Below are 57,222 nucleotides of genomic sequence, written 5' to 3'. Positions count from 1 at the left end.
GGGGCTGGTCATGATTGCATCGGCATCCACTGAAGTGGCGGCGGTGCAGTCGGGCAGTGCCCTGTATTACATGATCCGCCACCTTATCTACGTGGTGCTGGGACTTGGCGCCTGCATCGTCACCATGATGATTCCGATCGCTACCTGGCAACGCCTGGGGTGGCTGATGCTGATTGGTGCATTCGGTTTGCTGGTGATGGTGATCATCCCCGGCATTGGCCGTGAAGTGAACGGTTCGATGCGCTGGATCGGCTTCAGCTTCTTCAACGTTCAGCCTTCCGAGATCGCCAAGGTGTTCGTGGTGATCTACCTCGCCGGTTATCTGGTGCGTCGCCAGAAAGAAGTACGTGAAAGCTGGATGGGTTTCTTCAAGCCGTTCATCGTTCTGCTGCCGATGGCAGGGCTGTTGCTGATGGAACCGGACTTCGGTGCCACCGTCGTGATGATGGGGGCTGCTGCTGCGATGCTGTTCCTCGGCGGCGTCGGGCTGTTCCGTTTTTCCTTGATGGTTGTCCTGGCTGTCGGTGCGGTGGTGTTGTTGATTCAAATGCAGCCGTATCGAATGGCGCGACTGACCAACTTTGCGGACCCGTGGGCCGACCAGTTCGGTGCGGGCTATCAGTTGTCTCAAGCCTTGATCGCTTTCGGTCGCGGCGAATGGCTGGGCGTTGGCCTGGGCAACAGCGTGCAGAAACAGTTCTACCTGCCGGAAGCCCACACTGACTTCGTGTTCTCGGTCCTGGCCGAAGAACTGGGTGCCGTGGGTTCGTTGTGCACCTTGGCGCTGTTCGTCTTTGTCTGTATTCGTGGCATGTACATCGGTTATTGGGCCGAGAAGGCCAAACAATTTTTCGCCGCTTACATCGCGTATGGCTTGTCGTTCCTGTGGATCGGTCAGTTCCTGATCAACATCGGAGTGAACGTAGGCCTATTGCCGACCAAGGGGCTGACTCTGCCATTCCTCAGTTATGGCGGCAGTTCGTTGGTGATCTGCTGTGCCTGTCTTGGCTTGTTGCTGCGCATCGAGTGGGAGAGTCGAACCCACTTGGGCAGTGAAGAGATGGAGTTCCATGAGAGCGACTTCGCCGAGGAGCCGAACCATGGGCGCTAACGTATTGATCATGGCTGGCGGCACCGGGGGCCACGTGTTCCCGGCACTGGCCTGCGCTCGCGAGTTCCAGGCCCGCGGTTACACCGTGCACTGGTTGGGCACGCCGCGCGGGATCGAGAACGATCTGGTGCCGGCGGCCGGCCTTCAATTGCATCGGATCAACGCCAGCGGTTTGCGCGGCAAGGGCAAATTGTCCCTGCTCAAGGCACCGTTCATGTTACTCAAGTCGATCTGGCAGGCGCGGGCGATCATTCGTCAGCTGCGACCAGTCTGCGTGGTCGGCTTCGGGGGTTATGTGACCGGGCCCGGCGGCGTTGCAGCCAAATTGGCTGGCGTGCCGGTGATCGTTCACGAACAGAACGCCGTGGCCGGTACCGCCAATCGGTTGCTGGTGCCGTTGGCCGCCCGAGTCTGTGAAGCGTTCCCCGACACCTTTACCCTGTCGAACAGCCGTCGCACCACCGGTAACCCGGTGCGTACCGAGCTGTTCCTCGAAACACCGCGACCTGCCCTGGCCGGTCGCAAGGCGCGTTTGCTGATCCTGGGCGGAAGCCTGGGCGCAGAGCCGTTAAACAAGTTGCTGCCTGAAGCCCTGTCGCAAGTCGCTCCCGACCTGCGTCCGGACGTGTTTCATCAGGCCGGCAAAAACCACGATGAAGTGACTGCAGAGCGCTATCGCGCAGCTGGCGTCGAGGCACAAGTGCAGCCTTTCATCAAAGACATGGCCCAAGCCTATGGCTGGGCCGACCTGGTGGTGTGCCGCGCAGGCGCATTGACCATCAGTGAACTGGCGGCTGCCGGTCTGCCCTCGATGCTGGTGCCTTTGCCCCACGCGATCGACGATCACCAGACCCGCAACGCCGACTATTTGGCCCGTGAAGGCGCTGCCTTCCTGATGCCGCAAAGAACGACTGGCGCAGCGGATCTTGCCGCTCGCCTGACAGAGGTCTTGATGCAACCGCAACGACTCAACGACATGGCCACCGCGGCACGCCGCCTGGCCAAACCCGATGCCACTCGTAACGTGGTCGATACCTGCCTGGAGGTGGCCCATGGTTGAGAACAAAAAAGCCATGCCGCACCCGGAAATGCGCCGCATCCGTCGCATCCACTTCGTCGGTATCGGCGGCGTGGGCATGTGCGGCATTGCCGAAGTGTTGCTGAACCTGGGCTATGAAGTGTCCGGTTCCGACCTGAAAGCATCGCCGGTGACCGAGCGCCTGGAATCCTTCGGTGCCCACATTTATATCGGCCACCGTGCCGAGAACGCCGCGAACGCCGATGTGCTGGTCACCTCCAGCGCTGTGAACACTTCCAACCCGGAAGTTGCCACCGCCCTGGAACGCCGAATTCCGGTGGTGCCACGGGCCGAGATGCTGGCTGAATTGATGCGCTACCGCCACGGCATCGCCGTCGCCGGTACCCACGGCAAAACCACCACCACCAGCCTGATCGCTTCGGTGTTCGCCGCCGGTGGCCTGGACCCGACGTTCGTCATCGGTGGTCGTCTGAATGCCGCGGGCACCAATGCCCAGCTCGGCACCAGCCGCTACCTGATCGCCGAAGCCGACGAAAGCGATGCCAGCTTCCTGCACTTGCAGCCGCTGGTGGCCGTGGTCACCAACATCGACGCCGACCACATGGCGACCTACGACGGCGACTTCAACAAACTGAAGAAAACCTTCGTCGAGTTCCTGCACAACCTGCCGTTCTACGGCTTGGCAGTGGTGTGCCTGGACGATCCGGTGGTGCGTGAAATCCTGCCGCAGGTGAAGCGTCCGACGGTCACTTACGGCTTTGGCGACGACGCCGATGTGCGTGCCATCAATGTGCGTCAGCAGGGCATGCAGACCTTCTTTACCGTGCTGCGCCCTGATCGCGAGCCGCTGGATGTGTCGGTGAACATGCCGGGCAACCACAACGTGCTGAACGCGCTGGCGACCATTTGCATCGCCACCGACGAAGGCGTCAGCGATGAAGCCATCGTCCAGGGCCTGTCCGGCTTCCAGGGTGTTGGCCGTCGCTTCCAGGTGTACGGCGAACTGCCGGTTGATGGCGGCAACGTGATGCTGGTGGATGATTACGGTCACCACCCGACCGAAGTCGCGGCCGTGATCAAAGCCGTGCGCGGTGGCTGGCCGGAGCGCCGTCTGGTGATGGTTTATCAGCCACACCGTTACAGCCGCACCCGCGACCTGTACGACGATTTCGTCAATGTGCTGGCCGACGCCAACGTGCTGCTGTTGATGGAAGTCTACCCGGCCGGCGAAGAGCCGATCCCGGGCGCTGATAGTCGCAAGCTGTGCAACAGCATTCGCCAGCGCGGTCAGCTCGACCCGATCTACATCGAGCGCGGCATCGACCTCGCGCCAATCGTCAAGCCGCTGCTGCGTGCCGGCGACATTCTGTTGTGCCAGGGCGCCGGTGATATCGGCGGTCTCGCACCGAAACTATTGAACAGTCCGTTGTTCGCTGGCGCGGTTGCCGCGCCAAGCGTGGGGAAGTTGAAATGACTGCTGCTTACGCCAACCTCGTCTCCACTATCGCGCCGAAAGACTTCGGCCGTGTCGCCGTGCTGTTCGGCGGCAAGAGTGCCGAGCGTGAAGTCTCCCTGAAGTCGGGTAACGCGGTGCTCGATGCATTGCAAAGCGCCGGTGTGGATGCCTTCGGTCTTGATGTGGGCGATGACCTGCTGCAGCGTCTGCTGAACGAAAAAATCGACCGCGCCTTCATCATCCTCCACGGTCGTGGCGGTGAAGACGGCAGCATGCAGGGCCTGCTCGAATGCCTGGGCATTCCGTACACCGGCAGCGGCATTCTGGCCTCGGCACTGGCCATGGACAAACTGCGCACCAAGCAGGTCTGGCACAGCCTCGGGATTCCGACGCCACGCCATGCGGTACTGAGCTCTGAGGCCGATTGTATTTCGGCGGCCACGGAACTGGGCTTCCCTTTGATCGTCAAACCGGCCCATGAAGGTTCCAGTATCGGGATGGCCAAAGTGACCTCCGCGTCCGAATTGATCGACGCATGGAAAGCGGCCAGTACCTACGATTCGCAAGTGTTGGTCGAGCAATGGATTCAAGGTCCGGAGTTCACCATCGCCACCCTGCGTGACCAGGTGTTGCCTCCAATCGCCCTGGGCACAACCCACAGTTTCTACGACTACGACGCCAAGTACGTGGCTTCCGATACCCAGTACCGGATCCCGTGTGGCCTGGACAGCAACAAAGAAAAAGAACTCATGGACCTCACGGCCAAAGCCTGTGAGGCGCTGGGTATCGCCGGTTGGGGCAGGGCAGACGTGATGCAGGACGCCGACGGGCAGTTCTGGTTCCTGGAAGTCAACACCGCACCGGGCATGACCGATCACAGTCTGGTTCCGATGGCGGCCCGTGCCGCTGGCCTGGATTTCCAGCAACTGGTTCTGGCTATTCTGGCCGCCAGCGTTACCGGCAATGCTGCCGGTAACCAAGAGCCGACAAGAGGTTAAGACCATGCAAGGCGCTCAGCTACGTCATCAGCCTTCCGCACCCGGCCGCAAGCCGGTGCCGCGGGGTGCCAGCCGAATGGTGGCCAAAGAGCCGATGTCCGCGCGCCTGCCGAAAGCCAATTTTGGTTTTCTGAAAAGTCTGTTCTGGCCCGTGCTGTTGGTCGCGCTGGGGTTCGGCACTTATGAAGGCGCACAGCGTTTGCTGCCGTACGCCGACCGGCCGATCACCAAGATCGCGGTGCAGGGCGATTTGAGTTACATCAGCCAGCAAGCGGTGCAGCAGCGGATCGCCCCCTACGTGGCGTCGAGCTTCTTCACCATCGACCTGGAGAGCATGCGTACCGAGCTTGAACAGATGCCATGGATTGCCCACGCCGAAGTGCGTCGGGTGTGGCCGGATCAGGTGGTGATTCGCCTGGAAGAACAACTGCCGGTGGCCCGCTGGGGCGATGAGTCGCTGCTGAACAACCAGGGGCAGGCGTTCACCCCGCGCGAGCTGGCGAACTACGAACACTTGCCACAGCTGTTCGGCCCGCAGCGGGCCCAGCAGCAAGTGATGCAGCAATACCAGGTGCTGAGCCAGATGCTCAGGCCATTGGGCTTCTCGATTGCACGCCTGGAGTTGCGTGAACGAGGCAGTTGGTTCCTGACCACCGGCGCCGGCAGCGCGGGCCCGGGAATCGAACTGCTGCTGGGACGCGGCAAGCTGGTGGAAAAGATGCGCCGCTTCATTGCCATCTATGACAAGACGCTCAAAGAGCAGATTACGAACATTGCGCGCATCGATCTGCGCTACGCCAACGGCCTCGCTGTTGGCTGGCGGGAACCTGTAGCGCCCACGACAGCCCAACCCGCTGTCGCGAAGAATTAAGAAGAGGCAGGACCCATGGCAAACGTGCAAAGCGGCAAAATGATCGTCGGTCTCGATATCGGCACCTCCAAGGTGGTGGCGCTGGTCGGCGAGGTCTCGGACGACGGCACGCTCGAAATCGTCGGGATCGGTACTCATCCGTCCCGCGGCCTGAAAAAAGGCGTAGTGGTGAACATTGAGTCCACCGTCCAGTCGATCCAGCGCGCTATTGAAGAAGCGCAGCTGATGGCCGGTTGCCGGATTCACTCGGCGTTTGTCGGCGTGGCCGGCAATCACATCCGCAGCTTGAACTCCCATGGCATCGTGGCGATTCGTGATCGCGAAGTCAGCTCCGCCGACCTTGAGCGCGTTCTCGACGCTGCCCAGGCTGTGGCGATCCCGGCTGACCAGCGCGTTCTGCACACACTGCCGCAGGATTATGTGATTGATAACCAGGAAGGCGTTCGCGAGCCGCTGGGCATGTCCGGCGTGCGTCTGGAAGCCAAGGTTCACGTCGTCACTTGCGCCGTCAACGCCGCACAGAACATTGAAAAATGCGTGCGCCGCTGCGGTCTGGAAATCGACGACATCATTCTCGAGCAGTTGGCCTCGGCCTACTCGGTCCTGACCGACGACGAGAAAGAGCTGGGCGTGTGCCTGGTGGACATCGGCGGCGGCACCACCGACATCGCGATCTTCACCGAAGGCGCGATCCGTCACACCGCGGTGATCCCGATTGCGGGCGACCAGGTGACCAACGACATCGCCATGGCGCTGCGCACCCCGACCCAGTACGCCGAAGAAATCAAGATTCGCTACGCCTGCGCCCTGGCCAAACTGGCCGGTGCCGGTGAAACCATCAAGGTGCCGAGCGTCGGCGACCGTCCACCGCGCGAGCTGTCCCGTCAGGCCCTGGCCGAAGTGGTCGAGCCGCGTTACGACGAGCTGTTCACCCTGATCCAGGCCGAACTGCGTCGCAGTGGCTACGAAGACCTGATCCCGGCCGGCATCGTGCTGACTGGCGGTACGTCGAAGATGGAAGGCGCGGTGGAACTGGCCGAAGAAATCTTCCACATGCCGGTTCGCCTGGGCGTGCCGCATGGCGTCAAGGGCCTGGACGACGTGGTCCGCAACCCGATTTATTCCACCGGCGTTGGCCTGTTGATGTACGGCCTGCAGAAGCAGTCCGACGGGATTTCATTCTCGGGCATCGGCAGCCGCGACAGCTACAGCAATGACGAACCGAAAGTCGCCTTGCTCGATCGCTTCAAGAGCTGGGTACAAGGCAATTTCTAAAGCTTTACCGCAACACCGCTTCAAACAGCAGTAGGCGAAAAAACTAGAGAATGTAAGGAGAGGGAAAATGTTCGAACTCGTAGACAACATCCCCGCAAGCCCGGTAATTAAAGTTATCGGTGTTGGCGGTGGCGGCGGCAACGCTGTCAATCACATGGTCAAGAGCAACATTGAAGGCGTTGAATTCATCTGCGCCAACACTGATGCCCAAGCGCTGAAAAGCATCGGCGCGCGGACCATCCTGCAACTGGGCACCGGCGTGACCAAAGGCCTGGGCGCCGGCGCCAACCCTGAAGTAGGTCGTCAGGCCGCTCTCGAAGACCGTGAGCGCATTGCCGAAGTCCTGCAGGGCACCAATATGGTGTTCATCACCACCGGCATGGGCGGTGGTACCGGTACCGGTGCTGCGCCGATCATTGCCGAAGTGGCCAAGGAAATGGGGATCCTCACCGTTGCGGTGGTGACCCGTCCGTTCCCGTTCGAAGGTCGCAAGCGTATGCAGATCGCCGACGAAGGCATTCGTCTGCTGTCTGAAAGCGTCGACTCGTTGATCACCATTCCCAACGAGAAGCTGCTGACCATCCTCGGTAAAGACGCAAGCCTGCTGTCGGCTTTCGCCAAGGCCGACGATGTACTGGCCGGTGCCGTTCGCGGTATCTCCGACATCATCAAGCGTCCGGGCATGATCAACGTCGACTTTGCCGACGTGCGTACGGTGATGAGCGAAATGGGCATGGCGATGATGGGCACTGGCTGCGCCAGCGGTCCGAACCGTGCACGCGAGGCCACCGAAGCGGCCATTCGCAACCCGTTGCTCGAAGACGTGAACCTGCAAGGCGCACGCGGCATCCTGGTGAACATCACCGCCGGTCCTGACCTGTCCCTGGGTGAGTACTCCGACGTGGGTAGCATCATCGAAGCCTTCGCTTCCGAGCACGCAATGGTCAAGGTCGGTACCGTTATCGATCCGGACATGCGCGACGAGCTGCACGTGACTGTTGTTGCCACCGGTTTAGGCGCTAAAATCGAGAAGCCTGTGAAGGTCATCGACAATACCGTTCACACCTCGATGGCTTCCCAGCCACAACAACAAGCCCCTGTTCGTCAAGAACAGCCTGCGGTGAATTACCGTGACCTGGATCGTCCGACCGTCATGCGCAACCAGGCTCAGGCCGGTGCTGCGACTGCCGCGAAGATGAACCCGCAAGATGACCTGGACTACCTGGACATCCCGGCTTTCCTGCGTCGTCAGGCCGATTGATGAAATGTATCAGGGGTATTAGGGTGATTGGTGTTCAGCAAAGGTCTGGTCTGCTATCATCGCCAGCCTTTGTTGATACCAGTTCGCAATTTGCGCTGAAGCGGCCCATGCCATGATAAAACAACGCACCCTGAAGAATATTATCCGTGCCACAGGTGTCGGCCTGCACTCCGGGGAGAAGGTCTACCTGACCCTCAAGCCAGCGCCCGTCGACACCGGCATTGTGTTTTGTCGTGCTGACCTCGACCCTGTGGTGCAGATTCCTGCCCGCGCGGAAAACGTTGGCGAAACCACTATGTCGACCACGCTTGTTAGCGGTGACGTCAAAGTGGACACGGTGGAGCACCTGCTCTCGGCCATGGCTGGCCTGGGCATCGATAACGCCTACGTCGAGCTCTCCGCGTCCGAAGTCCCGATCATGGATGGTAGCGCTGGACCCTTCGTATTCCTGATTCAATCGGCCGGCCTGGAAGAACAGGACGCCGCCAAGAAGTTCATCCGGATCCTGCGGGAAGTGACAGTGGAAGACGGCGACAAGCGCGCCACTTTCGTCCCTTTCGAAGGTTTCAAAGTGAGCTTCGAGATCGATTTCGATCACCCGGTTTTCCGTGACCGCACACAAAGTGCAAGCGTGGATTTTTCCAGCACTTCGTTCGTAAAAGAAGTCAGCCGCGCCCGTACCTTTGGTTTCATGAGTGACATCGAGTACCTGCGCAAGCACAACCTCGCACTCGGCGGCAGCGTTGAAAACGCTATTGTGGTCGACGCGGATGGTGTACTGAACGAAGACGGCCTTCGCTATGAAGACGAATTCGTGAAGCACAAGATCCTCGATGCAATTGGTGACCTCTACCTGCTGGGCAATAGCCTGATTGGTGAGTTCAAGGGCTTCAAGTCCGGACATGCATTGAACAACCAGCTGCTGCGCAAGTTGATTGAGCAGACAGATGCTTGGGAAGTCGTGACTTTCGAAGACGCCAGCACTGCACCGATCTCTTACATGCGTCCTGTTGCGGCCGTGTAAGCAAAAAACCTCTCTAGTTTTTTAAAGGCTACCTTCGGGTGGCCTTTTTTTATGGCTTCGGGAAAGTGGTATTTTGTGGTGTCTGTCGGCCTCTTCGCGGGCAAGCCCGCTCTGCGTCGTGCCCGAATCCGCGTCAACCGCAGAACCTGTGGGAGCCGGGCTTGCCCGCGATAGGGCCAGCCGTCACAACGCAGATCTATGTAGCGACCACCCGATTCCGCCCACTTTCCTTGGCCTGATACAGCGCCTTGTCTGCCGTATACAACAACTGCTCCAGGCTGATATCGGATGCTGTCGTCCAGGTACTGATACCGATACTGACAGTAATCGGCGACGTATCGCCCCCCACCAACGGCAACTGCTCCACTGCTGCGCGGATGGTGTCGGCAATCTGTTGCGCGCCGACGCTGTCGGTTTCGGCCAGGATCACCGAAAACTCCTCGCCACCGTAACGGGCGACCAGATCCGCCGGCCGTCGAACATGGGTGCCGATCACTTTGGCCACCCAGCGCAAGGCATCGTCGCCGCCCTGATGGCCATGGCGATCGTTGAACGCCTTGAAGTGATCGACATCAATCATCAGCACCGACAATGGCAGACCGGAACGTTGGGCGCGAAACCATTCATGGTGCAAGGCCTGATCCAGGCTTCGACGGTTGGCCAGACCGGTCAAAGGGTCGGTAGCGGCCAGTTGTGCCAGTTCCTGCTCGGCACTTTGACGCCGACGCAATTCCCGGCAGAGCAACCAGGTCAGCCACAGCAAGCTCACACACAAGGCAATGGTCGCGAAGCTGACCACCACAGCAGTGCGCTTCCAGGCCGCAAAGACCTCATCACTGGACAGCGCAACGATGACAATCAGCGGCAGGTTCCCGACCTTGGAGAAGGTGTACAAGCGCTTGTCACGGTATCGATCGGACATGCTGGTGAAGCTGCCGTTGCCTTCTTTGACGATGCGTTGGAAATTGGGACGGTGACTGAAGTTCTTGCCGATCAGCTCTTCGGCCAGACGTGGTTGCTGAGCCAGAAGAGTCCCGTCCTTGCTGATCAGATTGACCGTGCTGTCGCGGCCGATGCTCAAACTGTTGAACAACTGATCGAAGTAACTCAACCGCATGGCGGCTTCGGCCACGCCCAGGAACTCACCCTGGGGGCCGTTCACCCGGCGACTGAAACTGATACGCCAATCCTGTTCGGGCAACCTGGCTCTGAAGGGGGGACTGATGAACATGCCCGGGTCCGGGTTGTTCACGTGAGACTGGAAGTATTCGCGATCGGCATAGTTGCCCTGCCTGGGCTCCACCGAGGCCGAGTCGGCGATCACGTCGCCCTTGTTGTCGAGCAACAAAATGTTGCCCTTGTACGGCGCGGCAGTGGCGCGGTCGAAATAGGCCAGATGGCGAATGGCTGGAGAAACGCTCTTGAGGTCTTCTCGCTGGGAGGCAGCGATCAAACCCAGCAGGGACACATCATAGAGTTCGACATTGCGCAGCACGTCGGCGTCGATCAATTGCACGATATTGTTGGCGGCGCGAGCAGCGGACAATTCGGCATTGGCGCGTTCACGGATCAGCAGAAAGGTCACGATGCTGAGTATCGCAATCACCAACAACAAACTGCCGAGAACCAGAAGCCGCTCCGATCGTGTCGAACGGATCGGATGTTGAGATTTCGCACTGCTCACACTCATGGTTCTGACTTCTGCAAATAAGGCGTTATGAAAGTTCTTTTACAAGAATCGGGCAGAGTCCCAGAAACCGGTCGCGTTCAGAGCGCCTGTATAAATGCCGGATAAAAAAAAGGCCAGCAAAACATGCTGGCCTTTTGCTAATTGAAGCTTAGAAGACATTCAGCGGGTAGTCGATAATTACCCGGTGTTGGTGGTTTGGTAGTTTTGTGGCGAGGGGGCTTGCCCCCGTTGGGCTGCGAAGCGGCCCCTAAACCGCGTTACATCATGCACACCGCGCAAGCCCGTTTACGACTGCTTCGCAGCCGAACGGGGGCAAGCCCCCTCGCCACGGGGTTCTGTGTGATCAGACCGGGAGGTAGATGCCGAAAGTATTCATCCCATGATCACTGCGCACAAACACATCCCCGCCATGCATCAGCGCAATCGCCTTGACGATTGCCAGCCCCAGGCCATGGTTGTTGCCACTGTTGCTGCGCGACGCATCGACCCGGTAGAAGCGCTCGAACAATCGCGGCAGGTGCTCATTGGCAATCGGCGACCCGGGGTTGGCGACGCCGATGCTGACCTGATGCTCTTCGACTTCGATCCGTACCTCAATCACTTGCCCGGGCTCGGTGTGCTGCACCGCGTTGCTCAGCAAGTTGATCAACGCCCGACGCAAATGGGCGATCTCGATCCGCACCTGCGCATCGCCACTGACCTCGACCTGAACCTGCGCATCCTCAAGGATGAAATCCAGATACTCCAGCGTCGTCGCCACTTCGTCGGCCAGTGAGGTAGACGTCAGTTTAGTGGCCTTGCTGCCCTGGTCGGCGCTGGCGAGGAACAGCATGTCGTTGATGATCGAGCGCAGCCGTTCGAGCTCTTCGAGGTTCGATTGCAGCACTTCAAAATAATGTTCGGCCGAACGCCCGCGGGTTAGCGCAACCTGGGTCTGGCCGATCAGGTTGGTCAGTGGTGAACGCAGTTCATGGGCCACGTCGGCGTTGAACGATTCCAGCCGCGAGTAAGCCTGTTCGACCCGCTCCAGAGTGGCGTTGAACGAGCTGACGAACTGATTCAGTTCCGGTGGCAATGGCGACAGTTGCAGACGGCCAGACAGCCTGGGCGGCGCCAGGCGCTGGGCTTCCTGCGATAACTTGATCAGCGGCTTGAGGCCGATCCGGGCCACCCAGTAACCGAGTAGCGAGGCCAGTAATACACCCACGATCGCCAGGCTGATCAGGGCGACCAACAAGTGGTGCTGCGTCTCGTAAAAGGTCTCGGTGTCGATGCCGATCATGAAGCGCAGCGGCGGGCGCTGGTCCTTGGCTGGCAGCTCAGTGACCAGCACTTTCAGCGGGTACGGATGGTCGGGCAACTCCATGTCGCGCATGCCCAACGGGCCTTGGGCGAAAGCGCGGATCGGCGCGTCGGGTTGGCCGTATTCATAACCGGGATTGCCGCTGACCACCCAAAAGCGGATGCGCTTGTCTTCTTCGCTCAGCAGCTTGAGCTTGGCGTTGATCTTCACCCAATGCTCGGGCGTGCCGTAACGGTTGAGCGCCGATTCGAGCACGCTATAACGCGCGTCCAGCTCGGCTTCGGGCAACAGGCCCAAACCCTTGTCGACCTGTTGATACAGCGCACCGCCGATCAACAGGAACACCAGCAGCGCCACTAGGGTGAACATTCCGCTCAGGCGCAGTGCGATCGAATTACTGGACACCACGGCTCTCCAGCACATAACCCATGCCACGAATCGTGTGCAGCAGTTTCTCGTCAAACGGCCCATCGAGTTTGGCCCGCAGGCGTTTGATCGCGACTTCGACCACGTTGGCGTCGCTGTCGAAATTGATGTCCCAGACCATCTCGGCGATGGCGGTTTTCGAGAGGATTTCCCCTTGCCGCCGCGCCAGCACGCTGAGCAGCGAAAACTCCTTGGCGGTCAGGTCCAGGCGAGTGCCGGCGCGGGTGGCCTTGCGGCTGATCAAATCTATCCACAGGTCGGCGATGCTCACCTGCACCGGTTCGTGGCCACCGCTGCGACGGGTCAGCGCTTGCAGGCGCGCCACCAGTTCGAGGAAGGAAAACGGTTTGCCGAGGTAATCGTCGGCACCATCGCGCAGGCCTTTGATGCGGTCTTCCACCCGCTCGCGGGCGGTGAGCATGATCACCGGCGTTTGTTTGCGTGCCCGCAGCGCACGCAATACGCCAAAGCCGTCGAGGCCTGGCAACATGACGTCGAGGACAATCACTGCAAAGTCGTTTTCCAGCGCAAGGTGCAGGCCTTCGACGCCATCGCCGGCCAGGTCCACGGTGTAGCCCTGTTCCGTCAAACCACGGTGTAGATAGTCCGCGGTTTTTTCTTCGTCTTCGATAATCAGAACGCGCATGACCCCGCCTCAGTCTGTGGTCGTCAGCGCCGACATCGGTGCTGGTTTAGGTCGATGGAAAAGCCGCTCAAGCATTAAGTATATGACCGGCGTGGTGAACAGCGTCAGCGCCTGGCTCACCAGCAAGCCGCCGACCACCGCGATGCCCAATGGCTGGCGCAGTTCGGCGCCGGTGCCGTAGCCGAGCATCAGCGGCAGGGCGCCAAGCAGGGCGGCGAGGGTGGTCATGATGATCGGTCGGAACCGCGTCATACACGCCTCATAGATCGCCTCTTCGGGAGGCAAGCCTCGGTTACGTTGGGCGTCCAGCGCGAAGTCGATCATCAGGATGCCGTTTTTCTTGACGATGCCGATCAGCAACACCAGCCCGATCAGCGCCATGATCGAAAAGTCCTGGCCGCAGATCCATAGCATGATCACCGCCCCGAGCCCCGCCGAGGGCAGCGTCGAGATGATCGTCAGCGGGTGCACGAAGCTTTCATACAGAACGCCAAGAATGATGTACACCGCCACCAGCGCCGCCAGAATCAGCCACGGCTGGCTGGCCAGCGAACTCTGGAACGCCTGGGCTGCGCCCTGGAAATTACCGCTGATGGCCACCGGCATGCCGATGTCGGTCTTGGTTTGATTGAGCATGATCACCGCATCGCCCAACGCGACGCCCGGCGCCAGGTTGAACGACAGGTTGGCCGCCGGGAACATCCCGTCGTGAGCGATGGACAACGGGCCGATGGTTGGCGCATCGAATTTCGCCAGGGCCGACAGCGGCACCATTTCTCCGCTCAGCGGCGAGCGCAGGTAAAAATAATTGAGGCTTTCGGCCTTGCCGCGCTGCTTGGTGTCCAGTTCCAGAATCACGTTGTACTGGTTGGTCTGGGTCTGGAACTCGTTGATCTGCCGCTGGCCGAAGGCGTCGTACAGCGCTTCGTCGACATCACTGGCGGTCAGGCCGAAACGCGCCGCTGCACTGCGGTCGATGCTGATGTGGGTGATGCTGCCGCCCAGTTGCAGGTCGTTGGAAATATCGCGGAACGCCGGGTTGCCGCGCAGTTTTTCCGTCAGGCGCTGGGTCCAGGTGCTCAGGAGTGCCCCGTCGTTGCTCTTGAGCACGTATTGGTACTGCGCACGGCTCGGGCCGGAGCTGAGGTTGATGTCTTGCCCGGCGCGCAGGTACAACACGATGCCCGGGACTTTCATCAGTTGCGGGCGAATCCGGTCGATGAACTGGCTGGCGGACACGTCACGGTCGCCGCGTTTTTTCAGTGAAATCCAGAACCGTCCGTTGGCGATAGTCTGGTTGCTGCCCGCAACGCCGACCGAGTGTGAGAACGTCTCGACAGCGGGGTCGGCGGCGACGATTTCTGCCATTGCCAGGTGTTTTTTCACCATGTCGCCGTAGGAAATATCAGCGGCTGCTTCGGTGGTGCCAAGGACGAAACCGGTGTCCTGCACCGGGAAGAAACCCTTCGGAATGAAAATGTACCCGGCGACCGCCAGGCCGAGGGACAGGCCGAATACACCGATCATCAACTTCTGATGGGCGAGGGCGCGGCGCAGGCCTTTCTCATACAGCGCCAGCAAGCGCTCGCCGAAGCCCGATTGGCTGTGTTCCGGCGCACGCATGAATAGCGCGGCCAATGTCGGTGCGAGCGTCAGGGACACCACCACAGAAATCATGATGGTCGAGGTGGCGGTCAGGGCGAACTCCTTGAACAACCGCCCGACCACGCCGCCCATGAACAGAAGCGGAATGAACGCCGCCACCAGCGAGAAACTGATCGAGACCACGGTAAAACCGATCTCGCCGGCGCCTTTGATGGCCGCCTCGCGCATGCCGTCGCCGGCTTCCAGGTGACGGTGAATGTTTTCCACCACCACAATCGCATCGTCCACCACAAACCCGACGGACACCACGATCGCCACCAGCGTCAGGTTATTCAGGCTGAAACCCATGATGTACATCAGGGCAAAACTGGCGATCAGCGATACACCGAGCACCGACGCCACGATCAGGGTCGCCGACAACTGCCGCAGGAACAGCGCCATCACCGCCACCACCAGCAGGATCGCGATCAGCAGGGTGATTTCCACTTCATGCAACGACGCGCGGATGGTCTGGGTGCGGTCGATCAACACCTTGACCTGCACCGATGCCGGCAGCATGGCCTCCAGCGTCGGCAGGGCCGCTTGAATACGGTCGACGGTCTCGACGATGTTGGCCCCCGGTTGCCGGAAAATCACCAGATTCACCCCCGGCTGACCGTCAGCCCAGGCCTGGATGTAGGCGTCTTCCGAACCGTTGACGACTTTGGCTACATCCTTGAGATGAACCGGCGCGCCGTCCTTGTAGGAAACAATCAACTGACCGTATTCCTGGGGGTGGAACAATTGGTCGTTGGTGGACAAGGTCGAAATGCTCGACTCGCCATACAACGCACCCTTGGCCAGGTTGAGGCTGGTTTGCTGGATCGCCAGGCGAATGTCCGCCAGGGTCAGGCCAATGGCGGCGAGTTTGTCCGCCGAGGCCTGCACGCGGATCGCCGGACGTTGCTGACCGGTGATGTTGATATTGCCTACGCCGTCGATCTGGCTGATCTGACGGGCGAGCAGGGTTTCCACCAGGTCACTGACTTCGGTGCCGGGCATTTGCGGCGAATTGATGCTGAGGATCAGCACCGGGCTGTCGGCCGGGTTGACCTTCCTCCAGTTCGGCAGGTTCGGCATGTCTTTGGGCAGTTTGCCGGCTGCGGTGTTGATCGCGGCCTGGACTTCCTGCGCGGCGGTGTCGATGCTTTTGTCGAGGGTGAATTGCAAGGTCAGGATGGTCGAGCCCAGGGCGCTGCTTGAGGTCATCTGGGTCACGCCGGGGATGGCGCTGAATTGCACTTCAAGCGGCGTGGCCACCGACGAGGCCATGGTTTCGGGGTTGGCGCCAGGCAGTTGCGCGGCCACCTGGATGGTCGGGAATTCTGCTTCCGGCAGTGGCGCAATCGACAGTCGCGGAAAGGCGATTACCCCCAGCAACACCAAGGCAAAGGTCAGCAGGACCGTCGCCACCGGATGATCGATGCACCACGCGGAAATCGAGCCATGGCCCTTCATGGTTTCGGCTCCGATTGCACCATTTGCGGCGGGTCGGTCACTACCTGCACGGTCGAACCAGGTTTGAGCCTCGACTGGCCATCGCTGACCAGCACATCACCCGGTTTTACGCCTTTGATGAGGTCCTGGCCGCTGCCTTGATAAACCATCTGCACCTGAACGGCTTCGACCTTGTCGCCATTGACCCGGTAGACGAAATGTTGATCGAGGCCACGTTGTACGACGGTGGGTGGCACCACCAGCGCATTTTTATCCAGTGCTGTCTGAATCTTTACCGTTACCAGCAGGCCCGGCCAGAGTTTCTGTGCGGGGTTGGCGAACTCGGCCTTGGCGCGGATGGTCCCGGTGTTGGCGTTGATCTGGTTGTCGATCAGGGTCAGATGACCTTCGCCCAGAAGGTTGCCGGTTTCGCCGTCGGTGTCGGCACCGATGTAAGCCTTGACCGGCGTGTGCTGGGGATCGTTGATCAGGCCTTGCAGGGTCGGCAACATGTGTTGCGGCAGGGAAAATTCCACGGCGATCGGGTCGATCTGGGTCACGGTGAACAAGCCTTGGGTGTCAGTCATTCGCAGGAAATTGCCTTCATCCACTGTGCGAATACCGACGCGACCGGTGACCGGGGAGCGAATCTGTGTGTAAGAAAGCTGCACCAGAGCGGCGTCGATCGATGCCTGATTGCCTTGGGCGGTGGCTTTGAGTTGGTTGACCAGGGCTTGTTGCTGGTCATAGGTCTGCTTGGACACGCCGTCGTCGACGCTCAGCAGTTTGTAACGTTTGAGGTTGACCTGCGCCACTTGCAGTTGCGCCTGGCTTTCGCCCAGTTGCGCCCGGGCCTGGTCGAGGCTGGCGCGGATCGAGCGGTCGTCGATGGTGGCCAGCAGATCACCTTTGTTCACCAGTTGGCCTTCCTTGACCAGCAGTTTGGTGAGGATGCCGTCGATCTGCGGGCGCACGACCACGCTATGCAGCGAAAGCACCGAGCCAATGCCACTGATGTAGCGGGGCACGTCTTTTTCGGCGACGCTGATCACTCGCACGGGGATGGCGGTGGAGGGGGCCAGTTTGGTCGTGGCGGGTTTGGCGGCATACCACACGCCCAGGGCTGCCAGGGTGATCAGAAGGGCGGCGAACAGGGCGTTTTTTTTATGAATTCGCATGCGAGTGGGGCGCCGGGCAGAGTGGTCGGAGTTTTGTCAGGCTTATACCTTCCTTTATAAACCTGTTAGCCCGTCAGGAGAGTGACTGGTAACTGACGGCGCTGTCAGTTTGGACCTCTTTGGATTGATGCTGATTCCCCATGATCAAAAGATCGCAGCCTCGTCTCACTCGACAGCTCCTACAGTCATCAGTGTCAGACGAATTCGGTGTCAGACGTGGGATTGATCGTTCTCACGCTCCCGCGTGGGAATGCTGCCAGGGACGCTCCGCGTTCCGCTTTGAATGTTTAACGGATGTGTCAAAACATGGAACTTTCCCACGCATTTTTCAGGTTGTCGGTCGGACGCGGGCCCAATAACCTTTGGCTGTCGCTGACAACTCAGCGATCGGGTGTGAGATCCCCGGCAACTAGTATGCATCTAGCGCCAATGCCACCATAATTGGCGCCAGCTTATCCGCTGCCTGTAAATGCGTTATGGCAGCTGTGTGCGGGCAGACTTCGGTCTGGCCGGTTGCCTGCTCCGGTGGATCTCACTCTGCACATAGCTGCCACCTCCTCGTCGCTTGAGATCCGGCGAGTGGTGGCACCCATTTCAGCAGGAGTTTGTATGGATAAGTTAATCCCCGACCCACCCTTCAACACCACCACCACCAACGCCGAAGCCTCGCGCACCGAAGAATTACTCAAAGACCGCGAAGCCATAAAACGCGCCCTCGATTACTACCTCGATCCCCCGGCGCCATACACCGAAAAAGAACGTCGCCCCAGCACTCTGTTCATGGTTGTCCCTAATGCCAACACCGAAAGCCTGCTGGCCCACGCCTGTGAGTCGTTGGCCTCAGCGAGTGTCCTGGCCAGCGATTTCGCCAACAACCTGACCGGCCCGCAGCGCCACACGGCGCTGGCGATCCAGCAGGTCATCATGCTGGCGGAGTTGGTAGTGAATCGGGCGCTGGATAACGTCGATCCGGCGTAGACCGCGTTATCGTTCATCGCGAGCAGGCTCGCTCCCACAGGATTTGTGTCATACACAGATTTTGTATATGACCGCTCCCACAGGGTTCATCGTCGTTCGCAGATTCGGTGTACGACACAATGCACCTGTAGGAGCGAGGCTTGCCCGCGAAGGCGACAGGTCTGTCAGCACAAAACCCGACGGACTCGCTTGCGGCGTGAAGCTTGCGGCTCCCGACACAGGTATACTGCCGCCTTTCGCGGCTCGCCTACCGGGCCCGACTCTTTAAGCATCACCCGGAGCTTTCATGACTTCCCCGACACAACCGCCGGTTGCCGACGCTTTGAGCGACGACCAGGCAGACCTGCCAGACAGCGTCGACTCCAGCGCAGACAGCGAAACCAAAGCGGCGATCCCAGCGTTCAAGTTTCCGTTCAAACCAGGTGAATTGGCTGCGGCGAAGAATGCCAGCCAGCCTTGGTACAAGAATGGCGCGAAGAATGGCCATACCAAGACTCCCGGCGCAGCACCTCCCGGCACGCGTCGTTCGATGGGTAAACGCTGATAGTCAGGTATTTTGTTGGCGGGTAACTATTCCTCCCGCCAATGAGACAGTTCCCACAAGGACGCGCGATTACTCCTCTAGGAAAGACTGTTGTCATTCATCAAGAATTCACGCCCTGTGAATTTTTGATGAAGGTCGCCAGATGTCTCTGCTGAAAAACCTGTCCCTGCTCTCTCTGATGGCCTTGACCACCGGCTGCGTGTCCTCTGCGGTCGATCCGCAGATCCGTTTCGGGGTCGAAGCCCTGGTTCCACCGTTCGAGAGCCGTAACGACAAAGGTGAGCTAGTCGGATTGAACATCGAGTTGGGCAACGCACTGTGTGCTGAGCTCCAATCCCGCTGTGTCTGGATCGATCAGGATTACGCGACTAACCTCCATGCCCTTGAAGCCGGCCGCTTCGACGTGATCATGCCGATGACAGCTACACAGGCGCGGCGCGAGCGGGTCGATTTCACCGACAATCTTTATCCCCTGAGTAGCCGTCTGGTAGCGCGCAAAGGCGCGACGTTGCAACCGGATGTGCAATCGCTCAAAGGCAAGCGTATCGGCGTCCTGGCGGGCACCAGTCGTGAAGCGTTCGCCAAGGCGCGTTGGGCGGACGCAGGCGTAACGGTGCGCAGTTTTCAATTCAACAATCAGTTGATTGCCAGTCTTCTGGCGGGCGAGATCGATGCCACCCTGCAAGACTCCATCGAAATCACTCAAGCCTTGCTAAGCCAACCTCAAGGACAGGCGTTCGACTTTGCCGGTCCTGCCCTCAACGATCCGATGCTGGGCAATGGTGTGGCGATGGCTGTGCGCAAAAGCGACACCCGCTTGCGCGATAACCTGAATGCGGCCCTTGAGCGTCTCAAGCAAAATGGCCAGTACCAAGCGATTACCGAGCGCTACTTGCCGCCAGCAGTACCCGATTCACCACGTTACTTTCCGAATGAAGAAGGCTTGCCATTTTCCGATGCGGTACAGGCCGGTGAGACCCTTTATCTTTCCGGGATGCTCGGTCTGGATGCTGATGGCCAACTGGTCAAGGGCGGGATTGGCCCGCAAATGACCCAGGCCATGGAGAACCTGCGCACCGAACTGCAACGTCGAGGCTCATCCCTCGCTCATGTGGCCAAATGCACGGTCATACTTGCCGATATCAAAGACTTCGATGCCATGAATGCGGTTTACCGCCGGACTTTCCCAGCCGATCGCCTACCTGCCCGGACAACGTTCGCGGCTAAAAAACTGCTGGCGAATGCTCGGGTGGAAGTCGAATGCCTTGCGGTTGCTGCTCGCTGACTCATCATCAGACAAGCCACTGTGCAACTAAAGTTGTGCAGTGGTTGGGTGTTTCAGGCTGCCCGCAACGAAATAAACGCATAGCTAACCGGTGTGTCGGTTGCCACCTGTGCGCCCGCCGCCTGCACTTGCCCGGCAATATCCTCACCCGACACGTGAAACAGCCAATCACTGCTCGACTCCATCTGCGATTGTGCTGAAATCTGATCGATAACCGTGGCAAACGCGTTCATATCCGGCAAATAAGCGGTAAATCCATCGCCCTTCAACGCTGTCGTCCGAATCCCCAATAACGCGCAAATCGCCTCCTTGGTCTGAATCTCATCGCGATCGGCCTGACGGGAGCGCTGGATCAATCCCGTCAGTTCCTGATCCACCAGCTCACCCCCGATGATCAAATCCGGCCCTGTTACCCAGGACTCGGGCGGGCATTCCTTGATAGATGGGTTGAGCGGGATGTGCGGGTTGATTTCCATCGGATAGATGCGGCACACCAGCGGTCGGCGTTCGTAGATGCGGCAGAGGTTGTCGTCGTCAAGATTCCGGCAGGGGCCGACGTTGTACGCGGCAAAGGTGATCGCCACATGCGCCTCACAGGCGCCGCTTCGAACCACCACCGAACGGCGTTCGGCGTGTTCACGTTGCTGCGCGGGCAGGCCCAGGCCATTGGCGAGGAAGGCCTCCACCAGCACGATCACCTGTCCGCCATCGGCCGCCCACATCCGGGCTTCGGCCAGTGTCAGGGGCACGTGGTGGTCGTTGCAGCATTTGCCACAACCTACGCAGGAAAACGTTGTATTCATTGAACGGCCAGTCACCTGTGAGGGCATGAAATGGCGACAAAAAGCCACCGCAAGGGCCTGTGCCGAAGCAAGTTATGCGCCAGTCACTGCGCTTTTGCTGTTGGGCGGATGGAGTCCCACTCGGTTATGTAGGCGGTTTTGCTTTTCTTGTTGTAGAGGCACAGCTCGGTGCCTTGCTGGCCTTTCATGTGTTTTTGCGGGTACTGGCCTTGCAGCAGGAGCGCGGTATAACCGACCCGGTCATCGAACTGCGCGGCGTTGCCGACGGGTTTGGCGTTCTTCAGGCCGCTGGCCTTGGTGCAACTGGCGAGCACGGCTTTGTCGTAGGCGGCCCAGGCGTCGGGGCTGGAGGCGTGGGCTTGGGTGGCTAGGGCGGTGAGGCAGAGGAAGGTCAGGGTTGTAGCTTTCATGGTTTGGGCATCCTTGGCGTGTAGTGGCCGAGGTCAGGAGTATGTCTGATGGATCGATGTTGGTTGTGCCGGCCTCTTCGCGAGCAAGCCCGCTCACACAGTTGATTTGCGTCGTACACCGAATCTGTGAACGACGACGAACCACTGTGGGAGCGGGCTTGCTCGCGAAAGCGGTGTGTCAGACAGGCACGGGCTCCCGACGGACCACATACATCCCGGCACTTTCATACAAACGCTGGGCCCGAAGGTTGTTTTCCAGCACCTTCAGATCCACAAAGCCTTCGCGGCGTTGCTGAAACACGTTGAAAGCATTTAGCAGCAGCGCACGGCCAAGTCCGAGGCCTTGAGCGCGCGGATGCACCACCAGGCTCTTGATGTAGGCACTGGTCCAGCACTGGGCAACGCCGACGATTCCTTCGGCGTCGAACGCGATGAAGCACAGGGACGGATCGTATTCGGGATCGGTTTCGAAACGCTGTTGCCAGACTTCCAGCGCCGGTACGCGACCGCCACCTTCTCGATAGCCGAGTTCCATCAAGTGATGGACGGCTTCGGCGAGTTCAGGACGGTACTCGGTCAACTCAATGCCATTTGGCCAAGTGCAAGGCGGCACATCCTCAGCGAGGTTGCGCCGCATCAGAAAACAAAAGTCCTCGGCCACAACTCAGTGACCTTGTTCAGTGACGGCCCTGGCCGCCGCGATCAGGCATTTGGTCAGTTCCGGTGAGGAGAATTTGGTCAGCACCGCGTTGGCCCCGGCCAGTCGAGCCTTCTCGCTGTTCATCGCGCTGTCCAGCGAGGTGTGCAGCAACACATAGAGGTGCGAGAAGTCGGGGGTTTCGCGCAGTGTGCGGGTGAGGGCATAACCGTCCATTTCCGACATTTCGATATCGGAGACGATCAGGTTAATTTGCTGGGCGGTGCCTTGCAGGTCCAGCAGGCAGTCGATGGCTTCCTTGGCGCTGCGAGCGGTGTGGCATTGCAGGCCGAGGTTGCGCAGGGTGTGTACCGATTGTTGCAGGGCGACCTGGCTGTCATCGACCACCAGGATTCGCGCGTTGCCGAGGACTTCGGCGTCTTCCATGCTCAGCTCGGTGGGGGCCGTTTCGATCTGCGCCGGAGCGATGCCGTGAATGACCTTTTCGATGTCCAGCACCTGCACCAAAGTGCCGTCGACCGAGGTCACGCCGGTGATGTACGAGCGCACGCCACCGGAGCCGAAGGGCGGTGGACGGATGTCGGTAGTCAGGCAATGGACGATCTTGCTCACCGCCTGAACGTGCAGGCCCTGCTTGGAGCGGCTGACGTCGGTGACGATCAGGCAGCCACCGTTCGGGTCTTCCAGCGGTCGCTCGCCGATGGCGCGGCTCAGGTCGATCACCGACAGCGATGCGCCACGCAGGGTGGCGATACCTTTGACGTGGGGGTGCGACTCCGGCAGCTTGGTCAGCGGCGGGCAGGGGATGATTTCGCTGACTTTCAGCAGGTTGATCGCCATCAGCTTGCCGCTGCGCAAGGTAAACAGCAGAAGCGAAAGTGAATCTGCGCGGGCTTTGTTGGAAGACATAAAAACCTTCTGTGGAAAAAGGTGATGGGCGATTGTGAAGATCGCCAACAGCTATCGATGCCGGGTTATCGACTTGTGAGGGGCAGGCTTTAGGAGTAATCCCCATTGCCGCCCAAACAGTGAACCCCTGTGGCGAGGGAGCTTGCTCCCGTTCGGCCGCGAAGCGGTCGTGAAACCAGCAATGAGGTTCTACTCTGGAAAAAACGGGAGCGCTACGCACTCCAACGGGAGCAAGCTCCCTCGCCACAAGAGTACGATGTTATCCGGGTGAGACTATTTCATACCCAACCGCTTGGCCATCCGTCCAAGGTTCGCCCGATCCAGACCCAGCTCCCGCGCCGCGCTGGCCCAGTTGTTCTGGTGCCGTTGCAGGCAAGCGCTGATCAGTTGGCGCTGATAATGCTCGGTGGCCTCACGCAAATCCCCTGCAATTAATGCCGCCGCCGGTGCCGCAACCACCGGTTCTGGCACGGGTTCAATGCTGCCGTTGGGCAAGTCCAGATCTGCGGCGCTCAAGCTGAGAATCTTCGGCCGTTGCTTGCAGTTACCCAACGCCTTCAATGCACTGCGACCAATCAAATGCTCCAGTTCCCGCACGTTCCCCGGCCAGTCATACGCCAATAGTGCCGCTTGCGCATCACTGGTCAGGCGCAGGCTGTTGAGGCCCATGCGTGAGCGGTTTTGTTCCAGGAAGTAGCCGCTGAGCAGCAGCACATCCCGACCGCGATCGCGCAGTGCGGGCACCAGCAGCGGGTAAACGCTCAAGCGATGATAGAAGTCGGCACGGTAGCGACCGCTGCGCACTTCTTCAGCCAGGTCACGGTTGGTCGCGGCGATCAATCGCACGTCGACCTGATGTTCCTGGTCCGACCCCAGCCGCTGCAATTGCCCGCTCTGCAGCACTCGCAGCAATTTGGCCTGCACCGTTAGCGACAGTTCGCCGACTTCATCGAGGAACAACGTACCGCCATTGGCCAGCTCGAACTTGCCGCGCCGATCATTCGTCGCGCCGGTGAAAGCCCCGCGCACATGGCCGAACAATTCGCTCTCCACCAGCGTGTCTGGCAGGGCGGCGCAATTGAGGCTGATGATCGGTTTATCGGCCCGTGGGGACGCTGCGTGGATAGCCTGGGCCACCAGCTCTTTGCCAACTCCGGTTTCGCCGGTGATTAGCACCGTCAGGTCGCTGCCGCCCACCAGGCTGATCTCTTCCACCAGTCGTTTGTAAGTCTTGCTCTGGCCGATCATTTCGCGGTTCTGTTGGCCGCTGGCCTGACGGTAAACCTCGGCGCGCTGATGTTCGTCCTCGACGCGGTTGGCCAGCCGCTCGATGCGCTCGGCGGCGTTGACCGTGGCGGCGGCGAGGCTGGCGAAGGCTTGCAGGGCGTCCAGTTCGATCGGTTCAAAACGTTCAGGGTCGAGCGCGTCGAGAGTCAACAAACCCCACGGGCGCTCGTCGATAAACAGCGGGCAGCCCATGCAGTCGTGAACTTCCAGGTGATCGTGAAGACCATCGACCAGGCCGTCATAAGGATCGGGCAAATCACTGTCGGCGGCGAAGCGAGTCGGGCCGGGGCTGCTGAGCAACGCTTCGAAGCGCGGGTGTTCGCTGACCTTGAAACGTCGGCCGAGGGTGTCGGTGCTCAACCCGTCCACCGCCAGCGGCACCAGCCATTCGCCATCGAGTCGCAGCAGGGCCGCGGCGTCGCACGGGAGCAGGGCGCGCATGGCTTCGAGCAAGCGTCGGTAGCGCTCGCCTTCGGGCAGTTCGCGGGACAGGTCGGAGACCAGGGGCAGCAACGTCGTGAGCAGTAATTTTGCAGTCATAATGACTCCGTGTAGTCGGTGTGACTATAAAGCGTTGCGTGTCGATATGACTACTATGTTTTTAACTTAATGATTTATAAGGTTTTAATTGTTGGCATGGAAACTGATACGTAAAGGTTATTCATATAAAGCCCAGGGGTTGCTCTTATGCTTAGCGTTCAAGACCGTGCCATCGTCAAGTCCACCGTGCCGTTGCTGGAAAGCGGCGGCGAAGCGCTGATCACTCACTTCTACCGCATGATGCTCTCCGAATATCCGGAAGTCCGCCCGCTGTTCAACCAGGCCCACCAGGCCAGCGGCGATCAGCCTCGCGCCCTGGCCAACGGTGTATTGATGTATGCGCGGCACATCGACCAGCTCGATCAATTGGGCGACTTGGTGGCCAAGATCATCAACAAGCACGTGGCCCTGCAAATCCTCCCGGAACATTACCCGATCGTGGGTAGCTGCCTGTTGCGAGCGATCTCCGAAGTGCTGGGCGAAGAGATTGCCACTCCGGAAGTGATGAGCGCGTGGGGCGCGGCCTACGGTCAGTTGGCCGAGATCCTGATCGGCGCCGAAGCCAGCATCTACGACCAGAAAGCCCAGGCGCCGGGTGGCTGGCGTGGTGCGCGGGAGTTCATCGTGGCGGCCAAGGTCGAGGAGAGCGCGGAAATCATCTCGTTCTACTTCGAACCGGCGGACAAGGGCCCGATTCTCGCGGCAGAGCCTGGCCAGTACATCGGCATGAAACTGATCCTCGATGGCGAAGAAATTCGACGTAACTATTCGCTGTCGGCGCTGGCCAACAAGGGCCAGTACCGCATCAGCGTCAAGCGCGAAACCGGCGGCCGCGCTTCCAACCATTTGCACGATCAACTGCACGTCGGCGCAAGCATCATGCTGTTCCCGCCAGCGGGGGATTTCACCCTGACCGCCAGCGACAAACCGTTGGTGCTGATCAGTGGCGGCGTCGGCATCACCCCAACGCTGGCGATGCTCGAAGCGGCGCTGGCGACCGAGCGGCCGGTGCACTTTATCCACTGCGCACGCAACGGTAGTGTTCATGCTTTCCGTGACTGGATCGATGGGCTGGCCGAGCGTCATCCGCAGCTCAAGCGTTTTTACTGCTATGCCGAAGACGATGGTGTCAGCCCGGCTGCGGACAAGGTTGGCCTGTTGAGCCAGGAGCAACTTGGCGAGTGGTTGCCTGAACAGCGTGATGTGGATGCGTACTTCCTGGGGCCTAAAGGCTTCATGGCGGCGATCAAACGTCACCTCAAGGCTTTGGGTGTGCCAGAGAAGCAGAGCCGTTACGAGTTCTTCGGGCCGGCTGCCGCGCTGGAGTAACTCTCTGGGCGGTTCCTGAGGGCCGGGTCGGTGTTTCGCTTGTTTGCGAAGCACCGACCCGGCCTTTTTTGCATTTGGCTAGCGCCCGACCAGAGGCCGGGTATAAGGCTGTCTGCCCGATTGACGGATAATACGTAAAAGTCCAGTATGGAATTATAAGTACAAAAATTGCTTCCCTGTTTCAGCTTCTTCTGTCTTGCCAAACCAACAACAACCCGCGAGAGAACGAATATGAAGAAATTCCCCCTCATCACCGGTCTGGCCCTGAGCCTGTTGGCGTGCAGCAGCCTGTTCGCCGCCGAGAAAGACCTGCGTATCGGTATCGAAGCGGCTTATCCGCCGTTTGCGTCCAAAACCGACAAAGGCGAGATTGTCGGTTTCGACTACGACATCGGCAATGCCCTGTGCGCGCAGATGAAGGTCAAGTGTGTGTGGGTCGAAGGCGAGTTCGACGGTCTGATTCCTTCCCTGAAAGTGAAGAAAATCGACATGGCGCTGTCGTCCATGACCATTAACGAAGACCGTAAGAAGTCGGTGGACTTCACCCACAAGTACTACTTCACCTCATCGCGTCTGGTGATGAAGGACGGCGCGGTAGTGGATGACCAGTACGCCAGCCTCAAGGGCAAGAATATCGGCGTGCAGCGCGCAACCACCACTGACCGTTACGCTACCGAGGTCTTTGAACCCAAGGGCATCAACGTCAAGCGCTACGGCAACAACGAAGAAATCTACATGGACCTGGCAGCCGGTCGTCTCGATGCGATTTTTGCCGACACCATTCCACTGAATGACTTCCTGTCGATGCCGCGTGGCAAGGGCTATGCGTTTGTCGGGCCGGAATTGAAAGACCCGAAATACGTGGGTGAGGGCGCCGGGATTGCCGTGCGCAAGGGTAATACGCAGTTGGTAGCGGATCTGAACAAGGCGATCGATGACATTCGCGCCAGTGGCGAATACCAGAAGATTTCGCAGAAGTATTTCAAGTCGGATATCTACGGCGATTGATCGATCGCCATCGCGAGCAGGCTCGCTCCCACATTAGTCTTGCGCATGCAGGTCCATTGTGGGAGCGAGCCTGCTCGCGATGGGGCCCTGGCAGACAGCACACATCTCAAAGCTCAAAGCTCAAAGCTCAACCCTCAACCCTTCAATTCCTTCAAATGCTTGTACACCGTCGCCCGCCCCATGTTCAGCACATTGGCCACATAGTTGGAGGCGCTTTTGCCTTTGAAGGCGCCTTCGGCGTGCAGCGCCAGCACCAGTTCGCGTTTGTGGTCGCGGGTCAGCACGTTCAGGCTCAACTGACGCTCGCGCAGCCAGGCGTGCAGAAAGGTGTTGATCCGTTCCTGCCAGTCATCGCGAAACAGTGAGTCCGGTTGCGGGATCAACTTGGTCGGCGACAGGAACAAATCCAGCGCCGCTTTCGCGTTCTCGAACAGCGAGATATTCAGGTTGATGCACAGTACCGCCAGCGGGCGACCCTCGCTGTCGCGCAGCACGCTGCTGAGGCTGCGAATCTTCTGGCCGTCCCAGTTGAGCTTTTCGTACGGCCCGATGTTTCGTTCGCTGACGTCTTCGCTGAGCATGTCTTCCAGCGACGAGTCGTCGCCGATTTCCCGTTTGGACAGGTTGTTGGCGATGTAATCGACCTTTTGCGTACGCAGGTCGTGCAGCACCACCTCGGCGTGAGGGAAGAACAACGTGGCGATCGCATCGGCAATCGCGCGAAAGTTGTCCATGGACACAGCGTCCAGGGCCGAGTCTTTTTCAGGTGCGTTCATACAGTGGAACTCCAGGCAGCGTCAGCGCCCCGTTAAAAAAGGGGGGGGCGCTGGAAGTTTGCCGCAATCGTGTGGACACGTCACCTGACGGGCAGGATCAGCTCAGGCGGGCGGGGGAGAGCATCTCGGCGTCCAGGCCGAAACGGGTGAGCTGCTCGGGCAAGGCTTCGCCGCGTACCAGTGCAGCGCTGGCCTGGCCCATGGCCGGCGACGTCTGGATGCCGTAGCCGCCTTGCGCCGCGACCCAGAACAGCCCCGGCACCTGCTGATCGAAGCCGGACAGCAAATCCCCGTCGCGCACGAAACTGCGCAGGCCAGCCCAGGTGCGGGTCGGGCGGCGAATGGTCAGGGTGGTGGCTTCTTCAATCTGGTAAATGCCCATGGCGATGTCCAGCTCTTCGGGCTGCACGTCGTGCGGTTCTACCGGGTCGGCGTTGGCCGGTGAGCCGAGGAACATGCCGGCGTCGGGCTTCATATAGAAGGATTCATCGAGGCTGACCAGCATTGGCCAGTCATGGATATCCAGGCCCTCGGGGCCGGCAAAGATAAAGGCTGCCCGACGCTTGGGTTGCAAACCCATTGGTTTGGCGCCGGCCAGCTCGCCAATCTTGTCGGCCCAGGCACCGGCGGCGTTGATGATGATCGGGGCGCTGAAGGTTTGCGTGTTGGTTTGAACCTGCCATTGCCCTTGGGCATCACGGCTCAGGCTCAACACTTCGCTGTCGGTATGAACTTCACCTTTATTGCGCCGGATACCACGCAGATAGCCCTGATGCAGAGCATCGGTATCGATGTCGCTGGCGGTCGGATCGTAGATCGCGCCATGGACTTTTTCCCGACGCAGGATCGGCAGGCGCGCACAGGCTTCGTCGGCGCTCAGCCATTGCATTTGCGGCACCGTGGCTTTGGCGCTCAGGTATTGATTGCTCAGCTCGGCCGGATCGCCGGTGAAGTCGACAGTCATCTCGCCGCGCGGGGTCAGCAATGGGTGTTCGCAGAAACCGGGCGGTGGAGCGTCGAAGAAGTCGCGGCTGGCCTGAGTCAATGCCCGAACCTGCGGTGTACCGTAGGCGGCGGTGAACAGCGCTGCCGAGCGTCCGGTGGAGTGATAGGCCGGATGGGATTCGCGTTCGAGCACAATCACCCGCCCGTGCTGCGACAGCCAGAAACCGGTGGAAGCGCCGGCAATCCCGCCGCCGATGATGATGAAATCTGCCTGGCTCATGAACGTCTCCTGTGGGGGCGCAAATGCCGAAATTGTAGAGAACTCCTGTAGGAGCGAGGCTGTGGCGAGGGGGCTTGCCCCCGTTGGGCTGCGAAGCTGCCCCAAAATTTCTGATAGACCAAAGATTTTGTGAGTGCTGCGCACTCAAACGGGGGCAAGCCCCCTCGCCACATTCGCTCCTACGAAGGGCGTGGTGTTAGCGCTGTAGTTGGTAAAGGGCATTGGCCAGTGCGATGTCTTCCAGGCCCAGGCCGATGGAGCGGAAGAACACCGTGCGGTCGTAGTCGGGGCGCTGCACTTTTTCGCTGAGCAAGTCGGGCAGGTCGCCGACAATCGAACGCTTGTCCCAGCCATGCTGCTCACCGGCGATCAGCATCTCGCCGGCCGAGCCCGGAGTGGTTTGACGATAGTCACAGAACACCTGCATGTCATTGAGGCTTTGTGGAGGCACTTCATGGGCGCGTGGGGCGTTGGTGCTGATGGAGGTGATCAGTGCCGGTTTGCTCAAAATTGACGGGTCTATCACCGGGCCGGCGGACGAGGTGCAGAGCATGATCACGTCGGCATCTTGAATCGCGGCTTCGCAACTGTCGACGAGGGTCAGCCGTGGATCGAGGCTTCTAAGCTGTGCCAGCGCTTCGGGATTCTTGCCGTTCAGGCTTGGCGAGTAAAGGCTGATGCTTTGCCAGTCCCGCAGGCCCTTGACGTAGTGCAGGTGCGCCTGGGCCACGTTACCGCTGCCGATAATCGCCAGGCGCCGGGCGTTCAATGGAGCAAGGGCATCGACCGCCACCGCCGTCGTCGCGGCGGTGCGAGCCGTGGTCAATTCACCGGCATCGCAGAGCAGCAGCGGCTGGCCGGTCTGCATCGACATCAGCAGCGTCCAGGCGGTCACCAACGGGCCCTGCTCGCGCACGATGTAGGGAGACGTCTTGACGCCATAGACCCCGTCTTCGGCCAGCACACCCAGGTAGTTGATGAAGTCCCCGGCACCCTGCGGGAATTCCACCAACTGTTGCGCCGGTTGCACGGCTTGCCCGGCGGCCAGGTCGCGGAACAGCTTGCGCAGGATCTGCGGCACGTCAACGTGTGCCAGCAGTTCGCGGGCTTGAGGTTGGGTGATCACGTAAGGCGTGCTGGGCATGGTCGGTCGGCTCCGGGCGCTGAAAGTAAACTAATTTGTCCATTATGGACTTTTAGTTGTCTCTAGCAAGTCCTGTTGAAAAAAGCCGGACGAAAAAAAAGCGCAGTCCGTTGCCGGCTGCGCCCCTTTCTGAAAGGCCCGAGTTACGGGCGCTTGCGCTCAACCGCCCGCAGCAGATGCGTCGGTGGCGTTTCACAACTGATCTTGCGACCCAGCAACGCCTCGATGGACGGTAGCTGGTAGGAGTCGTCTTCACCGGCAAAACTGATGGATACGCCATCCGCGCCGGCACGGCCGGTACGACCGATGCGGTGCACGTAGTCGTCCGGGACTTCCGGCAGGGTGAAGTTGATCACGTGGCTGATGCCGTCGATGTGAATGCCGCGACCGGCAACATCGGTGGCCACCAGCACGCGGATCTTGCCTTCGCGGAAACCTTCCAGGGTCTTGATGCGCTTGTGCTGCGGCACATCGCCAGACAGCTGCGCCGCGTTGACGCCATCGCGCACCAGGCGTTCTTCGATGCGCCGCACTTCGTCCTTGCGGTTGGCGAAGACCATTACCCGTTCCCAGCCGTTATCGTTGACCAGGTTGTAGAGCAGTTTGTATTTGTCGGCACCGGCCACCGCGTAGATGTGTTGCTCGACGTTTTCGCTGGCCACGTTCTGCGCTTCGATCTCGACGATCGACGGGTCGGTGGTCCATTGCTTGGCGAGGTTCATCACGTCTTCGGTGAAGGTCGCGGAGAACAGCAGCGTCTGGCGCTCGTTCTTCGGCGGAGTCTGGCGAATGATCTGACGCACTTGTGGGATGAAACCCATGTCGAGCATCCGGTCGGCTTCGTCCAGCACCATCACTTCGACCATGTCCAGATGCACGTCGCCGCGCTGGTTGAAGTCGAGCAAACGGCCCGGAGTGGCCACGAGGATGTCGCAGTGACGGGCTTCGAGGTGCTTGAGTTGTTTGTCGAAGTCCATGCCGCCGACAAATGTCATGACGTTGAGGCCGGTGTACTTGGTCAGGTCGGCTGCGTCCTTGGCGATCTGTACCACCAGTTCCCGGGTCGGGGCGATGATCAGTGCCCGCGGTTCACCCATGTAGCGCTCTTTGGGCGGCGGGGTTTGCAGCAACTGAGTGATGATCGAAATCAGGAAGGCGGCGGTTTTGCCAGTGCCGGTCTGGGCGCGACCGATGGCGTCTTTGCCCGCGAGGGTGAAGCCAAGCACCTGTGCCTGGATCGGCGTGCAATATGGAAAGCCCAGGTCCTGAATGGCGTGCATCAGTTCGGGGGCGAGTTTGAAATCGTGGAAGCGGGTTTTGCCTTCCTGGGGTTCGACGACGAAGTCTTCGAGTTTCCATGGAATAACCGGCGCTTTTGGCTTGGGTTCGCGACGCGGTTTTGCCGGTTTCGGGGCTTCGCTGCGCGGCTGCTCAGAGGCGATGGCCTCGGCAGGGGGGGCGGTCGGTGTGGTCACCGGCTCGTGCTTCGGTGCCGCTACGGTTGCGGTCCGGCCAGGCTGATTACCGTCGGTGCGGTGGCTGGGAGTATGAGAAGGAGCGCTGGAGACTGGCGCGAGCTGCTCAGTCTCGCTTTTACCGAACATTTTCTTGAGTGCTTTGAGCACGGTCATCTCATCAATTGGTTAAGGAATATACGCCGGCCAGTGTAATGCAAGAATCGGGCGCGGCGTAGTGGGATGGATCAATGGGTAGCTTTTAACGCAAACGCTCGGCGAGCCAGACGCCGATGTCGCGAATTTCTTCGGGTAACACTTCGTGGCCCATTGGGTATTCCTGCCATGTCACGGTGACACCATGTTGCTTTAAATACTCGTAGGCGGTCCGGCCCATGGAGTTTTGAACCACGTCATCGTACTGGCCGTGCAATGACAGCACCGGAATGCGCTGCTGGCTGGCGGAAAGCTGCAGTTCATCGCTGAAGGTCGGGGCATAAGTCGAGAGGGCAAGTACGCCGCCCAACGGTCCCTGCCATTTCAGAAAGGCCGTGTGCAATACCACGGCGCCACCTTGGGAAAAACCGGCGAGAAAGATGCGCGAGGCGTCTATTCCGCTGGCCTTCTGTTCTTCGATCAAATCAAAGACCCGTTGCGCGGACGCCTCCAGCTGCTCGCGGCTGATCGCGCGGGCCGGGCTCATGGCCAATATGTCGTACCAGCTCGGCATTTCGTAGCCACCATTAATAGTGACGGCGCGAGTCGGTGCCTGGGGCAGGACGAAGCGGGTGCTGAGCAGACTTTCCTGTAGCGCTTCGGCTACCGGCAAAAAGTCGTAGCGGTCGGCGCCCAGCCCGTGCAGCCAGATTACGCAGGCATCTGCGGGCTTGACGGGTTGCAGAATCAAGGGCTCGGTCATGGGTGCTCCATATTTGTGCATGCGCTCTCATTTAAGTGCGAGGTTCGAGTGCGCAACGGGTTGATCAGTTAAGAAGATGTCGCAAGGCTGCAAGTTTTGCTATTGACCTGTCGCTGAATCGCTTTAGCGAGCGGTCTGGTACGGGCTTTGCTATAGGGAAGCCTGTGCAACCAATCTCATGCCTGGCGGTAACACTATCAGTGTACGGCTGGTCGTGGGATAGCAAAGAATCCGGTGATGGATGTTCGCCAAAGGCCGTTACGGGCTTCGCGAACGTGAAAGGGCTACCGCCCGTTCGGCCGATTGGTGAGAAGGGAGTTGTCCATGATGTGGATTTTCTCCTACTAGACTCATAGCGACGGTCCTGCTTCGGTTGACCCTAAAAAAAGCCAACACGGGTCAACAACGCCTCATAAGGGTGCGACAGGGCTCAAGCTCCGACACAACAAGAGCAAAACTGGAGGTTTGAATGAAGATGTTGAAATCCACCCTGGCCATCGTGACTGCAGCCGCAGTGCTCGGTGTCAGTGGGTTCGCTCAGGCGGGTGCAACCCTGGATGCAGTGCAGAAGAAAGGTTTCGTACAGTGCGGCGTAAGTGATGGTCTGCCGGGCTTCTCGGTTCCGGACTCTACCGGCAAGATCGTTGGTATCGATGCTGACTTCTGCCGCGCTGTGGCCGCTGCCGTATTCGGCGACGCGACCAAGGTCAAATTCAGCCAGTTGAATGCCAAGGAGCGTTTCACTGCTCTGCAATCCGGCGAAATCGACGTGCTGTCGCGCAACTCCACCATGACCAGCTCTCGTGACGCGGGCATGGGCCTGAAGTTTCCAGGCTTCATCACCTACTACGACGGCATCGGCTTCCTGGCTAACAACAAGCTGGGCGTGAAAAGTGCCAAGGAACTGGACGGTGCAACCATCTGCATCCAGGCCGGTACCACCACTGAGCTGAACGTCTCCGACTACTTCCGCGCCAATGGCCTGAAATACACCCCGATCACTTTCGACACCTCCGATGAAAGCGCCAAGTCGCTGGAATCCGGTCGTTGCGACGTGCTGACCTCCGACAAGTCCCAGCTGTTCGCCCAGCGCAGCAAGCTGGCTTCGCCGAAGGACTACGTGGTTCTGCCGGAAACCATTTCCAAGGAGCCCCTGGGCCCGGTCGTGCGTAACGGCGACGACGAGTGGCTGGCCATCGTGCGTTGGACTGGCTACGCCCTGCTCAATGCTGAAGAAGCAGGCGTGACTTCGAAGAACGTCGAAGCCGAAGCCAAGTCCACCAAGAACCCTGACGTCGCTCGTATGCTGGGCGCTGACGGTGAATACGGTAAAGACCTGAAACTGCCGAAAGACTGGGTCGTGAAGATCGTCAAGCAAGTCGGCAACTACGGTGAGATGTTCGAGCGCAACCTCGGCAAGGATACTCCGCTGCAAATCGACCGCGGCCTGAATGCGCTGTGGAACGCTGGCGGCATTCAATACGCACCACCAGTGCGCTGATGGTTCTATCACCCGGTGGGCCAACCACCGGGTGATGTTCTGTTCCATTATTTCCGGGGCACTTCATGCAAAATTCAATCGGCGCACCTAAGCAGAGGCTCAGCCTCAGCGATCCACGAGTGCGTGCGTGGCTGTTTCAGATCATCACGGTTGTCGCCGTGGTCGGGATGGGTTGGTACCTGTTCGACAACACGCAAACCAACCTTCAGCACCGGGGTATTACCTCGGGTTTCGACTTTCTTGAGCGCAGTGCCGGTTTCGGCATCGCTCAGCACCTGATCGACTACACCGAATCGGACAGTTATGCCCGTGTGTTCGTCATCGGTCTGCTCAACACCCTGCTGGTCACCTTTATCGGTGTAATCCTGGCGACGATCCTCGGTTTCATCGTCGGTGTGGCACGGCTGTCGAAGAACTGGATCATTGCCAAGCTGGCGACGGTGTATGTAGAGGTCTTCCGTAACATTCCGCCGCTGCTGCAAATCCTGTTCTGGTACTTCGCGGTGTTCCTGACCATGCCGGGGCCACGCAACAGCCATAACTTCGGCGACACCTTCTTCGTCAGCAGCCGCGGCCTGAACATGCCCGCAGCGTTGGCGGCAGACGGTTTCTGGCCGTTTGTGGCGAGCATCGTCGTGGCTATCGTCGCGATCGCGCTGATGAGCCGCTGGGCGACCAAGCGCTTCGAAGCGACCGGCGTACCGTTCCACAAATTCTGGGCAGGCCTGGCGCTGTTCCTGGTGATCCCTGCGCTGTGTGCCTTGATCTTCGGCGCGCCACTGCACTGGGAAATGCCGGAGCTCAAGGGCTTCAACTTCGTCGGTGGCTGGGTGCTGATCCCGGAACTGCTGGCGCTGACCCTGGCCCTGACGGTGTACACCGCGGCGTTTATCGCCGAAATCGTGCGTTCGGGCATCAAGTCGGTCAGCCACGGCCAGACCGAAGCGGCCCACTCGTTGGGATTGCGCAACGGTCCGACCCTGCGCAAGGTGATCATCCCGCAAGCCCTGCGCGTGATCATTCCACCGCTGACCAGCCAATACCTGAACCTGGCGAAAAACTCCTCGCTGGCGGCCGGTATCGGTTATCCGGAGATGGTGTCGTTGTTTGCCGGTACGGTGCTGAACCAGACCGGGCAGGCGATCGAAGTCATTGCCATCACCATGAGCGTGTACCTGGCGATCAGTATCAGCATTTCCCTGCTGATGAACTGGTACAACAAGCGCATTGCGCTGATCGAGCGGTAAGGAAAAGCGCATGACGACTCATACTTTCAAACCCGACATGCCACCACCGAGCAGCAGCATCGGTATCGTGGCGTGGATGCGGGCGCACATGTTCTCCAGCTGGATCAACACCCTGCTGACGCTGTTCGCGTTCTATCTGATTTACCTGATAGTTCCGCCTGTCGTGAGCTGGGCGATTCTCGATGCCAACTGGGTCGGCACTACTCGCGCCGATTGCACCAAGGAGGGCGCCTGCTGGGTGTTCATCCAGCAGCGCTTCGGCCAGTTCATGTACGGTTACTACCCGACAGACCTGCGCTGGCGCGTAGACCTGACCGTGTGGCTGGCGGTGATTGGCGTGGCGCCGTTGTTCATCGCACGCGTTCCACACAAGGCAATCTACGGCCTGAGCTTTCTGGTGCTCTATCCGATCATTTCCTACGTCTTGTTGCACGGTGGATGGTTCGGTCTGACCGAAGTGGCGACCAGCCAATGGGGCGGCTTGATGCTGACTCTGGTGATCGCCACCGTCGGTATCGTCGGCGCACTGCCGCTGGGTATCGTTCTGGCCCTGGGCCGGCGTTCGAACATGCCGGCGATTCGCGTGGTCTGCGTGACCTTCATCGAATTCTGGCGCGGCGTGCCGTTGATCACGGTGCTGTTCATGTCTTCGGTGATGTTGCCGTTGTTCCTGCCCGAAGGCATGAACTTCGACAAACTGCTGCGCGCGCTCATCGGCGTGATCCTGTTCCAGTCGGCCTACATCGCTGAAGTGGTGCGCGGCGGTCTGCAAGCGATCCCCAAAGGTCAGTACGAAGCGGCTGCAGCAATGGGCCTCGGTTACTGGCGCAGCATGGGCCTGGTGATTCTGCCGCAAGCCTTGAAGCTGGTGATCCCTGGCATCGTCAACACTTTCATTGCGCTGTTCAAGGACACGAGCCTGGTGATCATCATCGGCCTGTTCGACCTGCTCAACAGCGTCAAGCAAGCCGCCGCCGACCCGAAATGGCTGGGCATGGCCACTGAAGGCTATGTGTTCGCGGCCCTGGTGTTCTGGATTTTCTGTTTTGGTATGTCGCGCTATTCCATGCATCTGGAACGCAAGCTCGACACTGGCCACAAGCGTTAGGAGTTCTGTAATGAGCGAAGCAATCAAAAAGCCTGTGAGCCCTGAAGGCATTATTCAGATGCAGGGCGTGAACAAGTGGTACGGCCAGTTCCACGTGTTGAAAGACATCAACCTGAACGTCAAGCAAGGCGAGCGTATCGTTTTGTGCGGCCCGTCGGGTTCCGGCAAATCCACCACCATCCGTTGCCTCAATCGTCTGGAAGAACACCAGCAGGGCCGCATCGTGGTCGATGGCGTGGAGCTGACCAACGACCTCAAGCAGATCGAAGCGATCCGCCGTGAAGTCGGCATGGTGTTCCAGCACTTCAACCTGTTCCCGCACCTGACCATCCTGCAGAACTGCACCCTGGCACCGATGTGGGTACGCAAGATGCCCAAGCGCAAGGCCGAAGAGATCGCCATGCATTACCTGGAGCGCGTACGCATTCCGGAGCAGGCGCATAAATACCCGGGGCAACTGTCTGGTGGTCAGCAACAGCGTGTGGCGATTGCCCGTGCCCTGTGCATGAAACCAAAAATCATGCTGTTCGACGAACCGACTTCGGCACTCGACCCAGAGATGGTGAAAGAAGTTCTGGACACCATGATCGGCTTGGCCGAAGACGGCATGACCATGCTTTGCGTAACCCACGAAATGGGCTTCGCCCGTACCGTGGCCAACCGCGTGATTTTCATGGACAAGGGTGAAATCGTCGAACAGGCTGCGCCGAACGACTTCTTCGACAATCCTCAGAATGAGCGCACGAAGCTGTTTTTGAGCCAGATCCTGCATTGATTGGCGCTTGGCAGTGAAATAAACCCGGACAGTGTTCCGGGTTTATTTTTGTCCGGATTTCGAGGTCAGGACGCCAGTGTTGTTTCCTGTTCCGGGAATCGTGCAGCGAGCAATCGCCTCAAGTCAGTGCCTTCGTTCATTGCTTGTATTTCAGCAAGTAAATGCGGATGACGATCCAACAGGCGCATTAGCGTGAACAAAGCTTGAGGTGGGGGAAGTTCGCCGCGCTCGTATCGTGAGAACGCATTGTGACCAGCGCCGGAAAGCAACTTCACTGCTTCCTTCTGCGTGAGATGCATTTTGCGGCGGATACGCTTCATCTCGGTGCCCATGATTTGAAAGCAGTCTTCGAGCAGTTTATCGCCAGCGTCGGAGTAGCGCTCGGCGCTGTCAGTATCATTATCGAAAATGATTTCACCGCAGACCTTGCACTCCCAGCCTGCAATATCGTGCACCCAGCGTGATACGTTCTTGTAGTCGACACTGAGGCTGCGACCTTCGAAATGTTGCATGGCGTGTTGAGTGCCACAACTCATGCATTGCCGCGTATTCATACGTTCCGCTCCTTGAAAGAGATCACCGGGGGCCCACCTTTGGGGCAGTAGGTCACTTTGATGTAGAGCTCCATTTCCTGAAATGTAGTGTGGTAAACGTCCTGCCAGCTTCGGTGATCGGTGTAGCACGTCATCGACTTATAGAGCATCCGGCGTTCCAGCGAGCAAATGACTAACTCCATATTTCGCAGGTTCAATCCCATGCGCTTGCCGGACCTCAATGCGACTTGAGTAAACGCTTTGGCTCCTTGTCTTCTGACCTCATCCTTGACGACTGACAAGGCATAGTGGGGTGTGTTCTTTTCCATAAGAAACCGTGAACCCTATCCCTGAAATTACCCTTAAAGGGTAATTTTGACCAATCGAAAATCCCGCTCCATTCCCTCTCTCTGACCGTAGGCGGTTGCCGTCCTACATGAAGCTGACTAACATGTCAGAAAATTCATCCTATGATTGGATGAAAGGGTGAATCCTATGTCAGACATTTCTCCGTTAATTAAACGATCCCTGGTCGATCAGGCCCTGGATCAGTTACGCCTGCGCATTAACCAAGGCATCTGGACGGTCGGCCAGCGCTTGCCTACCGAGCCGGAACTGGCGACTGAGCTGGGCATCAGCCGCAACACTGTGCGCGAAGCCATGCGTGTACTGGCGTTTTCCGGGTTGATCGAGATTCGCCAGGGCGACGGTAGCTATTTGCGGGCGGTGGTTGATCCGCTGGACACCATGAAGGCGCTGTCCCGTTGCACTCAGGAACAGGCTCGGGAAACCCGGCACATTCTGGAAGTCGAAGCCATCGGCCTGGCTGCGTTGCGTCGGACCGACGAAGACCTGGTGGCGTTGCGTGAAGCGCTGGGCGTCAGCGGCAGTCACTACCACGGCGATCTCGACACCTACATCGCCTGCGATCTGGTGTTTCACCGTCGACTGGTGGATGCGGCGCACAACCCGACACTCAGCGAGCTGTATCGCTATTTCTCCAGCATCGTCGGCGCGCACTTGCGCCAGACCTTGAACATCTCACCTCGACGCCAAGCGGTGTTCGACCTTCATGTCGAACTGCTCGAGGCCGTCGAGCAACGCGACCCGGAACGGGCAAAAGCCTTGTCGAGGCAGTTGATCAATGAACCTTGAAACCGAGAACCCCATGTCTACCCAGCAGGCCAGCAACAGCCGCATCACTGAGCTCAAGCGTACGGCGGAGCTCGAAGAGCTGTTGATCGACGCCGAGGCCGATGACGAACAGGTTCAGCAAACTCACCCGGTCCTTCAGCGGCCATGGCTGCTTTTGCTCGGCCTGATTCTGGTGGCGCTGAACCTGCGTCCGGCGTTGTCGAGCATGGCGCCGATGCTCAGCGAGATCTCGAAGACGCTGGGGCTCTCGGCTGCCCAGGCCGGGTTGCTGACGACCTTGCCGGTACTTTGCCTCGGTCTGTTCGCCCCCTTGGCGCCAGTGCTGGCGCGACGTTTTGGTGCCGAACGGGTGGTGTTGGGGATTCTTCTGATGCTGGCTGGCGGGATCATGTTGCGCAGTTCGTTCGGCGAGATCGGCCTGTTCGCCGGTAGCGTGATGGCCGGCGCCAGTATCGGGGTGATCGGCGTGCTGCTGCCTGGCATTGTTAAACGCGATTTCCCGAAACAAGCCGGCACCATGACCGGCGTCTACACCATGGCCCTGTGCCTGGGCGCGGCCATGGCGGCTGGGGCGACGGTGCCGTTGAGCGAGCATTTCGACAAAAGCTGGGCCTTGGGTCTTGGTTTCTGGGTGGTTCCAGCGTTGGTCGCGGCGATTTTCTGGCTGCCGCAAGTCGGTCAGAAACACGGCGCGCACAATGTTGCCTATCGGGTCCGAGGGCTGTTGCGTGATCCGTTGGCCTGGCAAGTGACCTTGTACATGGGCCTGCAATCGTCTTTGGCCTACATCGTGTTTGGCTGGCTGCCGTCGATTCTGATCGGCCGCGGTCTGACGCCAACTCAGGCCGGTCTGGTGTTGTCGGGTTCGGTGATTGTCCAGTTGATCAGCTCGCTGGCAGCACCCTGGCTGGCGACCCGGGGCAAGGATCAGCGGCCGGCGATCGTGATCGTCATGGCAATGACCCTCGGCGGTTTGTTCGGTTGCCTCTATGCACCGATCGATGGCCTGTGGGGCTGGGCGATCCTGCTGGGGTTGGGGCAGGGCGCCACGTTCAGCCTGGCGTTGACCCTGATCGTGTTGCGCTCGCGGGATGCCCATGTCGCGGCCAACCTGTCGAGCATGGCCCAGGGTTTCGGTTACACCCTGGCGTCCATGGGGCCGTTCGCGGTCGGCGTGGTGCATGACTGGACCGGTGGCTGGACTGCCGTGGGCTGGATCTTCGGCGTTATCGGCCTCGGCGCGATCATCGCCGGCCTCGGTGCCGGGCGTTCGCTGTACGTTCAGGTCGAAAGCGAAAAGATCTGATTTGCACACACTGTCGGTATTCGGAGTGCGAATGCTGATGGTGTTTCGTCCGCTTGCAGATTATCGTGCTGGCAATCTGCCTATTCTCCGGAGCCTGCCCATGAGTGATGCCCACAACGCCTTGATCACCCGGTTCTACCAAGCCTTCCAGCGGCTCGATGCCGAGGCCATGAGCGCCTGCTACACCGACGACGTGGTGTTCAGTGATCCGGCGTTTGGCGAACTGCGCGGGCGCGACGCCGGCGACATGTGGCGCATGCTCACCACCCGGGCCAAGGACTTCTCCCTGACCTTCGATAACGTGCGTAGCGATGAACGCACCGGCGGTGCCCATTGGGTGGCGACCTACCTGTTCAGTCAGACTGGCAATACCGTGGTCAACGACATCCAGGCGCGTTTCGTGTTTCGTGACGGCAAGATCTGCGAGCATCACGACAGCTTTGATCTGTGGCGCTGGTCGCGTCAGGCGCTGGGTTTCAAAGGGCTGTTGCTGGGTTGGACGCCAGTGGTGAGAAACGCCGTTCGTGCTCAAGCGTTGAAGGGCCTGAAGGCATTCCAGGCCAGTCGCTGATAAGATCGCGGCTTGTTTCCTACAAGCCTTGATCGTCACGTGAACACCTCAAGCGAATCTTCCGTCATTGCCGCCGAACCGCCGCTGCCCGTCAGCAAACCCTGGTTCGTCTACCTCGTTCGCGCGGCCAATGGTTCGCTCTACTGCGGGATCAGCGACGATCCCGTGCGCCGCTTCGCCACCCACCAAAGTGGAAAAGGTGCGCGCTTCTTCCTGTCCAGCCCGGCCGTGGCGCTGGTGTACACCGAAGTCTGTCGCGACAAAAGCGAAGCACTGCGCCAGGAACGATTGATTAAAAAACTCAAGAAAAGCGCCAAGGAATGTCTGGTGGCGAGCGCGGCTGCGGGCTTATCAATCTGACTGATAAGCGCCCATCAGGCAGATGGGTAGGCTGCTTGTGGATTGCGCGCTAAGCTGCGGGCTCCTTATCCGAGCGGCGGAGCCGAGCATGTCCGAGTTGATCCTTCATCACTACCCGACGTCCCCTTTCGCCGAAAAGGCCCGCTTGCTGCTGGGCTTCAAGGGGCTGTCCTGGCGCTCGGTGAACATCTCGCCAGTGATGCCGAAACCCGATCTGACGGCGCTGACCGGCGGCTATCGCAAGACGCCGGTGTTGCAGATTGGTGCTGATGTCTATTGCGACACGGCGCTGATGGCGCGTCGTCTGGAGCAGGAAAAAGCCTTGCCGGCGTTTTTTCCGGAAGGCCAGGAAATGATCACCGCCACCTTCGCGGCGTGGGCCGATTCGGTGGTGTTCCAGCATGCGGTCAGTCTGGTGTTCCAGCCGGCGTCGGTGGCGGTGCGCTTCGGTAAATTGTCACCGGAAGCGATCAAGGGGTTCCTGGCCGATCGCGCCGGTTTGTTCAGTGGTGGCAGCGCTACCCGGTTATCGGCCGAGCAGGCTCGGCACCAGTGGCCAACGATCATGGCGCGTCTGGAGCAGCAGCTTCAGCGCGAACAGGGCGACTTCCTGTTTGGCGAGCCGTCGATTGCCGACTTTGCCCTGGCCCACTCGTTGTGGTTCCTCAAAGCGACGCACGTGACGTCACCGTTGGTGGATGCTTATCCGGCGGTTTTGGCGTGGTTTGGCCGTGTGATGGGGTTTGGTCATGGCGCGTTCAGCGAGATGACTTCCGAGGAAGCGCTTGAAGTCGCGCGTAACGCCACGCCGGCTGCGTTGCCGGATGAGCAGTTCGATGAGTCGAACGGGTTCGAGGTTGGCCAGCAGGTGGTGATCGCAGCGACCGATTACGGCGTTGATCCGGTGGCGGGTGAGTTGTTGTTTGCGGGCAGTGAAGAATTGATTCTGCGCCGCGAAGACGAGCGGGCCGGTGTGGTGCACGTGCACTTTCCGCGGTTCGGGTTTCGTATCGAAGCGCAGTAACCTGACATCGCGGATGATTGGGTTGGTTTCGACCTGTGGCGAGGGAGCTTGCTCCCGCTTGAGTGCGCAGCGCTCACAAGATAGTTGGGCCTGCTACGCAGTCCAGCGGGAGCAAGCTCCCTCGCCACAAGGATTGTGTGAAGCTGATGGTTATTCCAGCGCCGCAAGAACCTTGTCCGGGTCGTACCCGCGAATCAACGTGCCGTTCACATCGATCAGCGGAATTCCGCGTCCTCCCAGCGCCTCGTAGGCTTTACGCGCTTGGGCATCCTTCTCGATATCGAATTCCTTGTATGGAATGCCCTTCTGGTCGAGAAAGCGTCGGGTCAGCTTGCAGTAGCCGCACCAGTCGGTGGCGTAGAGCACGACGTTGGCCTTGGCCTGGGTCTGCTCGGACACCACCTGCGAGGGGTGAAACACCCGCTCGATCTTGCCCCAGTTCTGGTAAACCACGACCACCAGCAAGATCAGCAGGCACTTCTTCAATACACCGCCGAGCATCAGTTGCGTCGCTTGAGCTGGTCGGTCAATTGGGTCGGCAGGCCTTTAATGATCAGCGTACCTGCTTCTTCGTCGTATTCGATCTTCGAGCCCAGCAGGTGCGCTTCGAAGCTGATGGACAAGCCCTCGGCGCGGCCGGTGAAGCGGCGGAACTGGTTCAGGGTGCGTTTATCCGCAGGGATCTCGGGCGACAGGCCGTAATCCTTGTTGCGGATGTGATCGTAGAAAGCTTTCGGGCGTTCTTCGTCGATCAGCCCGGACAGTTCTTCCAGACCCATGGGCTCGCCCATTTTTGCCTGGCTGCTGGCGTAATCCACCAGGGTTTTGGTCTTCTCGCGTGCGGATTCTTCCGGCAGGTCTTCGCTTTCGACGAAGTCACTGAAGGCCTTGAGCAGGGTGCGGGTTTCGCCGGGGCCGTCGACGCCTTCCTGGCAGCCGATGAAGTCGCGGAAGTACTCCGAAACCTTTTTGCCATTCTTGCCTTTGATGAACGAGATGTATTGCTTGGATTGCTTGTTGTTCTGCCACTCGGAGACGTTGATCCGCGCTGCCAGGTGCAACTGACCAAGGTCCAGGTGTCGCGAAGGGGTCACGTCCAGCTGATCGGTCACTGCCACGCCTTCACTGTGGTGCAGCAGGGCGATGGCGAGGTAATCGGTCATGCCTTGCTGGTAATGAGCAAACAGCACGTGGCCGCCCACAGAGAGGTTCGACTCTTCCATCAGCTTTTGCAGATGTTCCACTGCCACCCGGCTGAAGGCTGTGAAGTCCTTACCGCCGTCGAGGTATTCCTTCAGCCAGCCGCTGAACGGATGCGCCCCGGACTCGGCATGGAAGAAACCCCAGGCCTTGCCTTGTTTGGCGTTGTAGCTCTCGTTGAGGTCGGCAAGCATGTACTCGATGGCGCTGGACTCGGCCAGTTCGGAATCGCGGGCATGAAGAACTGCAGGTGTGCCGTCGGGTTTTTTGTCGATCAGGTGGACGATGCAATGACGGATCGGCATGGGCTTCTCGGCTGATTGAAGAGAGGAGGGCGTGCTCCCCCGAAAAAGCGCCCAGTGTACCGCAACCACTGGTTTTGGCGCGGTACGAAGGTCAATTCGAAGCTGCCCGACGGCCCTTATGCAGCTTTTTCACGATTTAGAGCAATAAAGCTGACCAAATGGGTAGCTAGAGGCGGATATTTCCCCGTCTCTGTGCTAGTTTTGCCCGGTCTTACGCGAAGTCACTGCGTTAAGCGTGCATTCAGCATTTGTCAGGTCGAACCAAACCCTGATTTCGGTATCTATAACCCCGACTCGTCGAGGTTATGCCGAGGGTGCCAGATCCAGAAGATCGGGCTCGATGGCTGACACTGCACTCTGCAATCCATATGAATTTGATAGGGAAGGAACACTACAATGGCTCTTACTAAAGACCAACTGATCGCCGACATCGCTGAAGCTATCGACGCGCCAAAAACCACCGCGCGTAACGCTCTGGACCAACTGGGCCAAATCGTTGCTGATCAGCTGGAAAACGGCGGCGAAATCACCCTGCCAGGTATCGGCAAGCTGAAAGTGACTGAGCGTCCTGCCCGTACCGGCCGCAACCCTTCGACTGGCGCTGCCATCGAAATCGCTGCCAAGAAAGTTATCAAGCTGGTTGTGGCCAAAGGCCTGACCGACGCTGTTAACAAGTAAGACTTGTTAGAAAAAACCGTGCTCCGGAGCAATCCGGGCACGGTTTTTTTGTGCGTGCGATTTACCACAAACACCGCTAAACCAATGTGGGAGCGGGCTTGCTCGCGAAGGCGGTGTGTCAGTCACCATTGAAGTCGACTGACACACCGCCTTCGCGAGCAAGTCGAATCGTCGCACCGCCGCTCCCACAGTTGATTTACGTCGGTCAGTTAATCAGCTTTTACGCGCCCAGCGTTCACGCCAGACCTGCTGCTCGCTTTTAGTCTGGAACGTCCAGGCGACAAAGCGGCTTTGCTTCTGCCCCTGAGACATTTCCACGACCTGGCTTTCCAATACACCGGCCTTTTTCAGTGCCGTCTGGATCGCAGGCAGGTTTGAGGCTTTCGAGACCAGAGTGCTGAACCAAAGCACTTTGTGTTGAAAATGCGCACTCTCGGCGATCAGTTGCGTCACAAAGCGTGCTTCGCCACCTTCACACCACAGTTCGGCCGATTGACCGCCAAAGTTCAGCACTGGCAGTTTGCGTTTCGGGTCGGCGCGGCCCAGTGCGCGCCATTTACGCTCGCTGCCCTTGGTTGCCTCGTCCATCGAGGCGTGGAACGGCGGGTTGCACATGGTCAGGTCGAAGCGTTCGCCGGGTTCGAGCAGGCCCAGCAGAATGTGCTTGGGATTGCTTTGCTGGCGCAGCTGGATGGCTTTGTTCAGCCCGTTGGATTGCACGATGGCTTTGGCGGCGGCCACGGCCGTCGGGTCGATTTCCGAGCCGAGGAAGTGCCAGCGATAGTCGCTGTAGCCGATCAGCGGATAGACGCAGTTGGCGCCCATGCCGATATCGAGCACCTTGACCGGCGCACCGCGAGGTATTTCACCGTCGTTGACGCTGGCCAGCAGGTCAGCCAGGAAGTGCACGTAGTCAGCACGGCCCGGCACCGGTGGGCACAGGTAATCGGCCGGGATGTCCCAATGGGCGATGCCGTAAAACGACTTGAGCAGCGCCCGGTTGAACACCCGAACCGCGTCCGGGCTGGCGAAGTCGATGCTTTCCTTGCCATACGGATTGATGATCACGAACTTCGCCAGCTCCGGCGTGGTTTTGATCAGCGCCGGGAAGTCGTAACGACCCTGATGGCGATTGCGCGGGTGCAGGCTGGCCTTCTCGCGGGGTTCCACGGCTTTGGCCGGGGTAGCGGAGTCAGGCTTCTTGCGCGCAGGTCTTGGTGTGCGGGGGGCGTTCATGGGCGTTGTCGATTCGGGTATGGCTAAAAGTGGCGGGTATTGTCCCACATTCGCTCCATGATGATGCATATCCCCCTGTAGGAGCTGCCGAAGGCTGCGATCTTTTGACTTTGATTCTCAGAAACAAGATCAAAAGATCGCAGCCTTCGGCAGCTCCTACAGGGCGCGCGGTGTATGGGGAAAGGGGCGGGCATAAAAAAGGGAGGCCGTTGCGGGCCTCCCTTTTCATTGCGACTTGCCGTTACAGGCTGGCAATCCGCGCATGCTGCTCGGCCAGCTTGCCCAAAGCCTGTTCGGCTTCAGCCAGTTTGGCGCGTTCCTTCTCGATGACTTCGGCCGGGGCCTTATCAACGAAACCGGCGTTGGACAGCTTGCCGCCGACGCGCTGAACTTCGCCCTGCAAACGCAGGATTTCCTTGTCCAGACGAGCCAGTTCGGCGTCCTTGTCGATCAGGCCGGCCATTGGCACCAGCACTTCCATCTCGCCGACCAGTGCGGTGGCGGACAGCGGTGCTTCTTCGCCGGCTTTCAGAACGGTGATCGATTCCAGACGCGCCAGCTTCTTCAGCAGCGCTTCGTTCTCGGTGAGGCGGCGCTGATCTTCGGCGCTGACGTTTTTCAGGAACAGGTTCAGCGGCTTGCCTGGACCAATGTTCATTTCGCCACGGATGTTACGCGTGCCGAGCATCAGGCCCTTGAGCCATTCGATGTCGTCCTCGGCGCCCTGATCGATACGTGCTTCGTTGGCCACTGGCCAAGGTTGCAGCATGATCGTCTTGCCTTCGATACCGGCCAGCGGCGCGACGCGCTGCCAGATTTCTTCGGTGATGAACGGCATGAACGGGTGCGCCAGGCGCAACGCGACTTCCAGCACTCGAACCAGAGTACGGCGGGTGCCGCGCTGACGTTCGACCGGTGCATTTTCGTCCCACAGCACAGGCTTGGACAGTTCCAGGTACCAGTCGCAATACTGGTTCCAGATGAACTCGTACAAGGCTTGTGCAGCCAGATCGAAACGGAACTGATCGAGTTGACGAGTCACTTCGGCTTCGGTGCGTTGCAACTGCGAAATGATCCAGCGATCTGCCAGGGACAGCTCGTAGGCTTCGCCGTTCTGACCGCAATCTTCGCCCTTGTCCAGCACGTAGCGTGCAGCGTTCCAGATCTTGTTACAGAAGTTGCGGTAGCCTTCGACGCGGCCCATGTCGAACTTGATGTCGCGACCGGTGGACGCCAGCGAGCAGAACGTGAAGCGCAGGGCGTCGGTGCCATAGCTGGCGATGCCGTCGGCGAACTCGTCGCGGGTCTGCTTCTCGATCTTCTTCGCCAGTTTCGGCTGCATCATGCCGGAAGTGCGTTTCTGCACCAGGTCTTCGAGCTCGATACCATCGATGATGTCCAGCGGGTCAAGGACGTTGCCCTTGGACTTGGACATCTTCTGGCCCTGGCCATCACGCACCAGGCCGTGCACATAAACAGTCTTGAACGGAACCTGCGGCGTGCCGTCTTCGTTTTTCACCAAGTGCATGGTGAGCATGATCATCCGGGCAACCCAGAAGAAAATGATGTCGAAACCGGTCACCAGCACGTCGGTGGAGTGGAATTTCTTCAGGAATTCGGTCTGCTCCGGCCAGCCGAGCGTGGAGAAAGTCCACAGGCCCGAACTGAACCAGGTATCCAGAACGTCGTTGTCCTGTTGCAGCGCAACGTCCGGGCCAAGGTTGTTCTTGGCGCGTACTTCGGCTTCGTCGCGACCGACATAGACCTTGCCCGACTCGTCGTACCAGGCCGGAATCCGATGGCCCCACCACAACTGACGGCTGATGCACCAATCCTGGATGTCGCGCATCCACGAGAAGTACATGTTTTCGTATTGTTTTGGCACGAACTGAATGCGGCCGTCTTCAACCGCAGCGATGGCCGGCTCGGCCAATGGCTTGGTGGAGACGTACCACTGGTCGGTCAACCACGGCTCGATGATGGTGCCGGAGCGGTCGCCTTTCGGCACTTTCAGGGCGTGATCGTCGACGCTGACCAGCAGGCCGGCGGCTTCGAAGGCGGCCACGATTTCCTTGCGGGCCTGGAAGCGGTTGAGGCCGACGTATTCGGCGGGCAGCGTGCCGTCGATTTGCTCGTTGACGCTGCCGTCGAGGTTGAACACCTGGGCCGCGGGCAGCACGTCAGCATTCTTGTCGAAGATGTTCAGCAGCGGCAGGTTGTGGCGCTTGCCGACTTCGTAGTCGTTGAAGTCGTGGGCCGGGGTGATTTTCACGCAACCGGTGCCGAATTCAGGGTCGCAGTAATCGTCGGCGATGATCGGGATGCGGCGGCCAACCAGCGGCAGCTCGACAAATTTGCCGATCAGGGCTTTGTAGCGCTCATCGTTCGGGTTAACGGCCACGGCGGCGTCGCCGAGCATGGTTTCCGGACGAGTGGTCGCGACGATCAGGTAGTCGTTGCCTTCAGCTGTTTTGGCACCGTCGGCCAGCGGGTACTTCAGGTTCCACAGGAAACCTTTCTCGTCATGGTTCTCCACTTCGAGATCGGAAATCGCCGTGTGCAGCTTGGTGTCCCAGTTGACCAGACGCTTGCCGCGGTAGATCAGGCCGTCTTCGTGCAGGCGCACGAACGCTTCTTTAACCGCTTCCGAGAGGCCGTCGTCCATGGTGAAGCGCTCACGGCTCCAGTCCACGGACGAGCCGAGACGACGGATCTGACGGCTGATGTTGCCGCCGGACTGATCCTTCCACTCCCAGACTTTCTCGAGGAATTTTTCGCGGCCCAGATCATGGCGATTCTGGCCTTGGGCTTCGAGTTGACGCTCCACCAGCATTTGCGTGGCGATACCGGCGTGGTCGGTACCCGGCTGCCACAGGGTGTTGCGACCCTGCATGCGGCGGAAACGGATCAGGGCGTCCATGATCGCGTTGTTGAAGCCGTGACCCATGTGCAGGCTGCCGGTGACGTTCGGCGGCGGGATCATGATGGTGTAGGACTCGCCCGCGCCTTGCGGGGCGAAGTAGTTCTCGGACTCCCAGGTGTTGTACCAGGAAGTTTCAATGGCGTGCGGCTGGTAGGTCTTATCCATGCGCGGCGGGACCCTATTGGCATTTATTCAGGAAAAGCCGGCAAGTATAGCGGGGCGTGGGGCGTAGGGCGAGCAGGTGCAGACAGGGCGCTTGATCAATTACAGCGCAGATCAAATGTGGGAGCGAGCCTGCTCGCGATGCAGGCGCCGCGGTCTATCAGGAAACCGAAGAGATGCTATCGCGAGCAGGCTCGCTCCCACAGGGGGTTGGTATTTACTCGTACTGACTCAACAACCGCTCCATCCGCGCATCCAGCCGACGTTTGATTTCGGTTTCGATGTGCGGGGCGAAATCGTCGATCACGTCTTGCATGATCAGCAGCGCGGCGGCGCGCAGTTCGCTGTCCAGGTGCAGCAGGGCGTCGGGGCCTTTGCTGGCGGCAGGCGACGGTTGCGCGGCTGGGGCGGGTGGCGGTGTCGTTTCGACTGGTTGCGGCGCATTGCCGACAGTGTCGAACAGCATGGGGATCTGTTCCTGATCACCTTCAATGACCGTGTCGGTCAGCAAGGGCGGTTGCAGGTTGTCATCGCCGAGCAGTTGGCGGATCGACTCGAGGTCATCCAGCAGATGCGCGGAATTTTGCTGCGGTTTTGGAGTGTCCATCGGAATGCTCAGAGTCGCTGTAAACGGTGATCTTGCAGAGGATAGCCCTGTTCGCGGTAGAAACGGAAACTCTCCCGCGCAGCCGTACGAATCGTCGGATCTTCCACCACCACTTCCGCCACGCGGGCGAACTGTTTGGCAAATACCGGGGCTTTCAGGTCGAGATTGACCAGCAGATCCTGGTGCTGACCGCAGTCATCGCCAAGACCCAGGACAATCAAACCCTCCGGCTCGCTTTCGGCGGGACCGTGGGGCACGAAGCTTTCGCCCTTGAAGGCCCACAAACGCGCATCGAGGTCATCACGCTGGGCGGCATCGCTGCAGTGCAGGTAAATGCGGTGGCCCATGCGCCAGGCTTTTTCGGTGAGCTTGCAGGCGAAATCCAGCCGTGCCGAAGGATCGGCGCTGGGCAGGATATAGAAGTCGACTTTGGTCATTGCGGTTCCTGAGCCTCGGGCGGCGCCAGTGGCACCGCTCGGGGTCATCGGTTTCAGGCTTTGGCGCGGTCCAGCAGGTATTGGGTCAGCAGGGGAACCGGACGGCCAGTGGCGCCCTTGTCCTTGCCGCCGCTGGTCCAGGCCGTGCCGGCGATGTCCAGGTGCGCCCAGTTCAGGTTCTTGGTGAAGCGCGACAGGAAGCAGGCAGCGGTGATGGTGCCGGCTTTCGGGCCGCCAATGTTGGCGATGTCGGCGAACGGGCTGTCCAGCTGCTCTTGATATTCATCGAACAGCGGCAGTTGCCAGGCGCGGTCGTCGGCGGATTGGCCGGCGCTCAACAGTTGGCCAATCAGCTCGTCGTTGTTGCCCAGCAGGCCCGAGGTGTGGGAACCCAGTGCGACGACACACGCGCCGGTCAGGGTGGCGATGTCGATTACCGCTTGCGGCTTGAAGCGTTCGGAGTAGGTCAGGGCATCGCACAGCACCAGACGGCCTTCGGCGTCGGTGTTGAGGATTTCCACGGTCTGGCCGCTCATGGTGGTAACGATGTCGCCAGGGCGCGAAGCATTGCCGCTCGGCATGTTCTCGGCGCAAGCCAGGATGCACACCAGGTTGATCGGCAGTTTCAGCTCAAGCACGGCACGCAAGGTACCGAACACGCTGGCGGCGCCGCCCATGTCGTACTTCATTTCATCCATGCCGGCGCCCGGCTTGAGGCTGATGCCGCCGGTGTCGAAGGTGATGCCTTTGCCGACCAGTGCGTACGGCTTCTCGGATTTCTTGCCGCCGTTGTATTGCATGACGATCAGGCGCGGCGGCTGGGCGCTGCCCTGGCCTACGGCGTAGAACGAGCCCATGCCCAGGTCCTTGATCTTCTTCTCATCGAGGACTTCGACTTTCAGGCTCTTGAATTCTTTGCCCAGGTTCTTGGCTTGCTCGCCCAGGAACGTCGGGTGGCAGATGTTTGGCGGCAGGTTGCCCAGGTTACGGGTGAAGGCCATGCCATTGGCGATCGCGGTGGCATGGGCCACGGCGCGTTCGACTTCAGCCTGTGCGGCCTTGATGGTCACCAGGGTGACTTTCTTCAGGGCGAGCGGGTCGGCTTTCTGGCTCTTGAACTGGTCGAAGGTGTACTCGCCATCTACCAGGGTCTCGGCCAGCAGGCGGTTCTTGCCATAGCTGTCGCGGCCTTTGACCACGACTTCGTCCAGGGCCAGTACTGCATCGCTGCCGCCCAGGCCTTTGAGGGTGTTAAGGATGCCGGCGATGATTTTGCGGAACGGGCGATCGCCCAGCTCTTCATCTTTGCCCACGCCCACCAGCAGCACGCGCTCGGCCTTGAGGTTAGGCAGGCTGTGCAGCAACAGGCTCTGGCCGACTTTGCCGGCCAGGTCGCCGCGCTTGAGCACGGCACTGATGGTGCCACCGCTCAGCTCGTCGAGTTGTTTGGCAACGGCGCCGAGTTTGCGGCCTTCGCCGACGGCGACCACCAGCGTGGCGGTCTTCAACGTTTCCGGGCTAACGCTTTTTACAACCAGTTCCATGTCTGGGTCCCTGAATTAATGGTCAAAGTGCGCGACGCGCAGAAGCTTGCTTATAAGTAGAAGGACGCCGGTGCAGTGCCAGCGACAAAGGCCGCAGTTTGAACCTCGCTACCGGCGCCTGACAACCCTCGGTCGTGCGAACTTCGGTGGTTCAGGTGTCTGCTTGAGCGTGCGCAGTGACAGGCGCACCCAATCACAGGATAATGCGCCATCTTTTTCGGCGGCTCTGCCCTGCGGGCCGACCGATACGTTTGTTTGTTTGGCCGCTTAGCCTGACAACCCTGGAGTGTCTGGTTTGATTGTCTTCCGTTATCTTTCCCGCGAAGTCCTGTTGACCTTGAGCGCCGTCAGCGCCGTGCTGCTGGTCATCATCATGAGCGGACGCTTCATCAAGTACCTCGCCCAAGCGGCCTCTGGCGCCCTGGATCCGGGCTCACTGTTCCTGATCATGGGCTTTCGTCTGCCAGGTTTCCTGCAGTTGATCCTGCCTTTGGGGCTGTTTCTCGGCATCCTGCTGGCCTACGGTCGTCTGTACCTCGACAGCGAAATGACCGTGCTGTCGGCCACCGGCATGAGCCAGCAGCGACTGTTTCGCATCACCTTGTTTCCGGCCACGCTGGTTGCGCTGGTGGTGGCTTGGCTGAGCCTGAGCCTGGCGCCACAAGGTGCCAATCAGTTCCAGCTGCTGCTGAACAAGCAGGACGCACTGACGGAATTCGATACCCTTGAGCCCGGCCGCTTCCAGGCTTTGCGCGACGGTACCCGGGTGACCTACACCGAGCAATTGTCGGATGATCGCGTCAATCTGGGCGGCGTGTTCATTTCGCAAAAGAATGTGAATTCCGACAAAAAGGACCGCGGGATTTCCGTATTGGTGGCCGAGAAGGGCCGTCAGGAAATTCGCCCCGACGGCAATCGGTATCTGATTCTCGACAACGGCTATCGCTATGACGGTAATCCGGGTCAGGCCGATTACCGCGCCATCAAATACGACGAGTACGGCGTATTGCTGCCCAAGCCGGACGTCAGCGACGAAGTCACCGATCGCGATGCGATGACCACCCGCTCCCTGTTGGGCAGTGACGACATCCGCTCGCGCACCGAATTGCAATGGCGTCTGTCGCTGCCATTGCTGGTCTTCATCGTGACCCTGATGGCGGTGCCGCTGTCGCGGGTCAACCCGCGTCAGGGCCGTTTCCTCAAGCTGCTGCCGGCGATTCTTCTTTATATGGCTTACCTGACCATCCTGATTGCCGCTCGCGGCGCCCTCGAAAAGGGCAAGATTCCGGCGGCATTGGGCTTGTGGTGGGTGCATGCGATCTTCCTGGCCATCGGCCTGGGCTTGCTGTACTGGGAGCCGTTGCGCTTGAAGATGGCGAGTCGCCGCAGTGCGCTGGAGGTGGCCCGTGGATAAGCTCGATCGCTACATTGGTAGCAGCGTGTTCATGGCGATCCTGGCGGTACTGGGGATCATTCTGGGTCTGGCAACGTTGTTTGCCTTCATCGATGAGATGGGCGACGTCAGCGATACCTACACGTTGGCGGATGTCCTGAGCTATGTGTTGCTGACTGCGCCGCGCCGTCTGTACGACATGTTGCCAATGGCGGCGCTGATCGGTTGCCTGATCGGCCTCGGCAGCCTGGCCAGCCACAGCGAACTGACCATCATGCGCGCTGCGGGCGTGTCGCTCGGGCGGATCGTCTGGGCTGTCATGAAGCCGATGCTGCTTTTGATGGTGGTGGGGCTGGTGATCGGTGAATACGTCGCGCCGGCAACAGAGGTCACCGCTCAGGCCAACCGCTCGCTGGCCCAGGGCAGTGGCGATGCGCAAAGCGCCAAGCATGGTCTGTGGCACCGTCAGGGTGACGAGTTCATTCACGTCAACTCCGTGCAACCCAATGGTCTGCTGTACGGCGTGACCCGTTATCGCTTCGATGATCAGCGCCACATCCTGTCTTCGAGCTTCGCCAAACGCGCGGAATTCGACACGGATCACTGGCAACTGAGCGACGTCACGACCACGTTGTTCCATGAAAAGAACACCGAAGTGGTGACGACTCCGGTGGAGCGTTGGGAGGTAGCGCTGAGCCCGCAATTGCTGAGCACTGTGGTGATGGCGCCTGAATCACTGTCGATCACCGGTCTGTGGAGTTACATCCACTACCTGGCTGACCAGGGTCTGAGCAACGGTCGTTACTGGCTGGCATTTTGGGTCAAGGTGTTGCAGCCGCTGGTGACCGCTGCATTGGTGTTGATGGCGATTTCCTTCATCTTCGGCCCGTTGCGTTCGGTGACCCTCGGTCAGCGGGTCTTTACTGGTGTGTTGGTGGGCTTCACCTTCCGCATCGTCCAGGATTTGCTCGGTCCTTCGAGCCTGGTATTCGGTTTCTCGCCGCTGTTTGCGGTGCTGGTGCCGGCCGGAGTCTGTGCCCTGGCCGGGGTCTGGTTGTTGCGCCGGGCCGGTTGATCGCGGGTTATTCCCGAAAGGCTTGTCACTCAAAACGCCCCTGTCGCAAGACCGGGGCGTTTTTGTACGCGCCGTCTGACCTGCGAACGTGACGCTTGCGTCGTGGATCAGGTACAATTCCCGGCTATTTTTCGGCGGGCTATGCCTGCAGCCTTTTTGAGTGTTGATCCGTGAGTGATTTGAGTCATATCCGCAATTTCTCCATCATCGCCCACATTGACCATGGCAAGTCGACGCTGGCCGATCGCTTCATCCAGATGTGCGGCGGCCTTGCCGAGCGCGAAATGGAAGCCCAGGTGCTGGACTCCATGGACCTGGAACGTGAACGCGGGATCACCATCAAGGCCCACAGCGTCACCCTTTATTACACCGCCCGCGATGGCATCAAGTACCAGCTGAACTTCATTGACACCCCCGGCCACGTCGACTTCACCTACGAAGTCAGCCGGTCGCTGGCGGCCTGTGAAGGTGCGTTGCTGGTGGTCGATGCCGGTCAGGGCGTTGAAGCGCAGTCGGTTGCCAACTGCTACACGGCGATCGAGCAGGGCCTGGAAGTCATGCCGGTCCTGAACAAGATCGACCTGCCTCAGGCCGATCCGGACCGCGTCAAAGAAGAAATCGAAAAAATCATCGGCATCGATGCCACCGATGCGGTCGAGTGCAGTGCCAAGACTGGCCTGGGCGTCGACGAAGTGCTCGAACGTCTGGTTCACACCATTCCCGCGCCGACCGGCAACTACGAAGATCCGCTGCAAGCGTTGATCATCGACTCCTGGTTCGACAACTACCTGGGCGTTGTATCCCTGGTTCGCGTGCGTCACGGTCGTGTGAAGAAGGGCGACAAGATCCTCGTCAAGTCCACCGGCAAGATCCACCTGGTGGACAGCGTCGGTGTATTCAATCCGAAACACACCCCTACCGTCGACCTGAAGGCCGGTGAAGTGGGCTTCATCATCGCCAGCATCAAGGACATTCACGGTGCGCCAGTGGGCGATACCCTGACCTTGAGCTCGACGCCGGACGTCGATGTGCTGCCAGGCTTCAAACGCATTCAGCCGCAGGTGTACGCCGGTTTGTTCCCGGTCAGCTCCGACGACTTCGAAGACTTCCGCGAGGCGCTGCAAAAGCTCACCCTCAACGATTCGTCGCTGCAATACACACCGGAAAGCTCAGACGCACTGGGTTTCGGCTTCCGTTGCGGCTTCCTCGGCATGCTGCACATGGAAATCATCCAGGAGCGCCTGGAGCGCGAATACAACCTGGACCTGATCACCACGGCGCCGACGGTAATCTTCGAGCTGCTGCTCAAGACCGGCGAGACGATCTATGTCGATAACCCGTCCAAGCTCCCGGACCTGTCGTCGATCGAAGACATGCGTGAGCCGATCGTGCGGGCCAATATCCTTGTGCCGCAAGAGCACCTGGGTAACGTCATTACCCTGTGTATCGAAAAGCGTGGCGTGCAGCACGACATGCTGTTCCTCGGTACCCAGGTACAAGTGACATACGATTTGCCGATGAACGAAGTGGTCCTCGACTTCTTCGACCGTCTGAAATCCACCAGCCGTGGCTATGCTTCGCTGGATTACCATTTCGATCGTTACCAATCGGCTAGTCTGGTGAAACTGGACGTGCTGATCAACGGCGACAAGGTCGACGCCCTGGCGTTGATCGTGCACCGTGACAATGCGCACTACAAAGGTCGCCAGTTGACCGAGAAGATGAAGGAACTGATTCCGCGGCAGATGTTCGACGTGGCAATCCAGGCCGCCATTGGCGGGCAGATTGTGGCGCGGACAACCGTCAAGGCGCTCAGAAAGAACGTATTGGCCAAATGCTACGGTGGTGACGTCAGCCGTAAGAAAAAGCTGCTGGAAAAGCAAAAGGCCGGTAAGAAACGCATGAAGCAGGTCGGTAACGTGGAGATTCCACAAGAAGCCTTCCTTGCAGTGCTCAGGTTGGATAGTTAGGTCCTATGTCACTAAATTTCCCGCTGTTGCTGGTCATCGCCGTGTTCGTCTGCGGCCTGTTGGCGTTGCTCGATCTGCTGTTCCTGGCGCCACGGCGCCGGGCTGCCATTAACTCTTACCAGGGTAGCGTCAGCCAGGCTGACATGGTGGTAGTCGAGAAACTGAACAAAGAGCCGCTGCTGGTCGAATACGGCAAGTCGTTCTTCCCGGTGTTGTTCATCGTACTGGTGCTGCGTTCGTTCCTGGTGGAACCGTTCCAGATTCCTTCCGGCTCGATGAAACCGACCCTGGACGTCGGCGACTTCATTCTGGTGAACAAATTTTCTTACGGGATCCGCCTGCCGGTGATCGACAAGAAAGTCATCGAAGTCGGTGATCCGCAGCGCGGTGATGTGATGGTGTTCCGCTACCCGAGCGACCCGAACGTCAATTACATCAAACGTGTGGTTGGCCTGCCGGGTGACCAGATTCGCTATACCGCAGACAAGCGTCTGTTCGTCAACGGTGAATCGATCGCCGAACAACTGGTCGGCTCCGAGCCGGGCACGTTGGGCAGCGCCGAGCTCTACAAGGAAAAACTCGGCATTGCCGAGCACCTTATCCGCAAGGAAATGAGCCGCTACCGCGCAGCGCCGGATCGTTCGTGGACCGTGCCTGCCGGGCACTACTTCATGATGGGCGACAACCGCGACAACTCGAATGACAGTCGCTACTGGGATGATCCGAGTATTCCCAAGAATCTGCTGGGCATGGTTCCCGACAAGAATATCGTCGGCAAGGCCTTCGCAGTCTGGATGAGCTGGCCGGAACCCAAACTCAGTCACCTGCCGAATTTCTCGCGGGTTGGCCTGATCAAGTAATCACACACGGCGCTGTTGAACACAGCGCCGAATGCATTTCTGGAGTCGGCATAATCGGCACCGGACGCATGAAAACAACGATATTCAGGACGTTATTTTTGAACACAGCGTTAATTGTCCCAAGCCTGCGCCGCACCACGGCGATGGCGGTGGAATCCAGCCACGAACTCAGCGTGGGTAAACCGTGAGCGTCTCCTTAAGCCGTCTAGAGCGTCAGCTCGGCTACACCTTCAAAGACCAGGAGCTGATGGTCCTGGCCCTGACTCACCGCAGCTTTGCCGGGCGCAACAATGAACGCCTGGAGTTCCTCGGTGATGCCATCCTCAACTTCGTCGCTGGCGAGGCGCTGTTCGATCGCTTCCCGCTGGCCCGCGAAGGCCAGTTGTCGCGTTTGCGCGCCCGCTTGGTGAAAGGTGAAACCCTGGCCGTACTGGCCCGTGGTTTCGATCTGGGCGAATATCTGCGCCTGGGCTCCGGTGAATTGAAAAGCGGTGGTTTCCGTCGCGAATCGATTCTGGCCGATGCCCTGGAAGCGCTGATTGGTGCGATCTACCTGGACGCCGGCATGGACATGGCGCGCGAGCGCGTGCTGGCCTGGCTGGCCGGAGAGTTCGAAGGCTTGAC

At 59.5% G+C, this 57,222-nt stretch carries 52 protein-coding genes (2 of these 52 only partly in view); 28 read left to right on the top strand and 24 right to left on the bottom strand.

Features of this window, described 5'->3' with window-relative positions; translation table 11 throughout:
• From ftsW to lpxC, 8 genes are all read left to right on the top strand, one after another.
• A protein-coding gene (ftsW, locus tag ACZ9IM_RS17135) for a putative lipid II flippase FtsW (protein ID WP_123494465.1) crosses the window boundary here: on the top strand, positions 1–1,111 show its 3' portion. It extends 107 nt beyond the left edge of the window; 1,111 of the gene's 1,218 nt are visible here — the last part of the coding sequence; the start codon falls outside the window, past its left edge; it ends in the stop codon at positions 1,109–1,111.
• Positions 1,101–2,171 carry an undecaprenyldiphospho-muramoylpentapeptide beta-N-acetylglucosaminyltransferase gene (gene murG / locus ACZ9IM_RS17130; protein WP_007904335.1) on the top strand — a complete coding sequence of 357 codons (1,071 nt, stop codon included), beginning with the start codon at positions 1,101–1,103 and terminating at the stop codon, positions 2,169–2,171. The genes ftsW and murG overlap by 11 nt, the downstream gene beginning before the upstream one ends.
• Positions 2,164–3,624, top strand: coding sequence for a UDP-N-acetylmuramate--L-alanine ligase (murC, locus tag ACZ9IM_RS17125; RefSeq protein ID WP_007904332.1), 1,461 nt, complete (start codon positions 2,164–2,166; stop codon positions 3,622–3,624). Before murG ends, murC begins: the two co-directional genes overlap by 8 nt.
• Positions 3,621–4,604 (top strand): D-alanine--D-alanine ligase, encoded by a 984-nt coding sequence (locus ACZ9IM_RS17120; protein WP_123494462.1) that lies wholly within the window; start codon positions 3,621–3,623, stop codon positions 4,602–4,604. The genes murC and ACZ9IM_RS17120 overlap by 4 nt, the downstream gene beginning before the upstream one ends.
• A gap of 4 nt (positions 4,605–4,608) precedes the next feature.
• A complete protein-coding gene (locus ACZ9IM_RS17115; RefSeq protein WP_007904320.1) occupies positions 4,609–5,475 on the top strand; it encodes a cell division protein FtsQ/DivIB in 867 nt (288 codons plus the stop codon).
• A 15-nt stretch (positions 5,476–5,490) separates the two neighbouring features.
• Positions 5,491–6,750, top strand: a complete 1,260-nt coding sequence (ftsA, locus tag ACZ9IM_RS17110; RefSeq protein ID WP_007904319.1) for a cell division protein FtsA — start codon at positions 5,491–5,493, stop codon at positions 6,748–6,750.
• A gap of 67 nt (positions 6,751–6,817) precedes the next feature.
• Complete coding sequence (gene ftsZ / locus ACZ9IM_RS17105; protein WP_007904318.1) at positions 6,818–8,011, top strand: cell division protein FtsZ; 1,194 nt, start codon at positions 6,818–6,820, stop codon at positions 8,009–8,011.
• Between the two features lie 112 nt (positions 8,012–8,123).
• On the top strand, positions 8,124–9,035 hold the full coding sequence (gene lpxC, locus ACZ9IM_RS17100) for a UDP-3-O-acyl-N-acetylglucosamine deacetylase (protein ID WP_007904315.1): 912 nt from the start codon (positions 8,124–8,126) through the stop codon (positions 9,033–9,035).
• A 196-nt stretch (positions 9,036–9,231) separates the two neighbouring features.
• On the opposite strand, the gene ACZ9IM_RS17095 is transcribed toward lpxC, so the two are convergent.
• The 5 genes from ACZ9IM_RS17095 to ACZ9IM_RS17075 all read right to left on the bottom strand — a co-directional run bounded on the left by ACZ9IM_RS17095 (position 9,232) and on the right by ACZ9IM_RS17075 (position 17,359).
• Positions 9,232–10,725, bottom strand: coding sequence for a sensor domain-containing diguanylate cyclase (locus ACZ9IM_RS17095; protein ID WP_427626576.1), 1,494 nt, complete (start codon positions 10,723–10,725; stop codon positions 9,232–9,234).
• 343 nt (positions 10,726–11,068) lie between these two features.
• The gene (locus ACZ9IM_RS17090) at positions 11,069–12,433 is read right to left on the bottom strand and encodes a heavy metal sensor histidine kinase (protein WP_476224517.1); all 1,365 of its coding nucleotides are present in this window, start codon (positions 12,431–12,433) and stop codon (positions 11,069–11,071) included.
• A complete protein-coding gene (locus ACZ9IM_RS17085) occupies positions 12,423–13,100 on the bottom strand; it encodes a heavy metal response regulator transcription factor (protein ID WP_476224516.1) in 678 nt (225 codons plus the stop codon). The genes ACZ9IM_RS17090 and ACZ9IM_RS17085 overlap by 11 nt, the downstream gene beginning before the upstream one ends.
• A 9-nt stretch (positions 13,101–13,109) precedes the next feature.
• Entirely contained in the window at positions 13,110–16,202 is a 3,093-nt protein-coding gene (locus tag ACZ9IM_RS17080; RefSeq protein ID WP_476224515.1) for a multidrug efflux RND transporter permease subunit, read from the bottom strand.
• Positions 16,199–17,359, bottom strand: coding sequence for an efflux RND transporter periplasmic adaptor subunit (locus tag ACZ9IM_RS17075; protein WP_476224514.1), 1,161 nt, complete (start codon positions 17,357–17,359; stop codon positions 16,199–16,201). Before ACZ9IM_RS17075 ends, ACZ9IM_RS17080 begins: the two co-directional genes overlap by 4 nt.
• A gap of 609 nt (positions 17,360–17,968) precedes the next feature.
• Here ACZ9IM_RS17075 and ACZ9IM_RS17070 point away from each other — a divergent pair.
• The 3 genes from ACZ9IM_RS17070 (at position 17,969) to ACZ9IM_RS17060 (ending at position 20,166) form a co-directional block, all read left to right on the top strand.
• On the top strand, positions 17,969–18,337 hold the full coding sequence (locus tag ACZ9IM_RS17070; RefSeq protein ID WP_427626586.1) for a DUF6124 family protein: 369 nt from the start codon (positions 17,969–17,971) through the stop codon (positions 18,335–18,337).
• 286 nt (positions 18,338–18,623) lie between these two features.
• On the top strand, positions 18,624–18,881 hold the full coding sequence (locus ACZ9IM_RS17065) for a hypothetical protein (protein WP_007905458.1): 258 nt from the start codon (positions 18,624–18,626) through the stop codon (positions 18,879–18,881).
• 142 nt (positions 18,882–19,023) lie between these two features.
• Entirely contained in the window at positions 19,024–20,166 is a 1,143-nt protein-coding gene (locus tag ACZ9IM_RS17060) for a transporter substrate-binding domain-containing protein (protein ID WP_427626588.1), read from the top strand.
• 53 nt (positions 20,167–20,219) lie between these two features.
• Here ACZ9IM_RS17060 and ACZ9IM_RS17055 read toward each other — a convergent pair whose 3' ends face one another.
• The 5 genes from ACZ9IM_RS17055 to norR all read right to left on the bottom strand — a co-directional run bounded on the left by ACZ9IM_RS17055 (position 20,220) and on the right by norR (position 24,773).
• Positions 20,220–20,969 (bottom strand): YkgJ family cysteine cluster protein, encoded by a 750-nt coding sequence (locus ACZ9IM_RS17055; protein ID WP_427626590.1) that lies wholly within the window; start codon positions 20,967–20,969, stop codon positions 20,220–20,222.
• 83 nt (positions 20,970–21,052) lie between these two features.
• Positions 21,053–21,379 (bottom strand): hypothetical protein, encoded by a 327-nt coding sequence (locus ACZ9IM_RS17050; protein ID WP_427626592.1) that lies wholly within the window; start codon positions 21,377–21,379, stop codon positions 21,053–21,055.
• 178 nt (positions 21,380–21,557) lie between these two features.
• Entirely contained in the window at positions 21,558–22,016 is a 459-nt protein-coding gene (locus tag ACZ9IM_RS17045) for a GNAT family N-acetyltransferase (protein ID WP_427626594.1), read from the bottom strand.
• A 27-nt stretch (positions 22,017–22,043) separates the two neighbouring features.
• Complete coding sequence (locus ACZ9IM_RS17040) at positions 22,044–22,946, bottom strand: chemotaxis protein CheV (protein ID WP_008072097.1); 903 nt, start codon at positions 22,944–22,946, stop codon at positions 22,044–22,046.
• Between the two features lie 273 nt (positions 22,947–23,219).
• Positions 23,220–24,773, bottom strand: coding sequence for a nitric oxide reductase transcriptional regulator NorR (norR, locus tag ACZ9IM_RS17035; RefSeq protein ID WP_476224513.1), 1,554 nt, complete (start codon positions 24,771–24,773; stop codon positions 23,220–23,222).
• Between the two features lie 147 nt (positions 24,774–24,920).
• Between norR and hmpA the strand changes: the two genes are divergently transcribed.
• Together hmpA and ACZ9IM_RS17025 are read left to right on the top strand one after the other, a co-directional pair.
• A complete protein-coding gene (hmpA, locus tag ACZ9IM_RS17030) occupies positions 24,921–26,102 on the top strand; it encodes an NO-inducible flavohemoprotein (protein WP_476224512.1) in 1,182 nt (393 codons plus the stop codon).
• Between the two features lie 231 nt (positions 26,103–26,333).
• Positions 26,334–27,110, top strand: a complete 777-nt coding sequence (locus ACZ9IM_RS17025; protein WP_008014459.1) for an ABC transporter substrate-binding protein — start codon at positions 26,334–26,336, stop codon at positions 27,108–27,110.
• 134 nt (positions 27,111–27,244) lie between these two features.
• Here the strand turns inward: ACZ9IM_RS17025 and ACZ9IM_RS17020 are convergent, their stop codons facing one another.
• The 5 genes from ACZ9IM_RS17020 to ACZ9IM_RS17000 all read right to left on the bottom strand — a co-directional run bounded on the left by ACZ9IM_RS17020 (position 27,245) and on the right by ACZ9IM_RS17000 (position 32,628).
• Positions 27,245–27,886 (bottom strand): helix-turn-helix transcriptional regulator, encoded by a 642-nt coding sequence (locus ACZ9IM_RS17020; RefSeq protein ID WP_427626602.1) that lies wholly within the window; start codon positions 27,884–27,886, stop codon positions 27,245–27,247.
• A 97-nt stretch (positions 27,887–27,983) separates the two neighbouring features.
• On the bottom strand, positions 27,984–29,111 hold the full coding sequence (locus ACZ9IM_RS17015) for an NAD(P)/FAD-dependent oxidoreductase (protein WP_427626604.1): 1,128 nt from the start codon (positions 29,109–29,111) through the stop codon (positions 27,984–27,986).
• Positions 29,112–29,307: 196 nt separating this feature from the next.
• Complete coding sequence (locus tag ACZ9IM_RS17010; protein WP_427626606.1) at positions 29,308–30,255, bottom strand: ornithine cyclodeaminase family protein; 948 nt, start codon at positions 30,253–30,255, stop codon at positions 29,308–29,310.
• A gap of 143 nt (positions 30,256–30,398) precedes the next feature.
• Complete coding sequence (gene rhlB / locus ACZ9IM_RS17005; RefSeq protein WP_476224511.1) at positions 30,399–31,886, bottom strand: ATP-dependent RNA helicase RhlB; 1,488 nt, start codon at positions 31,884–31,886, stop codon at positions 30,399–30,401.
• An 85-nt stretch (positions 31,887–31,971) separates the two neighbouring features.
• Positions 31,972–32,628 (bottom strand): alpha/beta hydrolase, encoded by a 657-nt coding sequence (locus ACZ9IM_RS17000; RefSeq protein ID WP_427626608.1) that lies wholly within the window; start codon positions 32,626–32,628, stop codon positions 31,972–31,974.
• Between the two features lie 469 nt (positions 32,629–33,097).
• Here ACZ9IM_RS17000 and ACZ9IM_RS16995 point away from each other — a divergent pair, with 469 nt between their 5' ends.
• The 4 genes from ACZ9IM_RS16995 (at position 33,098) to ACZ9IM_RS16980 (ending at position 37,259) form a co-directional block, all read left to right on the top strand.
• Positions 33,098–34,129, top strand: a complete 1,032-nt coding sequence (locus tag ACZ9IM_RS16995; protein WP_008072088.1) for an amino acid ABC transporter substrate-binding protein — start codon at positions 33,098–33,100, stop codon at positions 34,127–34,129.
• Between the two features lie 65 nt (positions 34,130–34,194).
• On the top strand, positions 34,195–35,376 hold the full coding sequence (locus ACZ9IM_RS16990; RefSeq protein WP_476224510.1) for an amino acid ABC transporter permease: 1,182 nt from the start codon (positions 34,195–34,197) through the stop codon (positions 35,374–35,376).
• Positions 35,377–35,386: 10 nt separating this feature from the next.
• Positions 35,387–36,484: an amino acid ABC transporter permease gene (locus tag ACZ9IM_RS16985; protein ID WP_007905491.1), complete on the top strand. Its 1,098-nt coding sequence runs from the start codon at positions 35,387–35,389 to the stop codon at positions 36,482–36,484.
• Positions 36,485–36,494: 10 nt separating this feature from the next.
• The gene (locus ACZ9IM_RS16980) at positions 36,495–37,259 is read left to right on the top strand and encodes an amino acid ABC transporter ATP-binding protein (RefSeq protein WP_007905492.1); all 765 of its coding nucleotides are present in this window, start codon (positions 36,495–36,497) and stop codon (positions 37,257–37,259) included.
• 65 nt (positions 37,260–37,324) lie between these two features.
• Here ACZ9IM_RS16980 and ACZ9IM_RS16975 read toward each other — a convergent pair whose 3' ends face one another.
• Complete coding sequence (locus ACZ9IM_RS16975) at positions 37,325–37,813, bottom strand: type II toxin-antitoxin system MqsA family antitoxin (protein ID WP_218398935.1); 489 nt, start codon at positions 37,811–37,813, stop codon at positions 37,325–37,327.
• On the bottom strand, positions 37,810–38,121 hold the full coding sequence (locus ACZ9IM_RS16970; protein WP_427627505.1) for a type II toxin-antitoxin system MqsR family toxin: 312 nt from the start codon (positions 38,119–38,121) through the stop codon (positions 37,810–37,812). Before ACZ9IM_RS16970 ends, ACZ9IM_RS16975 begins: the two co-directional genes overlap by 4 nt.
• Positions 38,122–38,287: 166 nt before the next feature.
• Between ACZ9IM_RS16970 and ACZ9IM_RS16965 the strand changes: the two genes are divergently transcribed.
• The 5 genes from ACZ9IM_RS16965 (at position 38,288) to ACZ9IM_RS16945 (ending at position 42,208) form a co-directional block, all read left to right on the top strand.
• A complete protein-coding gene (locus ACZ9IM_RS16965; protein ID WP_427627507.1) occupies positions 38,288–38,947 on the top strand; it encodes a FadR/GntR family transcriptional regulator in 660 nt (219 codons plus the stop codon).
• Positions 38,937–40,253 (top strand): CynX/NimT family MFS transporter, encoded by a 1,317-nt coding sequence (locus ACZ9IM_RS16960; RefSeq protein WP_427627509.1) that lies wholly within the window; start codon positions 38,937–38,939, stop codon positions 40,251–40,253. Before ACZ9IM_RS16965 ends, ACZ9IM_RS16960 begins: the two co-directional genes overlap by 11 nt.
• A gap of 100 nt (positions 40,254–40,353) precedes the next feature.
• Positions 40,354–40,824: a nuclear transport factor 2 family protein gene (locus ACZ9IM_RS16955; protein WP_095051230.1), complete on the top strand. Its 471-nt coding sequence runs from the start codon at positions 40,354–40,356 to the stop codon at positions 40,822–40,824.
• Positions 40,825–40,863: 39 nt separating this feature from the next.
• The gene (locus ACZ9IM_RS16950) at positions 40,864–41,184 is read left to right on the top strand and encodes a GIY-YIG nuclease family protein (protein WP_007905504.1); all 321 of its coding nucleotides are present in this window, start codon (positions 40,864–40,866) and stop codon (positions 41,182–41,184) included.
• Positions 41,185–41,272: 88 nt separating this feature from the next.
• Positions 41,273–42,208: a glutathione S-transferase family protein gene (locus ACZ9IM_RS16945; protein WP_476224509.1), complete on the top strand. Its 936-nt coding sequence runs from the start codon at positions 41,273–41,275 to the stop codon at positions 42,206–42,208.
• Positions 42,209–42,358: 150 nt separating this feature from the next.
• On the opposite strand, the gene ACZ9IM_RS16940 is transcribed toward ACZ9IM_RS16945, so the two are convergent.
• Entirely contained in the window at positions 42,359–42,709 is a 351-nt protein-coding gene (locus ACZ9IM_RS16940) for a glutaredoxin family protein (protein WP_476224507.1), read from the bottom strand.
• Positions 42,709–43,713 carry a nucleoid-associated protein YejK gene (gene yejK / locus ACZ9IM_RS16935; RefSeq protein ID WP_007905511.1) on the bottom strand — a complete coding sequence of 335 codons (1,005 nt, stop codon included), beginning with the start codon at positions 43,711–43,713 and terminating at the stop codon, positions 42,709–42,711. The genes ACZ9IM_RS16940 and yejK overlap by 1 nt, the downstream gene beginning before the upstream one ends.
• A gap of 396 nt (positions 43,714–44,109) precedes the next feature.
• On the opposite strand from yejK, the gene ACZ9IM_RS16930 reads away from it, so the two are divergent.
• On the top strand, positions 44,110–44,391 hold the full coding sequence (locus ACZ9IM_RS16930) for an HU family DNA-binding protein (protein ID WP_007905514.1): 282 nt from the start codon (positions 44,110–44,112) through the stop codon (positions 44,389–44,391).
• A 213-nt stretch (positions 44,392–44,604) separates the two neighbouring features.
• Here the strand turns inward: ACZ9IM_RS16930 and rlmF are convergent, their stop codons facing one another.
• From rlmF to ACZ9IM_RS16905, 5 genes are all read right to left on the bottom strand, one after another.
• Positions 44,605–45,627, bottom strand: coding sequence for a 23S rRNA (adenine(1618)-N(6))-methyltransferase RlmF (rlmF, locus tag ACZ9IM_RS16925; RefSeq protein ID WP_007905515.1), 1,023 nt, complete (start codon positions 45,625–45,627; stop codon positions 44,605–44,607).
• Positions 45,628–45,868: 241 nt separating this feature from the next.
• The gene (locus ACZ9IM_RS16920; RefSeq protein WP_427627518.1) at positions 45,869–48,715 is read right to left on the bottom strand and encodes a valine--tRNA ligase; all 2,847 of its coding nucleotides are present in this window, start codon (positions 48,713–48,715) and stop codon (positions 45,869–45,871) included.
• Positions 48,716–48,929: 214 nt separating this feature from the next.
• Positions 48,930–49,319, bottom strand: a complete 390-nt coding sequence (locus ACZ9IM_RS16915; RefSeq protein WP_008072054.1) for a hypothetical protein — start codon at positions 49,317–49,319, stop codon at positions 48,930–48,932.
• Between the two features lie 8 nt (positions 49,320–49,327).
• Entirely contained in the window at positions 49,328–49,756 is a 429-nt protein-coding gene (locus ACZ9IM_RS16910; RefSeq protein ID WP_476224504.1) for a DNA polymerase III subunit chi, read from the bottom strand.
• Positions 49,757–49,809: 53 nt separating this feature from the next.
• A complete protein-coding gene (locus ACZ9IM_RS16905; RefSeq protein ID WP_401177043.1) occupies positions 49,810–51,300 on the bottom strand; it encodes a leucyl aminopeptidase in 1,491 nt (496 codons plus the stop codon).
• A gap of 295 nt (positions 51,301–51,595) precedes the next feature.
• On the opposite strand from ACZ9IM_RS16905, the gene lptF reads away from it, so the two are divergent.
• From lptF to rnc, 5 genes are all read left to right on the top strand, one after another.
• Positions 51,596–52,714, top strand: coding sequence for an LPS export ABC transporter permease LptF (gene lptF, locus ACZ9IM_RS16900; protein ID WP_063341464.1), 1,119 nt, complete (start codon positions 51,596–51,598; stop codon positions 52,712–52,714).
• Positions 52,707–53,768: an LPS export ABC transporter permease LptG gene (gene lptG, locus ACZ9IM_RS16895; RefSeq protein WP_063341463.1), complete on the top strand. Its 1,062-nt coding sequence runs from the start codon at positions 52,707–52,709 to the stop codon at positions 53,766–53,768. Before lptF ends, lptG begins: the two co-directional genes overlap by 8 nt.
• A gap of 170 nt (positions 53,769–53,938) precedes the next feature.
• Positions 53,939–55,738: a translation elongation factor 4 gene (gene lepA / locus ACZ9IM_RS16890; protein ID WP_007905525.1), complete on the top strand. Its 1,800-nt coding sequence runs from the start codon at positions 53,939–53,941 to the stop codon at positions 55,736–55,738.
• Positions 55,739–55,743: 5 nt separating this feature from the next.
• Complete coding sequence (lepB, locus tag ACZ9IM_RS16885; protein WP_008073129.1) at positions 55,744–56,598, top strand: signal peptidase I; 855 nt, start codon at positions 55,744–55,746, stop codon at positions 56,596–56,598.
• 184 nt (positions 56,599–56,782) lie between these two features.
• Positions 56,783–57,222, top strand: partial view of a ribonuclease III gene (gene rnc / locus ACZ9IM_RS16880; RefSeq protein ID WP_007905528.1) — the 5' portion only. The gene runs 250 nt beyond the window's last position; the window shows 440 of its 690 coding nt (coding positions 1–440); its start codon is at positions 56,783–56,785; its stop codon lies beyond the right edge, outside the window.

This window comes from Pseudomonas sp. TE12508, assembly GCF_056279485.1.
The sequence above is the reverse complement of the archived record's forward strand: the minus strand, read 5'-3'. Positions and strand labels throughout refer to the sequence as shown.

Coding starts and splice junctions, on each gene's coding strand:
- ACZ9IM_RS16965 (WP_427627507.1), top strand. CDS start 38,288: ATGTCAGACATTTCTCCGTTAATTAAACGATCCCTGGTCGATCAGGCC.
- ACZ9IM_RS16990 (WP_476224510.1), top strand. CDS start 34,195: ATGCAAAATTCAATCGGCGCACCTAAGCAGAGGCTCAGCCTCAGCGAT.
- ACZ9IM_RS16945 (WP_476224509.1), top strand. CDS start 41,273: ATGTCCGAGTTGATCCTTCATCACTACCCGACGTCCCCTTTCGCCGAA.
- ACZ9IM_RS16955 (WP_095051230.1), top strand. CDS start 40,354: ATGAGTGATGCCCACAACGCCTTGATCACCCGGTTCTACCAAGCCTTC.
- ACZ9IM_RS17070 (WP_427626586.1), top strand. CDS start 17,969: ATGGATAAGTTAATCCCCGACCCACCCTTCAACACCACCACCACCAAC.
- ACZ9IM_RS17020 (WP_427626602.1), bottom strand. CDS start 27,886: ATGAACGCACCTGAAAAAGACTCGGCCCTGGACGCTGTGTCCATGGAC.
- ACZ9IM_RS17010 (WP_427626606.1), bottom strand. CDS start 30,255: ATGCCCAGCACGCCTTACGTGATCACCCAACCTCAAGCCCGCGAACTG.
- ACZ9IM_RS16975 (WP_218398935.1), bottom strand. CDS start 37,813: ATGAATACGCGGCAATGCATGAGTTGTGGCACTCAACACGCCATGCAA.
- ACZ9IM_RS17095 (WP_427626576.1), bottom strand. CDS start 10,725: ATGAGTGTGAGCAGTGCGAAATCTCAACATCCGATCCGTTCGACACGA.
- ftsA (WP_007904319.1), top strand. CDS start 5,491: ATGGCAAACGTGCAAAGCGGCAAAATGATCGTCGGTCTCGATATCGGC.
- murC (WP_007904332.1), top strand. CDS start 2,164: ATGGTTGAGAACAAAAAAGCCATGCCGCACCCGGAAATGCGCCGCATC.
- ACZ9IM_RS17040 (WP_008072097.1), bottom strand. CDS start 22,946: ATGTCTTCCAACAAAGCCCGCGCAGATTCACTTTCGCTTCTGCTGTTT.
- ACZ9IM_RS17050 (WP_427626592.1), bottom strand. CDS start 21,379: ATGAAAGCTACAACCCTGACCTTCCTCTGCCTCACCGCCCTAGCCACC.
- rlmF (WP_007905515.1), bottom strand. CDS start 45,627: ATGAACGCCCCCCGCACACCAAGACCTGCGCGCAAGAAGCCTGACTCC.
- ACZ9IM_RS17015 (WP_427626604.1), bottom strand. CDS start 29,111: ATGAGCCAGGCAGATTTCATCATCATCGGCGGCGGGATTGCCGGCGCT.
- ACZ9IM_RS16920 (WP_427627518.1), bottom strand. CDS start 48,715: ATGGATAAGACCTACCAGCCGCACGCCATTGAAACTTCCTGGTACAAC.
- ACZ9IM_RS17075 (WP_476224514.1), bottom strand. CDS start 17,359: ATGCGAATTCATAAAAAAAACGCCCTGTTCGCCGCCCTTCTGATCACC.
- ACZ9IM_RS17065 (WP_007905458.1), top strand. CDS start 18,624: ATGACTTCCCCGACACAACCGCCGGTTGCCGACGCTTTGAGCGACGAC.
- ACZ9IM_RS17080 (WP_476224515.1), bottom strand. CDS start 16,202: ATGAAGGGCCATGGCTCGATTTCCGCGTGGTGCATCGATCATCCGGTG.
- ACZ9IM_RS17115 (WP_007904320.1), top strand. CDS start 4,609: ATGCAAGGCGCTCAGCTACGTCATCAGCCTTCCGCACCCGGCCGCAAG.
- ACZ9IM_RS17060 (WP_427626588.1), top strand. CDS start 19,024: ATGTCTCTGCTGAAAAACCTGTCCCTGCTCTCTCTGATGGCCTTGACC.
- ACZ9IM_RS16995 (WP_008072088.1), top strand. CDS start 33,098: ATGAAGATGTTGAAATCCACCCTGGCCATCGTGACTGCAGCCGCAGTG.
- ACZ9IM_RS17085 (WP_476224516.1), bottom strand. CDS start 13,100: ATGCGCGTTCTGATTATCGAAGACGAAGAAAAAACCGCGGACTATCTA.
- ACZ9IM_RS16905 (WP_401177043.1), bottom strand. CDS start 51,300: ATGGAACTGGTTGTAAAAAGCGTTAGCCCGGAAACGTTGAAGACCGCC.
- ACZ9IM_RS16985 (WP_007905491.1), top strand. CDS start 35,387: ATGACGACTCATACTTTCAAACCCGACATGCCACCACCGAGCAGCAGC.
- ACZ9IM_RS16980 (WP_007905492.1), top strand. CDS start 36,495: ATGAGCGAAGCAATCAAAAAGCCTGTGAGCCCTGAAGGCATTATTCAG.
- ACZ9IM_RS16970 (WP_427627505.1), bottom strand. CDS start 38,121: ATGGAAAAGAACACACCCCACTATGCCTTGTCAGTCGTCAAGGATGAG.
- ACZ9IM_RS17045 (WP_427626594.1), bottom strand. CDS start 22,016: ATGCGGCGCAACCTCGCTGAGGATGTGCCGCCTTGCACTTGGCCAAAT.
- ACZ9IM_RS17000 (WP_427626608.1), bottom strand. CDS start 32,628: ATGACCGAGCCCTTGATTCTGCAACCCGTCAAGCCCGCAGATGCCTGC.
- ACZ9IM_RS17120 (WP_123494462.1), top strand. CDS start 3,621: ATGACTGCTGCTTACGCCAACCTCGTCTCCACTATCGCGCCGAAAGAC.
- lepB (WP_008073129.1), top strand. CDS start 55,744: ATGTCACTAAATTTCCCGCTGTTGCTGGTCATCGCCGTGTTCGTCTGC.
- ACZ9IM_RS16960 (WP_427627509.1), top strand. CDS start 38,937: ATGAACCTTGAAACCGAGAACCCCATGTCTACCCAGCAGGCCAGCAAC.
- ACZ9IM_RS16915 (WP_008072054.1), bottom strand. CDS start 49,319: ATGGACACTCCAAAACCGCAGCAAAATTCCGCGCATCTGCTGGATGAC.
- hmpA (WP_476224512.1), top strand. CDS start 24,921: ATGCTTAGCGTTCAAGACCGTGCCATCGTCAAGTCCACCGTGCCGTTG.
- murG (WP_007904335.1), top strand. CDS start 1,101: ATGGGCGCTAACGTATTGATCATGGCTGGCGGCACCGGGGGCCACGTG.
- ACZ9IM_RS17025 (WP_008014459.1), top strand. CDS start 26,334: ATGAAGAAATTCCCCCTCATCACCGGTCTGGCCCTGAGCCTGTTGGCG.
- ACZ9IM_RS16910 (WP_476224504.1), bottom strand. CDS start 49,756: ATGACCAAAGTCGACTTCTATATCCTGCCCAGCGCCGATCCTTCGGCA.
- norR (WP_476224513.1), bottom strand. CDS start 24,773: ATGACTGCAAAATTACTGCTCACGACGTTGCTGCCCCTGGTCTCCGAC.
- ACZ9IM_RS16940 (WP_476224507.1), bottom strand. CDS start 42,709: ATGCTCGGCGGTGTATTGAAGAAGTGCCTGCTGATCTTGCTGGTGGTC.
- rhlB (WP_476224511.1), bottom strand. CDS start 31,886: ATGACCGTGCTCAAAGCACTCAAGAAAATGTTCGGTAAAAGCGAGACT.
- ftsZ (WP_007904318.1), top strand. CDS start 6,818: ATGTTCGAACTCGTAGACAACATCCCCGCAAGCCCGGTAATTAAAGTT.
- ACZ9IM_RS16930 (WP_007905514.1), top strand. CDS start 44,110: ATGGCTCTTACTAAAGACCAACTGATCGCCGACATCGCTGAAGCTATC.
- ACZ9IM_RS17055 (WP_427626590.1), bottom strand. CDS start 20,969: ATGAATACAACGTTTTCCTGCGTAGGTTGTGGCAAATGCTGCAACGAC.
- yejK (WP_007905511.1), bottom strand. CDS start 43,713: ATGCCGATCCGTCATTGCATCGTCCACCTGATCGACAAAAAACCCGAC.
- lpxC (WP_007904315.1), top strand. CDS start 8,124: ATGATAAAACAACGCACCCTGAAGAATATTATCCGTGCCACAGGTGTC.